Below are 57,671 nucleotides of genomic sequence, written 5' to 3' on the forward strand. Positions count from 1 at the left end.
TTTCGATATCTACTTTCCTACATAGCGCTACATCAGTAATCAATTGTCCGTTAAGATACATTTAAGTGGCCCCTTTCACCTATATACACGCCTATGTCCAATGAATTACTTTCTCGCTTTAAAAAATATTTACACATTGTTTTTGTAACTTCATGCTATTCAAAAATCAATGACAGGCCGAAGAATTTAAATAACTGGCAATTTATCATCTTTTATAAGCAAATTCGTCTTTAAGCATCACAAAAATAAAGACACCTTAAAACCAACACTATGCGTTTGGTTTTAAAATGCCTTATGCTTCGAATATGTTTATTCAACTTCTTCATCTGCTTCAGGTAAACGGATATCACGATTCGTTACACCAATCCCAAAACCACCTAAACCTAAATGAGATGAAATAACTGGACCAAATTCTGAAAAAATAATATTTTTTTCAGGAAAACGTTCTAGCAGATCTTCATAGACATGGTGAGATTCTTCTTTATTATCTCCGCCAATCACCATTACTGTTGCAGCTTCAAACCGATCAGCTAATTCAATTGCTTTTTGTTCGATTAATTTCAACGCTTTCTTTTTTGTACGGACTTTCTCATAAGGAACAATTAAACCGTCTTCAAATGTAAGCACGGGTTTCATTTTGAGTAAGTTTCCAATCCATGCTTGCGCCCCAGTAATTCGGCCACTTTTATGTAAATTTTTCAAATCATCTACAACTAAAAAAGCACCTGTATGATCTCTCATTTCAATCAAATCGGCTAATATTTCTTGTACATCTAAACCTTGAGCAATTAGGTCTAACGCACGAATAACAAGTGCGCCCTCTGGTAAACATGCAATTTTTGAATCAACTGGGTGAACGTTAATACCTTCAACCATATCAGCTGCTTGTAATGCTGTTTGATACGCACCACTAATACCGCTTGAAAGATGAACCGTAATTACATCTGTATAGCCCTCATTTTTGTATGCTTCATAAGCATTTATCATCTCGCCAATTGCGGGTTGACTTGTCGTCGGAATTGTTGCTGATTTTTCTAATATATCATAAAATTCATCTGCAAAAATTGAAATATTTTCTTTATAATTCTCACCGTTTTCCAATGTAATACTCAATGGTACAACACGAATATTATTTTTTTCTAAAACATGCTGAGGGATATAGCTTGTTGAATCAGTCATCACAGCTATCTTCATTTTTATTTCCTCCTCTAAAAGCTAAAACACAATCGTGTATTTTATTTGCAATCACTTTGATATGATTTAAGTGATATAAACGCTAATCGAAAAAATAGCGATAATTGTCAATGTGTGCAGTTCGGACTCGAACGTTGTCAAGTATGGCTATGCATATTTAAACTAAACCTACCCGCGCCATTACACCTCCAGTTTAATTCAACCGAAAGACACAAATCCTTACAATATGTACTTGATACTTTCTTTTATATCAGATTTCTTATTATATTGCTATTGTTTTAACATACAACAATTTATAATTATACCAACAGTTTTCATAGGTTTCCAATAGGTATGTGGATGCAATCACCTAACGCACATCAATTATTGCGTTTTAACAATACGTGAAAGACGCTCGATTTATTCATGATAACTGTACTATAGCCTATAAGAAAATTCATCTCGTGGTGTGGCATCAAGAACAAAAAATATTGCAACATTTGCCTAATCTTATATGAGACTTGTTAATATAGTATAATAGACAAAGTAATTTGAACAATAAAGGGTGACATTTATGACAGATTCAGTCATTACAATAAAAGATGAACATATCATAGAAAATGTAATTAATAAATCACGATTTATCGCACATATCAAACCTGTGCAAGATGAATCAGAAGCAAAAGCATTTATTGAGACCAAAAAGAAAGAACACCGTGAAGCCACACACAATTGTTCAGCATATACAATTGGGGATACCATGTTAATTCAAAAAGCAAATGACGATGGTGAACCTAGTGGTACAGCAGGTGTCCCTATGTTAGAAATGTTAAAAAAACTGGAGGTTCATAATGCAGCGGTTGTTGTTACACGTTATTTTGGAGGCATTAAATTAGGTACGGGCGGTCTGATTCGTGCATATGGTGGCGCAGTGAGAGATGTCATCCAAGATATTGGACGTGTTACTTTAAAGCCTGCGATTCCAACACGACTATCAATTGCATATGAACTGACAGGTAAATTTGAGCACGAACTTCAAAGTACCAACTTCATATTAAGAGACACAAATTATACGGATCAAGTTACATATCATATCGATGTGTTAGAAGAAGATTACGATGCGTATATTCAATTTGTAAACCAACATACGCAAGGCAAGTTCACCATGAAAGAAGACCCTGTTAAACGTTTGCCTTTCGATATCGATTAACGAATGACTTCAAAAATCAATTTACCCTTCCATGACTGGTGTAAAATCATTGATGCATTCATCCTCAACATCCTTTCATGAAAACAAACAAAAACGGGAGTGGGCATTACTCCCAATCCCGTTCTAACTTGTTTATGAACAAACGAACTTCGTTGAATTAAGTTTTAAAAATTTAATACTTGACTAATTAAAAGCGCTTCATCTTCTTAATACTAAATCCATTCTTAAGATTCTGTCGTAAAAATGGATTTGAAAAGACTACACTATTATCTACTCTCTTTTCGCTTTGAAATTAAGTTAAGTAATGGTCGATAATCATCGTCAATTAACCCAGTAAACTCGACAATCAACTCAATTGTAACCACAATCAAAATAATCATTAAGAATACGCCCCATGGTTGTGATAAGTATAAAATAATACTTACAACACTAAACATGAAAGCGATGGAATAAATGAGTATGACGGTTTGACGGTGTGTATAACCTAAGTCCAACAGTTTATGATGGAGGTGCGATTTATCTGCTTGCATAATATGTTGTCCTTTTTTCACACGACGAATCATTGCAAATAAAGTATCAATGAACGGTACAGCTAAAATGACTATCGGGAAAAACAAGGATATAAATGTAATATTTTTAAAACCAAGTAATGACACAAAGCCAATAATAAAGCCAATCAATAACGCCCCACTATCCCCTAAAAATATTTTTGCCGGGTGGAAATTGAATACGAGGAAACCGAGTAGTGAACCAATTAATACACTACAAATCATGATGATAAAGATATTACCTTGTAAGATGGCAATAAATGCAATCGTAGCTAATGCAATGACAGATACCCCTGCAGCTAGACCGTCTAAACCGTCAATAAGGTTGATGGCATTTGTAATGGCGACAATCCAAAAAATAGTAATTGGGATACCTAGCCATCCAAAATGAATCGTTGGTCCAATAGGCAAGGAAATAAAATCAATGGTCACCCCATAAGAGACAACTACAGTTGCTGCTAATATTTGACCTATCAACTTAATAATAGGTTTAAGGTCATATAAATCATCAATCAAACCCACTAAATAAATCACAACTGAACCTAGAAGTAACGGCTTAATTTCCCTTTCAATAGGTTCTCCAAGCCATATACCAATTAAAAATGAGAGTAAAATCGCCGATCCTCCCAGCATTGAAATAGGCTTAGTGTGGATCTTACGGAAATTAGGCTTATCAACAATATCCAATTTTTTAGAAACAGCGATAACGACAGGTATAATCATCAAACTGACTATCATTGAAACGCCAATGAGTATTAAAGTATACATCAGTTCACCTTCAATAAATGAAAATTTTCTTTATTAATATTCGACAAACAACAGCATATTTATAATGAGCTACCTTTAGAAAGTTTAACGTAAAGAATGAACTGTACTAAAACATAAATAAAAGTTAGAATGCTTTGTATAAGACAATCTAGAAGTTAGAACCAACATTCATCTTTTATAAACTTCAAACGGTAAATTGCGCACGCTTGTAAAGCGCATACGTCATCTTATGCGCGATTGCGCTTTTAGCATGAATCAAATAATCATACTTTTTATTTTAAAATAAAACTATTTGCATTAAAATCTATTTAAAAATGGTTTTACACGCTCAATCCTGTTATATATCCTACCATTCAAACGCTTCAAACACTTTATTATATTATCATATATTAACATGTAAATGCCTTTAATAACATTTATAGAAGCGAAAATTATTATTTTCTTTTTCATTATCATTGTATATTCTTTTACGTTATTCTCATGATCACTCTATGCGTTATGATCGCTATCCATTTTGACACAATTGTGATATTTTAACTTATTATAAAAATACTAACACGACGTTTTATCATTTAAAATTCTGATTTTCTCTTATAAAAACGAATGACAAAATGTAACATTTCACTTACAATAACTAATGGTCAAGAAAAGGAGTCATAAATTATGATTGAAGCTATTATTTATAATATTTCAGTAACCATTGCTGGTATATATTTATTTCATCGTCTTCAATACGCAGAATCACACGATTTTAGATTTTCAAAAAGCTATATCACCGTATTGATGACAATTGTTGGACTATTACTAGCATTATATCCCGTACCCATAGAACATTATATGGTTCAACTTTCTTTTGTTCCTTTACTATTTTTAGGACGCTATACAAATTCCTTTTACACATTTATTTCAGCCATTATTATTGCACTTGTCGGCTATTTTGTATTATCTACATCTTTAACTTATGCTATCGCACTGATTATCATTGCAGGCGTTGTGAGTACTATTGGCCCATTTTTAAAACAGAACCATGTCGTTGCAATTCAAATTTTGAATGTATTAAGTATCATTATTTTGACCGTTATTGCATTATTTATGCCATCGTATGATATCAAAGAAGTCATCTACTTAATACCACTTTCTGTTATCGCTACTTTAGTAACAGCGATTTTCTATGTTGATTTATTAAGATTTTTCTCTTTAATCGAACGTTACGAAAATGAAGAAACGGTGGATTATTTGACGGGATTAGGAAATGTTAAAGAATTTGACCGTCATCTCAACGAAGTCTCACGTATTGCAGATGATAATAACCAAAGTTTAGCTTTATTACTGATAGACATTGATGGTTTCAAAGATGTCAATGATGCACATACACATCGTGCTGGAGATGCTGTTTTAAAACAAATGTCTCACTTATTTCAAAATTACGTACCTAAAAAGACTAAAATTTTTCGTAATGGCGGTGAAGAATTTTCGATTGTCCTTCGTCATTATTCTTTAGATGAATGTGTGAAACTCGCCGAAAATATTCGAAAAGCAGTTGAAAAGTCTAATTTTCACCTTCCTGATAAAACGGTGATTAAACTTTCTGTATCGATTGGTGTCGGCTATTTAGATAGTGAAGCACATAAATCTCATCGAAAAGTTTTTAAAGATGCAGATGACATGCTCCACGTTGCAAAAAATGAAGGCCGTAATAAAGTCATGTTTAATCCAATTATTAAATTACAATAAGCAAGATGCTTTAAACACTTCGCGTATGACACGTTCATCCACGCGAAGTGTCTTTTTTGAGTGCTATATTTTTAGTCGTTTTTTCAAAGTAGAAAAGAAAATAATTCTGTAACAACAACACCTAGTTCAGAAACTAAAGTAACGCTATAGCGCATTGAATGAATCTCCTTTTTTTAATGTGAAATTGTGAAATTATTTTGAGATAATTTTGAGAGTGGGCCTATTATGAAAAATATTATTTATTCCCCATATGTAAAGCTTTTGCTTATGATTTTTTGAAAACATAGGTATTATATATTGCAAGACCCTTTATTCCAATGTAGACTGACAATTGATTGTTATTAAAAAGGAGGCATAGTCATGGCAGAGGCATTAACGATTATAGATGAAGATAAAGTCATTGACGTTGTCTTACTTGCAGGTAAAGTCCTACTAGAAAGTGGTGCTGAAACGTACCGAGTTGAGGATACAATGGGCCGAATTGCTGCAAGTTATGGACTTGAAGATACATATGCTTTCGTCACATCTACAGCCATCATCTTTTCTTTAAATGATCGTACGAATACACGTCTTGTTCGGGTGCGTGAACGTACGACGGACTTAGAAAAAATTGCAATGGCTAATAATATCTCACGAAAAATCTCACGAAATGCTTTAACATTAGACGAAGCAAAATCGGAGTTAATTCATTTAGACCATGCTTCGTTACAGTATTCGTTTATTATTAAATTTATATCCGCTTCCATTGCATGTGGCTTTTTCTTATTCATGTTTGGCGGTGTCGCACATGATTTTATTTATGCAGTTATTGCAGGTGGCGCGGCATTTTTAACATTTGATTTAGTACAACGCTTTATACAGATTAAATTTTTCTCTGAATTTATAAGTGCAATGGTCGTGATTACGATTGCTGCCTTTTTTACTAAAATGGGTTGGGCAATCAATCAGGATATTATCACAATCGCTGGTGTTATGCCCCTTGTCCCAGGTATTTTAATTACGAATGCCATTCGTGACTTAATGGCGGGAGAACTACTTGCCGGAATGTCTCGAGGTGTCGAAGCCGCATTAACCTCTTTTGCTATCGGAGCAGGCGTCGCGATTGTATTACTCATATTTTAAGAAAGGTGTGGGAAGCATTGACCGTCATTTTGTATTACATTGCGCAGTTTATGATTAGTTTTATTTCTACAATGCTATTTTCAGTTATATTCAATGCACCTAAGCGATTGCTAGTTGCGTCAGGCTTTGTAGGTGCAATGGGTTGGTCCATTTATAAATTCACTGTAGATATGAACTACGGCATCGTTATGGCCGCTTTTCTTGGAAGCTTTATATTAGCGATTATGAGTCATACGATGAGCCGCCGTTATAAACGCCCTGTCATTATTTTTATATTACCTGGTATTATTCCTCTTGTACCAGGAGGCGCGGCTTATGAAGCAACACGACTATTAGTATCAAATTCCTATACACCCGCTGTAAACCAGTTTTTAGAAGTAACACTAACGTCTGGCGCGATAGCTTTTGGAATACTCTGCGCTGAGATCTTCTATTATATCTATACACGCATCAAGCATTACTATGGTAAACTTAAAGGTAAGACTTATCGTAAAGGTTATCATATGAATAACCGTATTTAACGTAAAGAGAAGGAGTGGTCAACTTGAAAGAACAAATTATCGAAAGACTCACACGCTACACTAAAATTAATACACAATCTGATCCCAATAGTGAGTCAACACCTTCCACTACAAGACAATGGGATTTATTACATCTTCTAGAGAAAGAATTGTCAGCGATGGGATTGCAAACAGATTTAGATGATCAAGGCTATTTATTTGCGACATTAGAAACCAATATTGAAGTACCGGTGCCAACTATTGGCTTTTTAGCTCATGTAGACACTTCTCCTGACTTCAATGCTGCAAATGTCAATCCTCAAATCGTCGACAATTATGATGGCGGTATTATTAAATTAGGTACATCTGGACGTGAAATCAATCCTGAAGTCTTTCCAGACATCGTTAAAGTTAAAGGGCATACTTTAATGACGACTGATGGCACTTCATTATTAGGTGCAGATGACAAAGCAGGCGTCGTAGAAATCATGGAAGCATTACGTTACCTATTAGATCATCCAGAGATTAAACATGGTCGTATTCGAGTAGGCTTCACTCCTGATGAAGAAATTGGTCGTGGGCCACATCAATTTGATGTTGAACGTTTTGATGCAGATTTTGCTTATACAATGGATGGTAGTCAATTAGGCGAACTTCAATATGAAAGTTTTAATGCTGCAGAAGCAACGATTACTTTTGAAGGCGTCAATGTTCATCCGGGTTCTGCAAAAGATAAAATGGTCAACGCTTTAAATCTGGCGAATATTTTTCATCAATCGCTACCTGCTCAAGAAGTTCCAGAGCATACAGATGGTTACGAAGGATTCTTCCACCTGATGCAAATGAACGGTAATGTTGAAAAAGTTACATCACAATATATTATTCGAGATCATAATCGTACTTCATTCGAAAATCGAAAACAAACTTTAATTGAAATTCAAGAGAAGATAAACGAACAGTATTATTACAATCCTGTAAACCTTGTCATTCATGATCAATACCATAATATGGCAGAAAAAATCATACCACTTCAACATATTATAGATATTCCTAAAGCCGTTTATAAAGATTTAGGCATTACGCCAAATACTGCACCTATACGTGGTGGTACAGATGGTTCACAATTATCATTTATGGGGTTACCGACACCAAATCTTTTCACAGGCTGTGACAATTTTCATGGGCCCTATGAATATGCATCGATTGATGTTATGGAAAAAGCAGTTCAAGTCATCATTGGTGTCGTACAAAAAGTGGCTGAAAATCAAAAAGCATAACTTTATTGCTGTCAAAAGAAGTCAAAAAGAGTCAGAGAAACTGTATTCTCTGACTCTTTTTTATCAATTGTATTTCGCTTTGAAAGCATTCTTCATTGAGGGAGGCAATTTAACCCCCTCAATCTAGATGTCATCTTAAAACAACTCAAATTATTGTTATCCTAAACTTCTTTTATTGTGGTAAATGCGTGCGCAATAACTTGATGGCTTGTATTGTATTATGGCGTAATTGAATCCCCATTTTGAAGTCTGTCAATTGTTTTGGCATTTCGATAAAGCTATTAAACATAGCCGTTACACCTAAAGCTTCGAAACGTTCAAATTTATCTGCAGTGCCACACAATGCCACAGAAACTTTATCATGTTTTTGACATAATTCAGCGATGCGCAATGATGATGTATCTATAATTTCATCTTGTTCATCTATACCTTCACCAAAGATGATTAAATCCGCTTGTCCAACTAATTGATCAAGACCTGTAATTTGATCAACAAGTTCATGACTTGTATTGATTTCAGCATTAAACAGTGCCGCCATAGTTGCAGCAGTCCCACCGCCTGCACCGCCTCTTTCAATAGGACCTAACAACAATTGATGTTCATTTTTAAATAACTCACTCAAATACCATAATAGGTTATCAATTTCTACAGCTTGAGTTCTATCTATTTGCTGTTCTATATAAGTTTTCATAATCGCACTTTGTTTACCATATAACTTACTTTCAAAATCGACCAAAACTTGGATACGACATTGTTGCAACCGTTGATCCAAATCACTTGTATCAATATGACGAACATGCTTAATTTGGCGTGCACCTTTTGTCATGTCAACACGTTGACCTTCGTCATCATAAAAACGTGCACCTAACGCTTCTAACATACCCACACCGCCATCATATGAAGCAATGCCACCAACTGAAATAACGATATGTTGTGCCGCTTTATCTAACGCATGTCGAATGACTTCACCAAGACCATAGCTTGTCAAGTTGACGTGTGGCGCTTGACCTGTTAAAAATTGACTTGCTTCAATCACTGTTAAACCATCATCTGTATGGCCGTATGTGACATCAACAGCTTGCATTTCAGCATTATGCGCAGAGATTCGATACTGTGTTCCAGACTTCCATAGAAATACAGCGTTCAGCAATTCTCTTCTACCATTAAATAATGGAACTTGAACGATATCTGCAGATTCTAATTGGCTCGCTACAGCTTCTTCCACATAGCGATTAGCATCATAACTCGAAATAATGCCGTTATATTCATCCATCGCAACTAAAACTTTCATTTTGTCACCCTCTTATCTCTCATATCTCTTAAATATCAAATTGAAACGATTCGTTATTGATTATACTGTTTTTTCACTGCTCAAACTGCTAGCGTACTATGAGCGCTACAATTATAATACAATAGGTATCTTGCTTGCATAAACGCTATAACAAGGTATGCTTTTGGAAAGATTAAGCTTCCATTTTCTCTCTATTTGTCCATTTTAATAATCATGGATTGTTCAACCACTCCATATTATAGCGTTGACTTATAATTGAATACAAACGAATAGAACGCTTATAGACATTTTGTAGTGATTCTACAATACCCTATAAGCGTTCCATTTTACAAATTGATTACTCTTCAGCTTGCGCAAGTGAAGATACATTAATATTATTGTGGCTATCATGCCATTTGACCTCACCATTTACAAAATAAAATGCCTGTGGTGATTCGTGCTGAATACCTGTTTTTTCAGCAATATAATCCGATAATTCTCTTTCTTCTTGAACAACGAGATAATAACCGTCCATATCACGTTCATATAAAAATTTATTAAACTGGTCAAATGCATTTTCGGAAATTGGACATGTATTACTATGCTTTAATATAAAAATATAGTTGTTTTGTTCAAGCACTTGCTCAAATTGGTCAATCGAAGTTAGCTTTATCGCCATTCTCTTCACCTCTAAGTATATTTTCTGTTTGTCTTTTATCTGTCATTTAATTCAACTTTTCTCAATGTGTACCATTATACACACATAATCTATCCTTGTTAACCTTTAATTTTGATTGAAACTGGAAATCTACACGTATGAAATCCATTCTTTTCTTCCTTATGACGCATATGATTCCCCTTTAATCCTTAGTATTACGAGCGATCTTATTTAGACTCTAACTTTCTTTTTTCTTTTTCAAAAGGTTGATCGAAACGTTCTAAATCGTCCCCTTTTGTTACTAATTGATTCACATCAAATTTTGATAATTTTTCACTATATTGAATCGTTTTCGCTCTTTCTTGATAATAACGTTCTAATTTATAATACATTTCAATCGCATTTTGACGCGCGTTATTTGTTGCACTGTCTTTTAATTGCGTTTTATTTAGTTCTTTTATTTGTCCTTGAATGAGCGGTAGCATTTCTTTATGAATGGCATCTAATTGTGCCTTCTCACTTTTAGCATTCATTGATTTTTCTGCTATCTCTTTAATCTCTTGGTTGTTACTGATGAGTTTATTTTCAAGCATTTCATTTTCTCTTGAACCTTGTTCTGTTTGTTTCGCCAAGTTCATTTGCGACTCGACACGACTACGGTGTTTTTCAAATGCTTGTGTAGAATCTAGAATTTTTTCATTGGATTGAATAGATTTTTGACAAAGTGCTATAAATGAATCCAATTGTTTGATTTCATGTTCTTTTTGATCAATTCCTTTTAAATAAGTTGATTTTAATGCTTTCAATGTATCATCTCGTGCTGGTAGTTGATTGGCTTCCTCTTTATAATCTTTAAATTTCGGCTTTAACTTTTGATCGATTGCTTTTTTTATGTCATTAAATGCTTGTTTATTTTTATCTGTCGTATCGGTTTGACTTAAATAATGAATTTGATTTAAGTCCATTTGATTGAGTGTTTTACTTAATATGCGTTCTTTTTCATTGACTATTTTCATATGTTGATCAAACGCTTTTAATTGGTCTTCAGACGAATGCATACATGCCGGAAGTAACATGAGCGCTAAAAAGCTTAAAATTATAATTTTAATCCATTTTTTCATCATTGCACCCCTTATTAATTCGTATTATACAGAAACATATTTAACTTGAAAATAATATATGTTATAGTTATGCAGAATTAAGCAAAATGCCTTATTTTAGCCATAAGGAGGCTTTCACATGTATCGTCATGTTCAACCTTTTATTACCGAGCAACACCAAGATTTTTATGCGCAACAATATCAAAAATATCAAGATATTCTCTTTAACTTATTGAAGTCTCCAGTGAAAAGTACACAGCATATCGGAGGGACCTTTCATTTTAACTATCCTACAGAACCCATCCTAGACATTTTAGTCGGTGTGGACAACCTTCATGATATTACTTCATTAGATGAAAAAAGATTAAATTACGCTGGATTTTATCGTTTGCATCATCCTTACGAAAAAAAGGTTATGATGGCGAAGTTTAATAACTTAATTGATTTAAAACAGGAAGTCCGACTGCATATTCTCCAACGTCACACTCCTATTTTCGAACAGTATGCGCAATATCATGATTTGTTAACATCCCATCCAAAAGCCATTGACTATTTTTCAACACAAAAACAGCAATTGACAGATACAACGTTAGCTATTCGAGATTATGAAGCACAAAAAGCACAATGGTTTAAAAATCTGCGTCAATATTCGTCTTAGAATTTCGATTAAAACATGACGCTTTATCATAAAACAGTTAAAATAGAATTAAATAAATTTCTGCCGACATTTCTAAAACAAAATATTAAGCAGAACTTTGTTGCAGAAATAATTAAATTATCAACGAATACAGACAAAGAAAGGATGTTAATTTTGAATCATTCTAGCATCTTACAAGAGTTAAAAGCGCTCGTCCCAGAACGCATCATTAAAGTAGACGAGCCCCTTAAACGTTATACTTATACAAAAACTGGAGGTAATGCAGATTTTTACATCTCGCCTGATTCATATGAAGATGTACAAAAAGTCGTAAAATATGCTTACGATAACCAAATTCCAGTAACTTATTTAGGTAATGGCTCTAACATTATTATTCGTGATGGTGGGATTAGAGGCATTGTTTTAAGTTTATTAGATTTAAATCATATCGAGGCTTCTGATGCAACGATAATTGCTGGCAGTGGTGCAGCAATTATTGACGTTTCAAGAAAAGCACGTGATTTGTCACTGACAGGGCTTGAATTTGCTTGCGGTATTCCAGGTTCAGTTGGGGGCGCTGTATACATGAACGCTGGCGCATATGGTGGCGAGATTAAAGATGTCATTGATTATGCACGTGTGATTAACGAACGAGGCGAATTGCTCCAACTCACACATAATGGATTAGAACTCGATTATCGAAATAGTATTATCCAACAGCAACATTACGTTGTCCTTGAAGCTGCCTTTACCCTAACACCTGGTCAGCTCGAAAGTATTCAAGAAAAGATGGATGATTTAACAGAGCGTCGAGAGTCAAAACAACCGCTTGAATATCCATCATGTGGGAGTGTCTTCCGTCGCCCACCTGGCTATTTTGCTGGGAAACTCATACAAGACTCAAACTTGCAAGGTCATCGTATTGGTGGCGTAGAAGTATCGAAAAAGCACGCAGGATTTATGGTAAATGTTGATAACGGGACAGCAACAGATTATGAAAGTCTCATCCACCATGTTCAATCTGTTGTAAAAGAGAAATTTGATGTTGGATTAGAACGTGAAGTTCGCATTATTGGAGAAAAGTTAGAAGATCAATAGTAACTGATGTGAGGAGCGAATAGTATGCCTAAAGTGTATGGTGCCACTGTAGATAAAGAAACACGATGTATTCATTATCATACGCCTTATGATATTATTGCAATAAAGTTTAAATGCTGTGAAAAATATTACCCTTGCTTTAAGTGCCATAATGAATCTGAGAAGCATCGCCCAAAACGATGGCATTCAGATGAATTCCAAGTAAAGGCCATTATGTGTGGCGTTTGCGGCCATGAAATGTCAATTGAAACTTATATGATGTCGGAAGCTTGTCCAGAATGTGATGCCCATTTTAATAATCGATGTAAATTTCATTATCATCACTATTTCGAGATTTAATATGGTTTTCATTTGAGCTAAAATCAGGAATTCTTTTTATTTTGTTTATAATAACATCACATTAGTGAAATGACTGAAAAGGAATGACTGGGGCGAATCATGCTTCCCCTAGTATGGAATAGCTAAAACGGGGCAAAAATCGTGTAGATTTTTGCCCCGCTCTTTTTGTTGTCTTATCAAAACTAGATTGGACATCACATTCCAACCACGTCTTAAATATTAAGTATAGCGCCTATCTTCGTGTGCACGAATCTTTTTGTAGTTCATCAAAAAGAATTGATATATCATTAAGGCTATCAAACCAAGAATGAAGTGATGTTGGGCATTGTGGAATATATCCTTATTTTTTACAATTCTAAAAAAGTGCTTTCAACGTTAGATAATATGCCCCCTAAAGAATACTCTTTTTTTCTATTTCAGTATTCTTGACTTAAGTTCACCTCTACATTTTGCGCATCAGTTCGTTTTGACAGAGCGCCACAAAAACAACCTCACCAGTTGGAGGTGAGGTTGCTCAATCAAATTGTATAGACTTCCTCAAGACATCCCGACATCTAACATGCCGTCACGCCTAGAAAAAGAGGAGTTTATATCTTTTTATGCTTTATCGTTGTCATCAAAAATAAAGTCTTCGTCTTGTAAGCCTTCAACGTTAAGTGCTAAAACGTAACCGTCTCCTTTTACTGAGAAGAAGTCATGGTTTTTAGTTGTACGGTCTAAAGCATTTTCAATAATTGGGCTGAACTCTTTTTCTTCGAAGTACGGTTCAAAACCTAAGTTAGAAAGTGCTTTGTTACCGTTATATTGTACATAATTGAGCACGTCATCAGCTAAACCAAGAGGCTCATACAATTTACGTGTGTAAGATTCTTCGTTTGCATATAAATCTTCTAATAATTTATACATTTCACGATCCGCTTTTTGTTTTTCACTTTCGGATAACTCGCTACGTAAACTTTGTGCATCCAGTCCAGTAAATAGACCGTGAATGGATTCATCTAATAAAATTTTACGAATAATTTCTCCAGATGTCGTCATACGGCCTTGCCCTGCTAAATAAAGTGGATAATAGAAACCAGAGAAGAATAAAAATGTTTCTAAAAATACACTTGCAACACGCGCCATATATTGATCATATATTGTTGTTTCTTTCGCCCATAATTTATGATACGTCCCAACAATTTTCTCAGATTTGTATTTCAAATGTGGCTCTTCAATTACCCATTTGTCCAATAACTCATCCGTTTCACTTGAAGGAAGCAATGTTGTGAAAATATGTGAATAACTTTTCGCATGAATCTGTTCCATCATCCCCATAAAAGCATAGACAGCTTTTTTACGTAAGTCACTTGTATGCATCATGATTAAAGGCATGCCATCATCAGCTTGATGTGTGTCTAATCCTGTTAACCCAGCTAATGCTTTTTTAAAGGCATCTTGTTCTTGTTCAGTTAAAGTTTTCCAACTCGCAATATCTTTTGAAACTTTAAATTCTGTTTCAACCCACATTTGAGCAATGTTTTGACGCCAAAACATATTCGTCATATCTTCCTGAGTATTCCAATTTACAGCTATCATTAATTTCCATTTCTCCTTATCTTTTTATTAGTATCACGATCTATGCATCACGCATGTATGGGGCTGAAATCAATGACTTCGTTGCCCCAAGCATGATAGTTAATATTAGTTCGGCATCAATTTATGGCTAAATTGAGCAACTTGTACATTCTTCGACGCTAAGTAATTTATTTCTTGTGTAATATAAAGATTTAAGCCCTTTGTAATGTGCATAAACATAAAGTCGAGATAATTCACGTGTTGAAATTTCTGAGTTTACATAGAGAATTGTAGAAATACCTTGATCAATGTGTGTTTGAATCGTTGCAATTAAGTCGATTAATTTCATTTGATCTGTGTTAAATGCTGATTTGTAATACCACATCGTTTGCGGTGATAAAAATGGCATTGGATAAAATGTTTCAGAATTTCCGTATGTGCGTCGTTCAATTTGATCCACGATTGGCATAACAGAACTTGTCGCATTTTGTACGTATGAGATACTTTGAGTTGGTGCAATCGCTAAACGGTATGCATGATAAAGACCGTATTTTTCAACTTCAGCTTGTAATGCTTTCCAGTCTTCACGTGTTGGTATATCGTGATTTTCGAATAATGATTTTACTTTGTCATATTGTGGCAAAAAGTCTTCAGACGTATAACGCTCAAAATAGCGACCATTTGCATAATCTGTTTGTTCAAAGCCAACAAAAGTTTCGCCACGTTCTTTTGCTAGTTCCATAGAACGTTCAATTGAATAATAGTTCATCATCATGAAGAAAACATTGGCAAAATCTCTAGCTTCTTCTGATTCATAACTTATTTTATTTTTCGCAAGATAACCGTGTAAGTTCATCACACCTAAACCAACAGAATGAAGTTCGCTGTTTGCTTTTCTTACACCAGGTGCGTTTTGAATATTAGCTTCATCACTTACAACAGTCAGTGCATCCATACCTGTATGCACTGAATCTCTGAATTTATCAGATTCCATTACATTTACAATGTTTAATGAACCTAAGTTACATGAAATATCTCGCTTAATTTCATCTTCAATACCATAATCATTAATGACAGATGTTTCTTGTAATTGGAAAATCTCCGTACATAAGTTACTCATTTTGATTTGGCCGATATTAGAGTTCGCATGCACACGGTTGGCATTGTCTTTAAACATTAAATAAGGATAGCCTGATTGCAATTGTGTTTGCGCAATCATATTTAACATTTCACGTGCATCTTTGCTTTTCTTCATAATATTTGGGTTTTCAACAAGTTGGTCGTAATATTCATCAATATTAATGTCATCGAGTGTGACACCGTATTCTTTTTCAACCGTATGTGGCGCAAACATAAAGAAGTCTTTACCTTCTTTTGCTAGTTCAAAAAACTTAGATGGCACAATTAGACCTGTAGAAATCGTAGACAAACGTAAATCTTCATCAGCATTTACTTTTTTAGTGTCTAAAAATTCTTCCACATCATAATGAAAAATATTAAGGTATACTGCACCTGCTCCTGGACGTTGACCTAACTGATCAGCATAACTAAAGCCACCTTCTAAAGCTTTAGCAACAGGGAGCACGCCTTTTGCTACACCTTTGATGCCTTTGATTGCTTCGCCTCTGGCACGTAGTTTAGATAGATTAATAGCGACACCGCCACCAATCTTACTGAGTTGTTTTGCAGTTGAATCTATGTAGTTAATGGAATTTAAGCTGTCGTCCACTTCTAATAAGAAACATGATACAAGTTCCCCACGACGCGCACGTCCTGCATTTAAAAATGTAGGTGTCGCTGGTTGGTAACGTTGATCAATCATCGCTTGAATAAATTGTTTTGCTAAAGCGACATTACCTTTTGCAAGGTATAGTGACACAATCACGACATGCTGATGATAATCTTCAAGGTACTTTGATTTATCATTGGTTTTAAGTGCATAGTCTTTAAAAAACTTACTTGCTGACATATAGCTCGCAAATTCAAATGGAATTGAAGATGCAAATGCAATGACTTCAGCAAGTTGCGCTTCACTGTATTCGTTAAATACGTTGTAGTAAAAATTATTATCAACTAAAAAGTGAAGGCGCTCCAATTCACTATCAAAATGAACGGTTTTATCTTTAATTTCTTCAAGATACACCGCTAACGCTTCTTGGTCTTTTTCTATTTGAAAAAAGCCGTTTTCATTTCTCTTTGTGACTTGATTGTTTAATTCAATGTGATTGTACTGCTTTTGTTCCATAGTTTTCATAAAAATTGACCACCTTCTCTTTAAATTCTGTTGTGTCTTGGGCATTCCCATGTAATTCAAACTTCAATAATAAAGGGACATTGTACTCGTCAGAAATTGTTACGCCAGCCTTTGCGAAGTTTTGTCCCCAGTTGCGATTTCCACTTGCTGCAACGCCCTTTAAATATTCATGGTTTTTCCCTAAAAATTGTTGTACTGGTTGAGGCACCTCTCCAAAACCAATTGTACTTGTCACAATAATAAAGGGTTCTGTCATCTCTTCAGATGCATTCGTTTCATTAATCTCAAGTGTGTTATCAAGTTCTGCACGCTTAACAAAGCGTCTTACATTGCCGGTAAAAGAATAAAAAACGACTTTCATATTGAATAACCGCCTTTCATATTAAATGAACGATTTTTATATAATTGCTTTTGTTTTCTCTCAATCACAATATAATTCTCATTTAATTAAATGCGAACATATATTTGTTGTCATATGCACTTTAAGATGATGCGCTCATTTCGCAAATTGCTATATTCATCATGCAATCGTTCATTAAAAAATTAATAACACTACATGTAGAGAAGAAAAGAAATAGAATGTGCAAAAACGTGTAATCCTCTATCAATTCCAACCGTTTTCATCCTATTTCTCATCTTTCAAACACAATATATAGTGTTCCTTTTCGTTCATCGGTACTATATTATGTGTTTCATTATACATAAGTCCTTTCTGTTTTTAAAGAGATAAATATGAACTTTTGTCACCAATTGTCATCAAAAGCGATAGTATCAATAGGTTTAGGAAACAGAAAAATTTTTTCTGTAAGAAAACATTTTTAACGCTTGACTTTTGACGATAAAAGAATTATTAGACCACCTAAAATAGAACGTATGTTCTATTTTATTGTACACTTCCTTCACAAAATTTCAAGATATAATGCACGGTAACGCTTTTTATGCTACGATGTATAAGTCAAATTTTTATAATTAAGAGGCGATTTAATGAATTCAAAAATGAAAGGCATCGTTGCTATCTTAATTTCTGCGATTGGTTTTAGCTTTATGGCTGTTTTCTTTCGTCTCGCCGGAGATTTGCCCGTATTTCAAAAATCATTAGCTCGAAATTTTGTAGCGATGTTTATTCCCCTTTTCTTTATTATTAAATTCAAGCAACCTTTTTTCGGTAAACTCAGCAGTCAACCCTTACTCATTACACGCTCGATTTTAGGCTTAACGGGTGTGTTGTTAAATATATATGCCATTGATCATATGGTTTTAAGCGATGCAGACATACTTATGAAACTCAACCCATTTTGGACGATTCTATTAAGCTTAATATTTTTAAAAGAATATATTCAAAAGTATCAAATTACAGCGATGCTTGTCGCAATCGTTGGGATGCTTTTTGTAGTCAAGCCTGAATTTTCTTCAGAAATATTACCTGCGTTGACAGGATTGTTGTCTGGTATTTTTGCAGCTTCGGCTTATACAGCTGTACGTGCATTAAGTACACGCGAAGCACCTTACACGATTGTTTTTTATTTTTCATTCTTCTCAGTTATTGCGCTGTTACCATTTGTTATATTTACGTATGAACCGATGAGCCGTATACAAATCATCTACCTTGTTTTAGCAGGACTTTCAGCAGCTGTTGGTCAAATCGGAATTACTGTCGCATACAGTTATGCACCTGCAAAAGATATTTCTATTTTCACATACGCTTCTATCATCTTTACAGCACTCATAGGTTTTGTTTTATTCAAAGAAGCACCTGATTTCTACGCTGTAATTGGTTATATTATTATTCTAGGTGCAAGTTATTATATGTTTGAAAAAGCAAGACGCGCCACATACTCTGAACATCGTCATAAAAAGCAACAATCAAATTAAAGAAGGAGGCATACCAATGCCTAAAGGTCGTTCAAAAGAAGAATTAAAGGATATTACATTACTCGGCAATCAAAACAACACATATGATTTTGATTACCGTCCAGACGTATTAGAAACGTTTGATAATAAACATCAGGAACGAGATTACTTTGTTAAATTCAACTGCCCTGAATTCACATCTTTATGTCCAATTACAGGTCAACCTGATTTTGCTACCATCTATATTTCATATATTCCAAATGTAAAAATGGTTGAATCAAAATCACTCAAACTTTATTTGTTTAGTTTTCGTAATCATGGTGATTTTCATGAAGACTGTATGAATATTATCATGAATGACCTTATAGAATTAATGGACCCTCACTACATTGAAGTATGGGGTAAATTCACGCCTCGTGGTGGTATTTCAATTGATCCTTATACGAACTATGGTCGTCCAGAAACAAAATATGAAAAAATGGCCGACTATCGCATGATGAATCATGATTTATACCCTGAAACAGTTGATAACAGATAATTTTATTTAAATACATTTAAAGCACAAGAGGCTAGCACATCCATCCCAAAGTAAATAGCGCTCAGATGATTTTAATAGAAAATCGTCTGAGCGCTTCCTTTTTATGATAAAACTGCGTTTCATATCTCAGAGCGTCCTCCTCTTTTATAACAAATCACTTTAAATCTATATTATCCTACCGAAAAATATGCACATAAATGAATTAGCTTCTTTGAAATATTTAAAGCTAAGTTGTATATCATATTAATCATTGTCTTGTTTAATCTACAATTTAGTTATAAAATGGTTTTAACTTCATGCGAAGAGGGGGACTTTTTAATGGGCGCACATTACACAAAGAAAGAAATATTGAACAGTACGCCACGTACAGGTTTTTTCGGGCATCCTAAAGGTTTAAGTACATTATTTTTTACTGAATTTTGGGAGCGCTTTAGCTATTATGGTATGAAAGCCATTTTAGCTTACTATATTTATTATTCTATCGCTAAAGGCGGATTTGGCCTCGATCAAGGTGTCGCACTACAAATTGTTTCTATTTATGGTGCGTTAGTTTATATGAGTGGTGTGATCGGTGGATGGATTGCTGACCGTATTACTGGTACACGTCACGCACTGTTTTACGGTGGAACACTCATTATGCTCGGGCATATTCTTTTATCTCTACCCAATAACTTTGTCATCCTTTTAATTGCATTACTCGTGTTAATTATTGGGACAGGGATGTTGAAGCCTAACATTTCCTCAACAGTAGGCTTATTGTATGAAAAAAATGATCCACGCTTAGATGCAGCTTTTACAATTTTCTATATGAGTATTAATTTAGGTGCATTGCTTTCCCCACTTATTGTAGGTTGGGCACAAGTGAACCTCGGTTTCCACTTCGGCTTTGCTATTGCTGCAGTGGGGATGTTTATTGGATTAGTTACATACTACATCACGAATAAAAAATATTTGGGTCTTGCTGGATTAGAAGTACCCGATCCGTTAACAAAAGCAGAGCGTTCAAAATTAATCAAAATCGTTATTATTGTGGCTGTTGTCATTGCAGTAGTTTGCTTTATTTTAAATCAATTACAACTGTTAACGATAGCCACATTTGCAAACTTTATTACGCTTTTGGGTGTATTTTTACCGCTCTTTTATTTTGTTAAAATTATTTTAAGTAAAAAAACAGCCGATCATGAACGCAAAAGAGTTTATGCTTATATTCCTTTATTCATTGCATCGGTTGCATTTTGGATGATTCAAGAGCAAGGTTCAACTGTACTTGCGCAATTCGCTGATACTAAAACGCAACTTGATTTAGCAAAAGTCACTGGTGGACTCATCGATTTTCATATCCCACCTGCTTGGTTTCAATCGCTAAACCCACTCTTTATCATTACGCTTGCGCCATTATTTTCTATATTGTGGGTAAAATTAGGTCGTTTTAATCCACCTACTGTTATCAAATTTGCAATTGGTGTTATTTTAGCAGGAGTTTCTTACTTAATCATGGTTATCCCTGGCGATGCTGATTTGATTAATCCATTTTGGTTGGTTGCGAGTTTCTTAATTGTAACGATGGGTGAACTTTGCTTATCGCCTATTGGCTTATCGACAACTACCAAATTAGCACCAGAAGCATTTACCGCACAAATGATGAGTGTATGGTTCTTATCTAACGCGATGGCACAAGGGATTAACGCCCAAATGGTAACGATGTATACACATATTAGTACAAATCAATATTTCTTAATTTCTGGTGCAGTCGCACTTCTCATCGGTATCATTTTAATTTGTATCGCACCATTTATTAAAAACTTAATGCAAGGTGTTAAATAACATTTAACTTCAACGATGACACAAATAAGAAGCGGAAGTGGAACGACGAAATCGATTCGATTTCAGTTCTACTTCCGTTTTTACTTATCTGATAAAGTGTTATCTCCCTATTACTAAAACGCCATCGTAGACCTAAATCTGCTATGGCTCTCTTATCATATCAAGTGTTAATTAAGTTTAACTCTGCGAAATTATTTCACGCTTGATAACTTGGCTTGTCATTTTTGTTTGTTTTTATTAATACAAAACTCAAAATCAATTACTTTCTTCTTATTTTATTATTTGGTACCATATGAGGGTCTGGAAAGTTTAACCTTTTATTCTATAAATCCATTTAAAACGAATGAAAGAGGCGTTGTTAGTTTAATAATCCCTAACACTATAACCTATGCTGTCTTAGTAAGTGTCTTTTTTTAGTGTTTTAGATCAAATAGAACACTAGCATGAACCGACTTAGGCATCTTAAAGTATTCACACAATTAGATAGCGCCCTACTTCGTTTCATATTCATTCAATCACGCTTGATAGGTAAATTGTTAAAATTAAAATTATTCAAAATATTTTGTCGTCATACAAAATTCACATTTTCAGTATTATATTTTCAGAAACTTATTGAAATTTAAATATATCAGGCGTAAAATGGCTTCTATATGCTTTGTTCAGACAGGAAGGATTGATTAAAATGTCAGAATTATCACACGAAAAAGCTGTCCAGACCATTCCTCAAAAAGGTTTTTTCGGACATCCTCGTGGTTTAGGAGTACTCTATACTGTTGAATTTTGGGAGAGATTCAGTTATTACGGTATGAGAGCCCTTCTGATATACTATATTTACTACAATGTAGGTCAAGGTGGTTTAGGCCTTGAAAAAACTTTTGCCCAGTCGTTGATGGCTGTCTACGGTTCATTAATTTTTATGACTTCCATTCTAGGGGGATGGATTGCTGACCGCATACTGGGTACACGTCGCTCGATGGTTTACGGTGCATTATTGATTATTATTGGTCACATCTGTTTAAGTTTGCCGTTTGGATTATCAGGATTACTTGCTTCAATGGTATTTATCATTGTAGGTTCTGGTTTAATGAAACCAAACATTTCTAATATTGTTGGTCGCTTATATCCTAAAGGTGACGATCGTGTCGATTCAGGTTTTGTTATTTTTTACATGTCGGTAAATATGGGGGCATTTCTTTCTCCACTAGTATTGGATCATTTTAGAAATACGGGCAACTTCCACGGTGGATTCCTTATTGCTGCAATTGGTATGGCATTATCACTTTTATTCTATTTGCTATTCCATAAGAAAAATTTAGGCGAAATTGGAACAACTGCACCTCACCCATTAAGTCCATCAGAAAAGAAAAAATATGGCATCACATTTGGAAGCCTAGGCTTACTCTTACTCATATTACTTGGCGTTACATACGCAACAGGAACGCTTACATTTGATTTAATTAGTTTTATCGTTTTAATATTAGGCGTTGCCTTACCGATTGGATACTTCTTCATCATGATTGTTAGTAAAGACACATCAGATGTTGAACGTTCACGTGTTATTGCATTTATTCCTTTATTTATTGTCGGCGTTATTTTTTGGTCTATCCAAGAACAAGGTGCCAATGTCCTTAATGTTTATGCGGATGAAAAGGCAGACCTTACATTTAATTTGCTCGGTTGGCATAGTGCTTTTCCAGTGACATGGTTCCAATCGATTAACCCATTCTTTATCGTCGTTTTAGCGCCTGCAATCTCATTATTATGGCGTAAATTAGGTCGTTTCGAGCCGAGTCTACCTATCAAATTTGCGATTGGTCTCGTATTAGCAGGCGTTTCATTTATATTAATGATGGTTGTCATATACGCATATAATGGCTCAGAAATTTGGTTTATGTGGATTGTTCTATCTTATTTCATTTGTGTTATAGGTGAATTGTGTATTTCTCCAACAGGTAACAGTTCTGCGGTAAAACTGGCGCCTGAAAAATTCAATTCACAAATGATGAGTTTATGGTTACTGACAAACGCAACTGCACAAGCCATTAACGCACAGCTCGTAAAGCTACAACCGATTATTGGAGACCAAAACTACTTTGGTTTAATTGGCGGTATAGCTGTTGTCGTTGCATTACTTGTTGCACTTGGTACACCACTTATTCTTAAAGCGATGAAAGGTATTCGTTAACACATTACTTTAAACGGCTCGCATGATTGACTTTCAAATACAATAAAGTAAAGCAGGAGTAGGAGAAATCTAAGTTCAACTTTAGACTTCTCCTACTCTTTTTAGATTCACTATTCTGTTTAAAATGATTAACATACACTACGTTTAGATATACAATGAGAACTAAGATTAACGAAAGGAGTCAACACAATGACCCCGAAATATGAACACGGTTTACTTTTTTATCATGAACATTCAGGCCTTCAAAATATCCATGAAGGCTTAGGGGAAGTGACCGTTGCACTTTCACAACTTTGTAAAAGGCTTTCCATCCAACTAAGTGAAAATGAAGGCGACATTGAACGCTACTGTAAAATGATAAAAGACAATAACAATATTGAACAAATAGAGGTCCTCTTTATTCTAGGTGGCGATGGTACCGTTAATGAACTGATCAATGGTGTACTCAAACACCAACTCCATATTCCAATTGGCGTCATTCCGGGCGGAACATTTAATGATTTCGCAAAGACACTCAATTTAACGAATAAAGCCGTGGAAGCGAGTCATGACCTTTTAGTTGCGACGCCGCAAACTTATGATGTCATGAAAGTGAACGATCGCTACGCCCTCAACTTTGCTGGTATTGGTTTGATGGTGCAAAATGCGGAGAATGTGAAAGGAAAATCAAAAGACCTCTTCGGAAAATTAAGCTACATCTCCTCTACATTTAAAACGATAACCAACCCTAAACATTTTAAATATACTTTAGAAATTGATGGGCAAACGTATTCAGGAGAAACTTCAATGCTGTTATTTGCAAATGGCCGATTTATTGGAGGCGGAAAAATCCCATTAACAGATATGTCTCCTTCAGATGGTGTACTCAACACTTTTATCTTTAATAACTACAGTATGAGCATCCTTAAAGATATTTTTAGTTTAAGAGATAGTATGACTTGGAATGAAATTAGCGACAATATCCAGCATATTTCCAGTCATACAATCAAAATTACGACTGACCCTGAAATGCGCGTCGATATCGACGGTGAAATCGACATGACAACACCAACCACGATTGAAATTATTCCAAAAGCGATTCAATTATTAACAGCCCCACCCGCTGAAAATAATCAATAAAAAACACATGTGTCAGCAAAAAGTCACTGACACATGTGTTTTATTGTGTTGTTAAATTTAATCTGACTTTCTATGATAAAGATTCTTCTTTAGTAATATCACTTAAAAAGTAGGCTTCAACTTCTTTCCAATTGTTCAAGCGTTCGAAGTCCGTATTGCCTTCATTATGTGGCGCTGTAAACATTAAAGGTTTGCCCGTATGAATTGCTAATTGTTTAGGGCTATCGTCAATTAAATAATCTGTCGCGACGATACCTTTACGCCCACAGAAAACAAATTGCTGTGGATCTAAAAATGGAAAATGTGTTAATAACCAATCATATTTATCATGGAAAGATGTTGGCACATCCATCGCTGCAGTTACAATGTAAATATCGTAATGGGCAGCAAGCTTTTTAACGACTTCTTGTGCATCTTTCATAACATTTAAACGTCGAAAGAACCCATCAGACGCTAAAATATCACGAATTTCTGCGGTATGCTCTGGCATAATATCGTAAATTTTACGTCCAACAATTTGTTCTACTGTTATACCTAGTTCGGTACGACGATTAAATTCATCGATTAGTGCTCCTGTCGTATCAGCTAAAACCTCATCCATGTCTATCCCAATTGACACTCTCATCTAATCGCTCCCTATTATTCATTTCATTTAGAAGGCTATCAAAACAGTCATGTTTTGATGCCTCTATAACACGCCCTTATTTCTAGGGTATCAATGTACTAAAAGGATTGTAAAACTTTGCGAATCACTTCATTTTGCTCTGGAAAACCTAAAGTGATGCGCACGCCATTTGGAAACCCTCGTGCAATGATACCATTTTGAAGCAACTGTTCATCTAGTTCTTTTGCGCGGTCTGTTTGTGCAAAAATAAAATTCGTTTCCGATGGATAAAGCTTTACAGAAGTTTCTAAACCATCAAATTTCTCTCTCTCAATTCGATTACGTTCCACAACTTCTAGTAAGTAATCTTGATCTTCAAACGCTTTTAAAGCAGCCTGCTCTGATAAACGTGTTGTATTGAATGGTGGTCGTAATACATTTAATTGTGCAGCCAATTCAGCTGTCGCAACCAAGTAACCGATACGTAAACCAGCAAGTGCATATGCTTTAGAAAACGTGCGCATCATCGCAATATTATCATATTTTTTCATTAACTCAATCGTATTTGGAAAGTCTTTTGCAGTGACATATTCACCGTATGCTTCATCAAAAAGTACGGTTACCTCCTTTGGGATTTTTTCTAAAAATGCTTCTATTTCAGCGTGTGTATGATAAGTACCTGTCGGATTGTTAGGGTTACAAATCCAAACTAACGCTGTTTCCTCATTTACCGCTTCTGCAATACCATCTAAATCAAATGCGCCTTCAATCAGTGGCACTTGGATTGTTTCGGCATCTTCTACAGTAGCGTTATGGAAATATTGTCCAAAAGTACCTTCGCTTGTAACAATGTTATCCCCTGCTCGAACCATAGTTCTAGAAATAATTACAATCATCTCATCAAGGCCGGCTCCAAAAATAACTTGTGATGAATCTACACCATAATGAGAAGCAATGGCTTGTTGTAAAAGAGGTGCATTGGGTTCAGGATATAAGAAGAGATCATCTACATGATCCTTAATCGCTTGTTTTGCCAATGGAGAAGGGCCATATACATTTTCATTTGAAGCATGTTTATATAGCTCACCTGCAATGCCATATTTTTTCTTAAGTCCTTCTGGTGATAAGCCTGGTTGATAAGCGCGTAATTTAGAAATTTGAGATTTCATCTCTAGCCCTCCTATATGTCAGAATTTTTTAAATATGTTAACTATTATAACGAGTTTTACTTTAAAATGCTAGAGTGTGTGGCCATCATTATCGATAGTCCTACTTGTTATAAAACATTTCATATACGCTACATGTTAATTATAGTTACATTTTAGGGTATATTGCACGCCTTTTGATTAAATGTAAAAAGACGGGATAGCAGGATCATCTCTATCTACAGAAGATTTACCGGCCTATCCCGTCTCAAACCATTCAAAAGCGTAAGTTATAGTTTGAGTTTCTCATGATGTTTTACACACGTATCGTTCGTTATGCTTTTTAATGAATGAGTCCTTCTTTTTTCAAGTAGTCTTTTGCAACTTGATATGGATCTTCATCTTTTTCAGCAACACGATAATTCATTTCTTGCATTTCTTCATCAGAAATTTTGCCTTGTAACTTGTTTAATGCTTTCTCAACATCTGGATGGTCATCAATAAATGATTTTTTAAATAATGGTGCCCCTTGATAAGGAGGGAAAGCTTTTCGATCATCTTTCAATACGACCATATCAAATTGCTTTAATTCTGCATCCGTTGAATATGCATCAATGAGATTAATGTCACCTTTCTCGACAGCTTGATAACGTAATTTAGGTTCCATCGTTTTCACATTTTTAAAATTCAAGTGATACAATTTCTTAATAGCTGGATAACCATCTTCACGATCATTAAATTCTAAGGTAAAGCCAGGTTTAATTTCACTTTGCACTTTTCGTAAATCACTGACCGCCTTAATACCGTGTTGTTCTGCAAAATCACGTTTAACCGCAAGTGCATACGTATTGTTATATTTCATCGGTTTTAATAAAGTCATATCAAATTTTTTCTCAAGACTTTGATTCGCCTGTTGATACACTTCTTTTTCATCTTTTGAGTGTGGTGATTCTTTCGTTAACTCGCCTAACACCGTACCCGTGAATTCAAGATAGCCATCGATTTTATCAGATTTAAGGGCATTGAATAAAAAGCTCGTTTTACCCATACCATCTTTAACATCGACCGTGTAATCTGTTTGATCTTCAATCAATATTTTATACATATTTGTGATAATAGAAGGTTCTGTTCCGAGTTTACCGGCGATGGTAATCTTTTCACCTTTGTGAGACAACAACGGTGCCACAGTAACAAGGAACATCGCAAGTAAAATCACACCCAATGTGATTAACATTTTGCGATAAGAAATGTGGCTCAGTATTCTTAAACCGACATCAAATAAAATAGCTAAAATCGCAGCTGGTATCGCACCAATTAAAATTAATGACGTATTGTTACGATCAATTCCTAATAAGATTAAGTCCCCAAGACCGCCAGCACCAATCAAAGCTGCAAGGGTCGCAGTACCAATAATCAATACCATTGCTGTGCGAATCCCGGCCATGATGACAGGCATCGCTAAAGGCAACTCTACTTTAGTGAGTCGTCTCATAGGCTTCATACCAATCCCTTTAGCTGCTTCAACTAATGAATCGTCAACACCTGTTATCCCCGTATATGTATTACGTAAAATAGGCAATAAGGCATACACAACTAAAGCAATAACAGCCGGCACTGTTCCAATACCAAACAATGGAATCATCAAGCCCAGTAGCGCTAGCGATGGAATCGTTTGTAATACAGCAGCAATATTAATCACAATTTCTGACAGTTTCTTTGTTTTTGTCAAAAGGATTCCAAGTGGCACACCGATAAGCACTGCAATCAGTAATGCAACAAAAGACAGTTGAATATGTTCAAGTAATCGGGCTAATAATTCCCCTTTGCGATCACTTAAAGTATTGAGGATGGTATTCATACAGATTCACCTGCCTGGTTTTTTGATAAGAAGCTAAAAATATCTTGTCGCGACAATAACCAAGATTGTGCATCAACCGAAACAATAACTGCATCATGTGATACGAGTTCGCGGTAGACGTCACTGACCGCTTGATTATGATCGACGACTGGATAATCTAATGCTTCGTTCGTATCAAGCTTTCTTCCTGCAAGTTCGGCTACTTTTCCAAGTGTAAAATGATTTAATACCACACCGGTCAAGTTTCCTAAAAACTGGCGTACAAAATCATTTTTAGGCGTTTTAATAAAGTCATTAGGTGTCCCAATTTGTTCAACGCGTCCATGATTAAGTAAACATATGCGGTCGCCTAACTTGAAAGCTTCTTCAATATCATGTGTCACAAAAACAATTGTTTTCTTGATTTTACTTTGTAAGCTTAACAGATCATCTTGTAACTTTTCACGTGTAATCGGGTCTAAAGCACTAAAAGGTTCATCCATTAAAATGACAGGTGGATCCGCTGCTAGTGCACGAACGACACCGACACGTTGACGTTGACCACCAGACAATTCGTCAGGTTTGCGATTTCTAAATTGCTTAGGTTCTAAACCTACCATTTCTAACAATTCATCAACACGCGTATCAATTTTTGATTTAGACCAATCTTTCATTAAAGGAACTTGCGCAATATTGTCACGGATTGTCATATGTGGAAATAAAGCAATTTGTTGTAACACATAACCCATATCCCAGCGCATCTCATACACAGAATAGTCACTAATAGGTCTTTCTTTAAAGTAAATATAGCCGTCTGATAAGGGGATAAGACGGTTAATCATTTTCATCGTTGTCGTTTTGCCCGATCCTGATGGTCCAATTAAAACGAAAAATTCGCCTTCTTGAATCTCCATATCGACTTGATCAACAACGACTTTATCACCGTAACGTTTCGTTACATTATTAAACTTAATCATTGAATCCCTCGTTCTCTATTTTATTGATTTTCATTTATATAGCTCATTACCCCAAACTTTGAAACTTATACTTATTAAATCATAATTCATTGAAAAAATAACTCAATTTGCCTCTAATTTTTAATCGAGCTTAATCAATAAAATAATACGTTACAAGTAGCATTCAATTTTATATAAACTGTTTCTTTTAACACCATTATGGATATCAATCACCTAACCTATTTTATCGCATGCATTTATCAAATTTTTTTAATTGCCTTTACAAAAACATCGCCTCAAAAAAGCAATAAAAAAACAACACAGACTGGATTTTCTGTGCTGTTTTAATATTTATCTACTGCTATAACGACCTATCTTAAATTAGCTCTTTTAATCGTCTTTAATAAAAGCATTCCGACTATTATTTATGAACTATGCATTTTATAATCTTGAATCGCTGTTAAAAATTCAGGACAGTAGTGTTTTAATTTATAACTACCTACACCTTCAATTTGAATCATATCTTGCTTTGAAAGTGGCTTACGTTTCGCAAATGCTTCTAATGTATAATCCGTAAAAATATTCGTCGGTGGAATATTCATTTTTTCGCTCATATGTTGACGTACTTCAACTAATTTTTCAAATAAAATGCGGTCTACACCTTCGACAGTATTAATATTAACGGTTTCTTTTGATTTTCGTTTGAAAGGTGTCGTATAAATTTTCGTTTCGTCATACAATAACGTCTCGACAGATTGATCACACAACAAAATTTCATCGTGTTCATTTAAAAAACCTTTAAAGCGCAATTCGTCAATTAAATGATGTAATTCACCTGTCGTATAATGTTTCATGATGCCATATGTGGAAAGTGCCTCATACGCGTGATGACGTATGTAGTCTGTCTTTTCACCACGCAAGACTTGAATAACTGTTTGATAACTTTCATTTTGTCTTAAACGTGCAACACAACTGACAATCATTTTAGCTTCATTTGTCATGTCATACGTTTTATTTTTATCAACACAGTTACTACATTGTTGACACTCTTCTAATTTTTCATTGGGCTCAAAATAATGAACGAGTGTAGCTTCTAAGCACTTACTTGTTTTAGTATATTGAATCATCTTCGTAAGCTTTTCACCCATGCGTTCCTTATAATCATCATCCGCTTTTGAACTACTAATAAAATACTGATGTAAACTGATATCACGATCACTATACAATAATATACAATCACTTTCTAAACCATCTCGGCCTGCACGCCCCGCTTCTTGATAATATGATTCCAAATCACCCGGCATATTGTAATGAATAACGTAACGTACATTCGATTTATCAATACCCATACCAAAGGCGTTTGTGGCGATAACGACGCGAATACGATCGTACAAAAAATCATTTTGTGCTTCATTTCTTTGCTTAGATGTTAACCCTGCATGATAATAAGTTGAAGCGACACCTACATCCTCAAGTGCTTCATAAAGCGCCTCTACTTGTTTACGGGTAGAGCAATAAATAATGCCCGAAACCTTCGCATGACTTTTAACATAATCAACAATAAACTTTTGTCTTTGATAAGTTGCATTGACTTGAAATTTTAAATTACGACGTCTAATACTCGTTTTTACGACATGATTAGGATGAATCATCAAGCGCGACATAATATCTTGTTGTACTTCCGTTGTAGCAGTCGCAGTAAGTGCTATAATCGCAAAATGTTGAGGCATAGCTAGGACACGTTGAATGACCGCTTGATAACTCGGACGAAAATCATGGCCCCATTTCGATATACAGTGTGCTTCATCAAATGCGACAAGTGCAATATTGACACGGCGCAACAGCATTTCAAAATACGTACTCTCGAATCGTTCTGGTGCGACATACAAAAATTTTAATTCACCATCGACTAATTGTTGTTCGATTTCTTTTTGGGCTTGTGCAGTTAAACTACTATTTAAATAAGCCGCTGCAATGCCCATCGCTTTCAATTGATCGACCTGATCTTTCATTAATGAAATTAACGGGCTGATTACAATCGTTGTACCTTCTAACATCAGTCCTGGCACTTGATAACAAATCGATTTACCACCCCCAGTAGGTAAAACACCTAATGTGTGATGATGATTTAAAATCAATTCAATGATTTCTTTTTGACCAGGACGAAAACTTTGGTATCCAAAATAATGCGACAGTGTTTGCTCCATATTATCCCTCTTACTGTTCTAAAATTTCTTCTAGTTCACTCCATCTCGTGATGTCTAAATCATATTGCGTCTCAAGCGCTTCTTTTTCTTCACTCAATGCTTTGATTTTGGAATAATCTGCGTTGGCTTCAATCATCTCTTCGTCAATAGCTTTGAGACGTGTTTCTGTTTCATCAATTCTAACGATTAACATGTCGTATTCTCTTTTTTCTTTATATGATAATCCTTTTTTCTTTTTCTTCGGTTGTTCTTTTGGGGTATCTTTCGAATCTTTCACTTGGGTTGATGCTTCAACGTATTGTTTCTGATAAGCAAGATAGTCCTCAAATTGTCCTAATATCACATCAAATTGCCCATCATGAATATACCAATAACAATCGACGACTTTATTTAAAAAGTAACGATCATGACTTACGGTAATGACTGTTCCACCAAAAGTTTGAATATAGTCTTCAAGAATCGTCAATGTTTCAGTATCTAAGTCATTCGTCGGTTCATCTAATAATAGAACATTCGGTTGATGAACTAATAATTTAAGTAAATATAAGCGCTTCTGTTCTCCACCAGACAGTTTATATACTTTTTTACCATGAGTTGCACTCGGAAAGAGAAAACGCTCCAACAACTGTGTAATCGAAATGGTTGTGCCATCCTTTTGACGGGCTAACTCACTCTCTTCTCGCAGAAAATCAATCATACGAATATCTCGATTTAAACGCTCATCTGTTTGTTTAAAGTAAGCAATTTTAACCGTTTGGCCCACTTTAACGACACCCTCATATGCTGTGTCTTCTCCTGCTAAAATATTCAACAATGTTGTTTTACCGGCGCCATTCGGTCCAACAATACCAATTTGTGCCCCTTTTTGAATCAATGTTGTAATATTTTCAAATAACGTGCGTTGATTGATCACTTTCGTTACATTTTCAAGTTCAAAAACTTGTTTACCTAAACGGGAATAAGCAAGACCTAGTGACCCTTTTTCTTGTGATTTTTGTGCATTGACTTGCTTTTCTAAATCATGGAATCGATCTTGTCTCGCTTGTTGTTTCGTCGTTCTCGCCTTAACACCCGCACGCATCCACGCAAGTTCTTGTTTGTATAGGGCACGTTGCTTGGTTTGTTGTCGTACTTCAATTTCTTCACGTTCTGCACGCATCGCGATATAGGCCTCATAATTACCCGGATAAGTTTCTAGCTGACCATTCTTCAGTTCTACAATGCGCGTCGCCACTTCGTTTAAAAAGTAGCGGTCATGCGTTACAAATACAACTGTTTTCGGATAAGATTTTACAAACTGGATAAGCCAATGGATAGATTCAAAATCTAAATGGTTTGTCGGCTCATCTAAAAGCAGTAAATCTGGTTTTTCAATTAATGTGCGTGCTAAAATAACGCGCTTTTGTTGGCCCCCTGACAAAGATCCGAGTTGCCGCGTTGTATCATGAATACCTAATCTAGAAAGTATCGTTTTAATTTCGGCACTGTAATCCCATGCGCCTAAATTGTCCATTTCTGTTTGTGCTGCCATCATTGCATCAAAAGCCTGTTCACTCTGTACTTCAGCATAAGTTGCAGTGGCTTCTTCATAACGCTTAATGACTTGTAACTCTTTAGAGTTTGCACCATATACTGTTTCGTACACTGTCATCTCGGGATTTAAATCATGATTTTGTGCAGCATAACGAATGCGATAATTTTTAGGATGCGACTGTTCGGCATCAAAGTCATCGTCTTTACCTGCAATCACTTTTAATAACGAACTCTTACCTGTTCCATTAATCCCTACTAATCCAATTCGCTCTTGATGAGAAATGGATAGATGAAGATCATCAAATATCACTTTATCCGCATACGATTTATTGAGGTGTTCAATTTTATACGCTTCCACAACACATGCACCCTTTTTCCTATAGATTTACTCGTATTTATTTGTTAACCTTAAATCAGTTCTATATATTATACACTTTTTTTGGAACAAATGATATAAAGAGAGGTGTGCTTGGTGGAATATATTTCAAATGCACCGCCCTTTCTTCAAGCGCTCATTGCAGGTATCGTGACTTGGCTTTTAACTGCATTAGGGGCTGCAGTAGTATTTATTTTTAAAAAGGTCAATGCACGTGTACTGAGTTCAATGCAAGGTTTTGCAGCCGGCATTATGATTGCTGCGAGTTTTTGGTCACTTTTGCAGCCTGCTATTGAAAGCAGTGCTGACAGTGCGACGCCGTGGTTACCTGCTACGATTGGCTTTCTTCTTGGGGGCGTATTTATCCGCTCTTTAGATGGGGTCATCCCGCATATCCATCGCAATGCGAGAGAAGCGTCACAAAGACAAGAGGGTGTCAAGACGCACTTAGATAAAAACACATTGCTATTGCTCGCGATAACTTTGCACAACATACCAGAGGGACTTGCAATTGGGGTTGCATTCGGCGGTATCGCAACTGGAAATGCGCATGCAACATGGCTTGGCGCTTTAGGGTTGGCAATAGGGATAGGCATACAAAACATTCCTGAGGGTGCTGCATTGTCACTTCCTATACATGCATCAGGGCAAACAAAGTGGCGTGCTTTTAATTACGGACAAGCTTCAGCACTCGTCGAACCAATTTTTGCAGCAATAGGTGCCGCAGCGGTTTTGGTCGTGACACCAATATTACCATATGCATTAGCTTTTGCAGCAGGCGCAATGATTTTTGTCGTTGTTGAAGAATTGATCCCTGATTCACAATCAGGGGATAATACAGACCTCGCAACTTTGAGTTTGATGCTCGGTTTTACCATAATGATGATACTCGATGTTGCGCTAGGCTAATAGGGCACATTAAAATCCGATTGTTCACTTTGTTGGAACAATCGGATTTTTGTTTTTTATACGGCATTGGATGACTAACCATAAATAAAGGGGTCAAGACATTTATATGTCTCAACCCCTTAATATCTCAAATGAGAAAATTATATTCCACAATGACATTGACGCTTAAACACAATGTCATTATTTGATAACAATAGCCTTATACAAACTGAAATTATTACTTAATGTCTGCTTTTGGACCTTGTGGATATTTATATTTAGATGGATCCACTCTGTTGAAGTCTGGATTTTTATAGAAACGGAATAAATCGCCATTTAAAATTTTATCGCTGACTTCTAAGTCATTTTCAACTTGCTTTTTATTTTTCTCTAAATCAGCAGGTTGTTTTTCTACTGGATGATTGTCTTTATTGCTGTATACCTTACCATTTACATACTTATAGTCTTTTGTTACAAAATCACCGTTACGGAATGGTACCACTTGTTTATGGTCTTTAGACAACATATCCGTACCAAGCATTAAATAGTTTTTCGTATCAATGCCCATTAAGTGAAGTAATGTAGGCATCACATCAATTTGGCCTGCATATGTTTCATCCACTTTTGGTTCAACACCAGGTGCTTTTAACCAAAAACCAGTCGCATTTAAATCATTAAACTTCGCTGGTGTAATCGGTTCACCTAACAATTGAGACATCGCTTTATTATGATTTTCAGAAATACCATAATGGTCACCATAAATCATAATCACAGAGTTATCATATAAACCACGTTTTTTCAAATCGTTAATAAATGCTTCTAAAGATTCATCTAGGTAACGTGCAGTTTGAATATAACCGTCGACGGTTGGGTTACCTGTATCCCCTTTCGGAATCGATGCATCTTTATCGCTTAACGTAAATGGATAATGGTTCGTTAACGTAATTAAATGAGAATAGAAAGGTTGTTTTTCTTTATCTAAGTATGATGCTGCCTCTTTGAAGAAGACTTTATCTTTTAAACCTAAGTTTTCAAGATTTTCTGGTGACATATCAAAATATGTCGCATCATAAAACTTATCAATACCAAAATGACGATATACTTGATCTCTATTCCAAAACGTTTTGTAGTCACCATGCATAACATTCGTTGTATAGCCCTCTTTTTGATGTAAGATAGCTGGTAATGATTGGAATGTGTTATCTCCTTTTAAAGAGAAAGCTGAACCTTGTGGTAAACCATAAAGACTGTTGTCCATAGTAAACTCAGCATCCGATGTTTTACCTTGACCTGTTTGGTGATAAAAATGCGGATAGTATCTAAAGTCATTATTACCAGAAGAAAGTTTGTTCAAAAATGGTGTAACTTCTTGTCCATGAATCTTTTTATTAATTAAAAAGGTTTGGAAACTTTCTAAGTGGATTTTAATGACGTTTTTACCTTTAGCTTTACCATAATACTGCATGTTGGGTTCAACATTTTTTTGCTTAGAGTAATTCAACACTTTTGTTAAATCATCTTCAGAAGCTAATGCTTTTTGTTGATTGTTTTGAACTGTTTTCACGCCATCGTAAACTGTAAAGTTATAAGGTCCTAAATATTTGACTAAATATTTATGGTCGAATGTACGTGTTAACAACTCTGGTCGATCTGTTTCTGCAAATGCTAAATTCAAGAAAAATAAAGCAATCGCTGTTGCCATCACAACTGGCACGAATTTTTTATGGAATACATTTTTACTTAACCATTTTTGTTTAAAAATAAGAATGAATAAGTACACAAATGTATCAATAAAATAAACAAAGTCATACCATTGGAATGATGCCCCAACAGCACCGCCCATTGAGTCCACATTGCTAACTTGGTTCAATGTACTAAAAGTAATGAAGTCTGAGAAAAATCGGAAATAGACGACATTGGCATAAAGTAAGAAAGTTAATAAGAAACCTCCTGTAAATATAAACCAATAGGCTTTTCTACCTTTAAAAAATAAGAACACACTCAATAGCAATGCAACTAAGCTATATGGGTTCATGAGCAAAATTAAGTTTTGTGTTAACCCTTTAACACCAAGTGACAAGTCAACATAATAAGCAAAATACGTTTTTAATGCGATGGTTAAAACCGTCAGTAGGAAAAACGTAAATATACCTATTCTTTTTTTTTCTTTTACCATATTTGTTCCCCCGTCGTTTTATCTGTTGATTAAAATTCAATCGTTTAACAATTTCTCTAAATTTGTAATATTCTCCACTAAAAGCTTTATTAATATGTAATATTCTTGTAATATACATGATTAAGTTCAATATAACAATATATACCCATTAAGACAAAAATTCAAGCGAAAGCCGTTTGTTTGAGTAAGATTAAAATGGCTTTCATTTCGGGTTTATATTGACTTTATATTAGCTCAATATTAAAAAAACACTGCTTTAAATTGATGCAAGGATATGCAATGTAAAATTGTAATATACTAGGTTCACAATCAGAACGTATATGATTATACAGAAATCACGCTTTAAATGACTCGGCCCATAGTTGTATTTCTGCATCTTCCATATTTAACTCATTTAAACGCTTATTTTAACAACTCGCTTTGCATTCTAAACTCTATTCCTTGGAATAATTGCTTCCGCCACTGATGATACTTCACTAAATTTTGTTCAGCTTGTAACACATCAATAAACTGAAATTTAATTTTTGAACTTTGACTTTTTTGTGCAATTTTAGATAGATGATAAGAAGCGATTGTCCCGATTTGTGGGTAACTGCCTAACGTATAATGATCATTAAGCAATACAATTGGTGCGCCTTCTTTCTTAACTTGAATGGTACCTCGTTTGACTGACCGATGTGGGGGCATATCTTTGTAAAAGGCTTTAATGGATGGTCCTTCTAATATCATTCCCATACGATTGGCCTTGCTCGAAATTTGGTATTCACTTTGGATAAAGCGTTTGAGAATAGCTTCTTCAAAGTCTTCTGTACCTTTGTTCGGGATGACATGCACAACATCAGATAAATAATTAAAAGAGAGCGCATAACCATCAACACCCCATGACACAGTCTTTCGATCCTCCAATTTTTTAAACAATTGATGATGCCTTTCGTTATAATCACGCTTCATGTTGACGGTATCGCCATCTCTTAAACGACGACCTTGAAACCCACCTATTCCTGAAATCATGTCAGTTGAAGTCGAATTCAGCCATTCATCCAGTTCAAAGCCACCTGCAATCGCAAGATATACACGTGCACCTCGATGTAAATGATCAAAAGAAAGCACATCGCCTTTATTCAATAAATACAGTTTATTAACTTGAACTTGCATTTCGTCTGTATGTGCTAAAACTTGTGCACCTGAGAAAGCAATTAATGTCGGCTCCGTGAATCGAATTTTAGCCATTTTATGTGTCATTTCTAACGTTGCTTCATTCCGATCGTTACCAACGAGTCGATTCGCAATTTCATGAGCAAGCACATCGAGTGCCCCACTTCGAATGACACCCATATGTTCATAGCCTTGTCTTCCAAAATCTTGAAAACTCGAAAACAACCCACTATCTTCTATGATAATGGCCATTATACATCCCCTCCTTGCGATACAACTGTAAACTTCACTTGGTCTCCTAACGAAATTCTTGCAAAATCTTTTTTATTGGGTTGAAACAATTGTAATGGCGTACGCCCAATCACTAACCAATCGCCATACGTTTCGGTAGTTGTAATACCACATTTATTATTTTCCATAATAATAGAACCCGCAGGAATCACGCGTGGCTCATTCGCCATATGGTTGACTATAATGCGAGGATCAACGCCCGTTAAATAAGGAAAGGCTGGCGAATAACCCATCATTGATACGAAATAGTCTGATTCCGTGTGTAGTTGAATAAAAGTTTGTGCATCCATATTCAACTCCGCTAAGATTTTGTCAAAATGCAAACCGTGTATACCCCCATATTCCACTGGTACTTTAATACAGCGCTGTTGTTTTTCAAAAACAGCATCACTGATATCAATATGTTCAATAAGCGATTTCATATGTAAAAAAGGAGACGCTATTTTTAAATGTCTCATCATCATATATCCATCATAAGAAATGAGCATATCCGTCTCCGTTGGGACAATTTCAGTAATATATGGATAATTTTGAGCGACTAAATAATTACGAATCATCAGTAACCTTTGTGTCGCTGTTGGCGTGACAGCCCCTTTTAAAGAGACCACTATCGCTTGATCCCCTTGACTATATACTTTCATTTTTCCACCTCTATTAATTATCATAAAATAAGCTTAAAACCTCAATGGCACGGGGGGCCAATTCACTTATCAACCCGTATATGATTCCCCCTTGAATTATGAGTACACATATCATCCATACATAGGCCCAAATACGCTTTTGACGAAAAACAAGCTGATTCCCTATCCATTGGCCAAGCCAGAGTACGATCATAAATCCTAATAAATATACCACCATCATAAAATCACCTAATTCTTTAGTTCAAGTGAAATAGGGACCCATTCACGTAAACTATTAATCATCCACAACTGGCCACCTTGTTGTAACATTTCTAACAAGTCATCCACGGTAAAGTACTGCTCTATGATTTTATGTTGCTCTAGTAGCATTTGACGCATGCACCCTTGTAAAAAATCGTGGGCGTAATTGGGCGTGATAGATTGCCCGTTAATCACGACGACAACATTCCCTATATCGAATTCTAAAATTTTTCCATCCGCATCATAAAAAAGCGCTAACTGTGTCGTATGATCATGTGCCAAATAATCACGTTCAGACGTTTTGTAGATTCTTTGCCACGTAGGCACTTGATTTTTTGATGGCATCAACTGCGAGGTCATCTTTTTAATTTCACCAAGCGCACCGACTTCAACTTGCATCTCCCCAGATTGATGCACAATCAACTTGACTCGATACAGTCCACTGGGATATTGATTTTGAACATGCTTCAAATTGTGTTGCCATCGTTCAAAATCAAAGGGGATGTTTAATGACTGGCTCGCACTTTTTATTCTTTTATAATGATATTGAAGGCGAGAAATCTGCCCCGCTTCAAGCCGCATCGTTTCAAATAATTTCATAACTACCCCTCTAATATTTTAGTTTTCGTACAAAATTCTTCATATTCTTTGTCGGGATCAGAATCAATTGTAATGCCTGCACCTACACCGTAATAAAAAACTTCATTGATCCGTTCGATCGTCCGAATGGGTACGTTGAAAATCGCGCGTCCATTCGGATGAAGTAATCCTACCGAACCACAATAAATATGACGGGCTGTCGCTTCAAGTTCGTGAATGATACGCATCGTATTGATTTTAGGTGCCCCGGTAATCGAACCACAAGGAAATAGAGCGCGTAGTAAATCTTGATAAGTTGTGTCATCTGAAATTTCCCCTGTGACCATTGTTGTCATTTGAAAAACAGTCTGATAACATTCAATCGCAAATGGATGTTTCACTTGAACAGTCCCTTTTTTCGCTACACGAGCAATATCATTTCTTAATAAATCAACGATCATTACATTTTCGGCTCTATCTTTTGACGAAGATCTTAACGCTTGTTCATTAGCTTGATCATCTTCAACCGTAAGCCCTCGAGGCATCGTCCCTTTCATCGGTTTACTCACCACTGTACGAGAATTTGTTTCGAAATCTCCTAACTGAAAAAATAATTCTGGTGAAATAGATGCTACTTTAATTTCTTCAGTATCTATTAATACGGTATAGTCCCCATTCGCGCTCTGAGTAAAGCGTTGGTACAAAGCTGAGATTGACAACGCATCAAAGCTTTTAAGGCGCGTCGTATAGTTGACTTGGTATGTCCACCCAGCAGTGATTTCATCTTGAATTTTACGAATGTGCTGCTTGATGGTTTCGGGCTGTGTCACGAAATGAAAATGTCCGCCCGCCTTCTCAGGCCCTTCTCCCTCTTCAACAGCGTTCACTGGTGCATCAAACACATAATAGGCTGCATAAATATGGTGCTCTGGTGTATGTGTGATGAAGTCACGTTGGAAATAAGGCGCTGCCTCATAAGGCAAATAAAGTGCGACATAATAGCCTTCTCGTTGGTAGGCTTCAGCTTCATCAACTAAGGAGCCAACTTCTTCAATTTCATAAGCAATCCTTTTCTCAATGGGATGCTCAAAACGATATCGATAAGATGTCGTTGTATCTGCGTCGCTATAATATTTATAATTAAACTTCACAACCATCGATGATCCCTGCTTTTCTTAAAAAATTTCTCATTTGTTCATGTCCGTACTCTGACAAAATGGACTCCGGATGATACTGTAAACCGTAAATTGGCCACTGTATATGGCGCACAGCCATCACAATGGCATCTTCATTCAACGCTGAAACGACTAAAGGCGTATGGATTGTGTTAGGATTAGCCATTAATGAATGGTAACGCATCACGTTGAAAGATTTAGGCAACGCATGAAACAACGTTGACCCGTCATGATGCAAACGTGTCGTATGACCGTGGACTGGACGTGGGGCGTGAATAATCTTTCCGCCATAATACGTCACGATAAGTTGAAATCCTAAACAGATGCCTAAAATTGGAACTTCTTTCTCAAATGTGCGTATCACGTCAAACAATATTGGATAATCTACTGGTGCACCAGGCCCTGGAGAAATCACAATGGCACTCGGTTTTAACTGCTCCAACATAGGAAGAGATACCTCATCGACATCAATGACTTTTACTGTTTGCTGACTCTCCACCTCTAAATAATCAACAATATTATACGTAAATGAATCTTTATTATCTATCATGACTATCATTTTTTTGCCTCATTTTTATTTAATAATTCTATTATCACAAATGTGCGCATAATTGACAAAGTTCTAGCTAATATCATTTCAAAATATTAGGATGACTTGATTTCTGTGCCTAAATGTATTACAGTATGGAACGTAATTGAATTAAAGAGGTTCCTAGCTTCTAACCCTCTATAAAAAACTAGACACCTTCCGTCTATCTTTTTATAGAGACGGCTTTTTTTATGTCTTATTTTAGGATCTCTACATAAAATAAGGAGCGAAACAATTATGTCTAAGGTGCTCAATGATGAAAAAGCAGTCGTTGTATTTAGCGGTGGCCAAGATAGTACAACCTGTCTCTTTTATGCGAAAAAACATTTCAAAGAGGTGGAGTTGGTTACTTTTGAATACGGTCAACGTCATGCGAAAGAAATAGAAGTTGCAAAAGCAATCGCAGAGGATCAAGGGCTTAAACATCATATTCTTGATATGAGTTTATTATCTCAACTTACACCAAATGCGCTGACATCGCATGACATGCAAATAAAGACCAATGAACAAATACCTAATACTTTTGTCCCTGCGCGAAACTTACTTTTCCTCTCTTTTGCCGGTGCACTCGCCTATCAAATTGGTGCGAAACACATTATTACAGGTGTCTGTGAAACAGATTTCTCAGGTTACCCAGATTGCCGTGATGTCTTTATTAAATCAATGAATGTCACACTCAACTTATCGATGGAACGCGACTTTGTTATTCATACACCATTAATGTGGTTAGATAAAAAAGAAACATGGGCATTGAGTGATGAATTAGGTGTACTTGATTATGTGCGTTATCGTACACTTACTTGCTACAACGGCATCATCGCAGAAGGTTGTGGCGAATGCCCAGCTTGTCGCTTACGTCAACGCGGTCTCGAACAATATCTTGCTGAGAGCGGTCTCGAACAATATCTTGCTGAGAAAGGAAGTGAAAAATCATGATGCAACAAATTTATCCATCTGTAAATCATGATTATACGTACGAACTCAATAAAGACTTTAACTTTTCAGCTGCACATTTTATCCCTGATGAACGTGCAGGTAAATGCATGCGCGTTCATGGGCATACGTATTTTGTAAATATTACGATAGCAGGCGATGCCTTAGATGAACTTGGTTTCCTCATTAACTTTAGTGAGCTTAAAAGTCTTATCCATGATAAATTTGATCATTATTTATTGAATGATTTAACACATTTCCAAGGCAAAAGCCCCTCTACTGAAATCGTAGCGCAAACGATTTACGAAATTGTGGCTGAACATTTAAAAGATTTACCACATGCGCCAAAATGTCTTCAAATCTTTTTACGCGAAACACCTACAAGCTATGTCGTCTATCGACCGAAAAAACAGGAGCCAAATCATGGCTAAAATACCTGTACTCGAAATTTTTGGTCCTACAATCCAAGGTGAAGGTCGTGTTATCGGTAGAAAGACAATGTTTGTGCGCACAGCTGGATGTGATTTTCGTTGTAGTTGGTGTGATTCCAAATTTACTTGGGATGGCAGCATGAAAGATGAAATCCAAATGATGTCCGCTGAAGCCATTTTCGACCAACTTAAAGCGATTGGTGGCGATCGCTTTAATCATGTCACGATTTCAGGTGGAAATCCTGCGCTCATCAAAGGAATACAAGCATTAGTCGATGTTTGTCAATCTCACGGCGTCCATACCGCACTTGAAACACAAGGAAGCCATTTCCAACCTTGGATGCGTCAAATTGATGATTTAACGATTTCACCGAAACCACCAAGTTCGGGTATGAAACAAGATTTGGAACGACTAGATCATGTGATCGCGCAATGTGACGTGTCACAGATTAATTTAAAGGTCGTTGTATTTGATGATGCGGATTATGAATTTGCTAAAATGATTCATCATCGCTATCCTCATCTTCCTTTCTATTTACAAGTTGGAAATCCTTATCTTGAAGATCATGTCAAACACCATACCCAAAAATTACTTGAACGTTATGAACAACTGATTGATCGTGTCACTGAAGATGCAGAAATGAATGAAGTATACGTGTTGCCACAATTGCATACATTAGTTTGGAGTAATAAAAAAGGCGTTTAACTCAAGCCATCCAATCGCCCATTTTACGCTTCTACAATGATGGGGATAAATAGATGAAGGAGAACTGTCTGCATGACGATTTTCCTTCATCTATTAAATTTTATAAAGATTTAAAGTGTTATTAAATGCCAATAAGAGATGAGATTGATATAATGGAAAAATGAATTGCGAATAGTTAGGAGAACATAATGGCCTTATTTGTCATCTTAAACATTATTATCGTGATTGGGACATTATTAGTTGATTTACATCGACATCACTATCGATATATTCGACTCAGTTCGGTAATTCTATCACTCACGTTAAGTAGTTTCGTGAACCCAATCTTATTGAATAAGCTTAATTTTATCACACTCGCCACGATGTTAATGTATTTAACATGGTTGATCTTACAATATCATTTAGATTACACGCATCATACATTTAAAATTAGACATCAAAAATTCTTTATTGGTGTTTTAACCATTATGATTAGTATTTTATTTGTCATTTTGGCACGGTCATCTGAAGCATCAATTTATATGTCTGTACCGTATTTAGCCCCTGCCATCTTCCTATTTGGTGGGATATTACAATTTTCAACCACGTTAAACTCACCGTGTTTTTCAAAATTTTATCAAGTTTTGAAAATAAAACATCCGATTTGGATGGGTGGCACTTTGATTCTCTTATCAATGATTACAATGGTCAGCCTTACGCCTTTTTGGTACCTTTTTGTAATTGTATACGTCGGCTTTTGGGCAACATTAACGATTGAAAAAATATTTATTTTACCCAAAAATGATTAAACCATCAACAAACGTGGTATTTACTTATAGAACCTTATGGTATAGAAAAAAAGGAGGCATACACTATGGGTTTTATAATTATGTTAATCGTCGGTGGTCTTATCGGTTGGGCTGCTGGAGCAATTTTAGGTAAAGATATCCCAGGTGGTATTATTGGTAACATTATCGCTGGTTTAGTCGGTTCTGCGATTGGTAGCTGGCTATTCGGTCATTGGGGCCCATCATTAGGCGGCGTTTATATTTTACCAGCATTAATCGGTGCAATTCTTGTTATCGCAATTGTATCACTTGTTTTAGGTAAAATGCGTGGTAAAAAATAAATTTAAAATGATATTGAAATACATGGGCTTTGGCTCATGTATTTTTTTATGTATAAAAACGACCAACAAAGTATCGCGCTTTCATAACGCATCGTTAATGCCCTTTGCTAACCGCTACACAACATTTTTCATCCCCCACGATTATATCCACAAAAAACTTCTTTTTCATTGTATAAATTTTAAACTTTAAATACAAAACAAATGTATTTTACTCGCTAATATTTATTTATCTATAATATTGCTTTTTAAAATTAGTTTACATATAATACTTTTAAAGGCATGCCTCTCTTCATAGTGAGGTTTTGGCCTTTTTATAACTATCATTTTGAATCTTTTAACTCAACTTATACAATCTAAACTTTACATTTTATACAGTGTTTGATGATTTGTCTCTATCAAATAGATAATGATTATATGGGAGATGATTAATGAAAATGAATTACAAAGCCGCACTATTTGCACTCTTTTTAAATATATTATTTTCAATTTTAATGTTCATATTAAAGTTTAATATCGGTTTAATGATTATAGCATTTACGATTATTTTAGTTCCTGTTTTGATTAATATTCTCTCTTTATTTATAAGTAAACAATCTTATAATTTATTGACATTATTAACAATGAGTGTTTTTAATGTTGCATTTTATGTTATTTCTGCAAATACCATATTAAATAATTCTCACTTTCAAATCTTTGCCTGTCATTATTCCTATGAGACAAATGGCTCTATTATGAATTTAAAAGAACATTCACTTTCTATACCTCACCTAATCGTTTTCTTCTTACTTTATTTTGTGTTGAGTTTGTTGTGCGCTAAAATTTATTCAAAAAGCTTAAAATTAAAATGATGTGGTTGAGACACACAATGGTCTTACGACAAAACCGGTCATTTTCAATATCATTTGCGCGTTTTTTCGTATTAGTTGCGTACGACGTGGCTCATACATCGTTTTAAATCTATTCTAAGCTATACAACATGCACTTTGCTCCTCTTTAAAGCAAGTTCATTATTATTTTGAAATAAAAAAGCGTAGGAGAGAAATCGTTTTGATTTCGTCATCCTACGCTCCACAAAAAAACAGTCGCCCCTATGAAGATTAAAAATAAAATTTATACTTGTTACTTTTTATCAAACTTTGGTGTTTCTACATTAGAGGCTTGCACAATGTATTGCGGTCGTCGCTTTACCTCATAATATATCCGCCCGATATACTCACCCATCACACCTATAGAGACGAGTTGAATGCCACCAATAAATAATATCGCCGCAATTAACGTAAAATAGCCGGGAACATCAACACCATGGATAAGTGTATCAACAAATAAGTAAATAATATAAACCATACTCATTAAAAAAATGAACAATCCTAAGTAAATCATTGTACGTAGTGGCTTATAATTAAATGAAATCAATCCATCTATAGCATAATTGAATAAACTTTTTATAGACCATTTTGATTGTCCTGCTTCCCGCTCAACATTTTCATATTGAATCACTTTACTACGGTAACCAATCCATGAAAATAAGCCTTTAGAAAAACGATTATACTCTTCTAAACTTACTAACGAACGCACCGCGCGTTGGCTTAAAAGTCTAAAGTCACCAATGCCATCTTCTAATTCAATATCTTCAATGAAATAATTGATCATTTTGTAGTAACAGCGCGTCATCCATTTCCGAGAAGCGTGTTCACCTTCGCGATTACGCTTTGCGATAATTTGGTCATAGCCTTCCCGGTATGCTTTTACCATATCAGGTATAAGTTCTGGAGGATGTTGTAAGTCTGCATCAATCATCACAACCGCATCACAATCTACACTATGTTCAAATCCTGCAAACATTGCTGCTTCTTTACCAAAATTTCGACTAAATGAGATATATTTGAGATGTTGCGTTTCATTGGCTGCCTCTTGAAGTATTGTAATCGTATTATCGTGACTCCCGTCATCAATAAACAACAAATCATACTCATACACTTGTGCAATACTGTCTTTTTCTAATATTTCTACCAATTGTTGTATGGTTTGATGTAGTACATCTTTCTCGTTATAACATGGGACAATCACACGTAATTTCATTATTTGTGCACCTACTCTATCTACTTTTTCTATGTCTCGTCCTTTTGGTTCTACCCATTTCCTACATAAAAGTAACGTTCATTAGAAAAGCGCGCGCTCACGCAAGGCACTATTCCTACCTCTAAAGGATAGCATATGATTATTCGATTTTAATCTCAAAACCTCTTCCCGATCTGTGATCGCTATTATATGGCTCAGTCCTGTTAATCCATTTTTACATGACACCCCAATATTAACTGCAAATGATAGCATCGAATATAAAATCCAAAAAAAGAAAGGAGTTGTCCACACATCTCTCTGTTATGGACACTCCTCATTAAAATCATTCACTTTTCCGTATTAGGATACTTTTTTATGCTTCTTCTTGAAGTTCATAATCATCTTCATCACGCTGTCGAGAACGTTCTGAGTTGTATTCATAGCGCAACAATACATGAATTATCTGATGATTTTCGATTTCTGAAATCACCCAACGATCATAAGTTGTATCGACGTAATCATCTTGTTCTAAGTCTGTATTTTGAGCTTGAAGCCAGCCCCCAATCGTATCAATATCTTCTGAGTCTTCAAAGTAAATACCAAACTTTTCTTCTAGATCACTTAGTAGTACACGACCGTTGATTTGATACGTTTGTTGATCGAGCTCGACAATATCATTGATTTCATCATCGTCAAATTCATCACGAATTTCACCAACGATCTCTTCAAGAATATCTTCCATCGTCAATATCCCAGCTGTACCGCCATATTCATCAATAATTAAGCTGATATGCACATGTTCACGCTGCATTCGAACAAGCGCATCGCTAATCCGTGTTGATTCTGAAATCATTGGTAATTCATGAATATAGTTGGCAATTTTAATTGGTACACCCGATGCATATTCTGTCAGAAATTCTTTTACGTTGATAAATCCTTTAATATGGTCTTTATCACCATCTTCAGTAATCGGATAACGTGTGAACTGATGTTCTTTAATTGTTTCTAATAACTCATCTACATTGAAAGGTTCGTTCAATGTGATCATTTGCGTACGTGGTACCATAATATCTTTGGCATGACGCTCATCGAATGAAAAAATATTTTGCATATACGCAAGTTCAGTTTGGTTGATTTCACCACCATGATAACTGTTGTTCATAATGATTTTCAATTCTTCTTCAGACATCGCCTCATTACCAGCATTTGGATCAGCGCCAAACATTCTAATAATTAAACGCGCAGAACCATTCATTAACCATATTAACGGTTTCATCACAAAACCGAAGTAATATAAAGGTCTCGCATATAATAATGCAATACGATCTGTATGTTGGATTGCTAAACTTTTAGGTGCAAGCTCACCGATGACAACGTGAATGTAAGTCACGATAATAAATGCAGTCACAATTGATACGGTTGTGACAATCGCATCAGGAATATGAATGAGTCCAATCAGTGGCTCTAATAAGTGCTTAAATAAAGGCTCACCTAACCACCCTAAGCCTAGAGATGTCACTGTAATCCCTAGCTGACAGGCTGATAAATAGTAATCAAGATTTGAAATCATTTTTTTTACAACACGCGCATTGCCATTCCCTTCAGCAATTAGCTGTTCAATGCGTGATGCTCTTACTTTAACTAATGCAAATTCTGAACCGACAAATACAGTAGTTAAAGCAATTAATGCAAAAAATATAAATAAATATAATATGGTCGTACTATCCAATTAGTTCCCTAATAGATAGGGATTCACCTCCGTTAATTGCATCGCTCAAAAGAAAGCGATGGCGATAAGTGTATATGACCTAAGTGACACAACATCGTATTCATGCCTAAATCCTTCCCATTGAGCTACCTCCAGACATAAAAATATTAATTTTATCATACCATAAGTTTTAGTGAAATAATACTATGAAACTATCGTACTTTAGTAGGAATTCCTATAAAACACGCACATCTTTTTCACTCAGCCATTCTTAGTTCATCACAATATTTAAAAACAATCTATTTCTGCATACAACAAAGCGTTCGGGACATAGATTTCAAAATAAATAGCGCTCAGATGATTTTTAATAGAAAACCGTCTGAACGCTTCATTTTTATGATAAAACTTCGTATTATATGACTTCGCTTTCCGAGGGGACAGCCTCAGCCTGTAGTCTTCGGCTCGTCCTGTTCCCTCAGGAGTCTCGTCATAAATACTTCGTTTATGCATATAATCATTCACTATTATAGTTAAGAACAAGTCGCTTTTGCTTAATCTAGTCAGCTTTGCGGAGGCAATACAACGCAATCTTTGTTACACATGAAATTTCTGTGTTGCGCCAAAAATCCAATTTGGCTTCATCACGTTTTTACTACAATTACACCAAATTAAGTTGAGATTTCATCCCCCTAAGCAAGCACGTTCTTGGAGGCATGATTATCAAAAAATTTATATCTAAAACGCTTTAAATCTATTACTTTACTTTCCATTCTTATCGGCTTTTGTAAATCATCTTATCACCTTACTATTAAGGATCATCTTATTTTTTAAATAGTAGGTTGTGTGGGTGCCTTTTTCAACAATCCGTAAATGACTGCACTTACAATGGCACCAATCAAAATGGCAACAATTGTTAAAAATGCATGACTTGGATCAGTTCCAATAATAACGACCAATCCACCATGTGGCGCGTTAATAGATGCACCAAACAATAGAGCAAGTCCACCCGCTACGCCTGAACCAATCATCATTGAAGGAATGACACGCAATGGGTCAGCTGCAGCAAACGGAATTGCACCTTCAGTGATAAAGCTTGCCCCCATTACAAAATTCGGGATAATAGAACCACGTTGCTCTTTTGTAAATTTTGAGCGGAAAATTAGCATTGCAAGCGCGATTGCGATAGGCGGCACCATACCGCCAATCATTGCTGCAGAAATTGGTGCTGTATTACCCGCTGTTAATGCAGCAGTACTAAATACGTATGCAGCTTTATTAAAAGGTCCACCCATATCGATAGCCATCATCGCACCGATAACAACACCAAGTAATACGATATTACTGCCTGATAAATGATCTAATCCATTGACTAAGCCATTATTCAACCATGCGGCCGGCGTATTGAAAACATAAATCATCAATATTCCTGTCAAGAATACAGAAAATATTGGATAAATCAATGTCGGTTTTAAACCTTCTAACATTTGAGGAAAATTTCTTGTTAATTTTTTAATACCTTCAGTGATGTAACCCGCTAAGAAACCAGCTATAATACCACCTAAAAATCCTGAACCACCTGAAATAGCGAGCATCCCACCAACAAGACCTGCGGCAAAACCAGGTTTATCAGCAATACTTCGTGCAATATAACCTGCTAAAATAGGAATAATTAACGCAAATGCACTTTTGTTCCCAATCTGCCATAACGTTGCTGCAAAAGCGTTGTAATGACTACTATTCGGGTCAAATGCGTCTGGATGAATCATAAACACAATCGCCATTAAAATACCACCTGCTATAACGAGTGGTAACATGTTAGAAACCCCGTTCATCAAGTGTTTGTAGATTGTTTTGCCGACACCTAATTTTTCATTACTTTCTTCAGTATGCTGTCCAGATGCAGCTACAAAAGGTTTTCTTGATGTATCTAAAGCACTATTGATTAAAGCTTCTGGGCGCTTGATACCATCAGCAACAGGTACTTGAACAACATTTTTTCCATCAAAGCGGTTTGTTTCAACATGCACATCCGCTGCCACAATAATTCCGTTAGCGCGTTCAATATCCTCTGAAGTCAGTTTGTTTTTGATTCCACCCGCGCCATTTGTTTCTACTTTAATATTAACGCCCATTTCTTCAGCTTGTTTTTTCAATGCATCCCTTGCCATAAAAGTGTGTGCAATACCTGTGGGGCAAGCAGTAACTGCCAATACATAAGGTTGATCTTGATCGACAATAGGTTGTGCGTCTTCAACGCTGTCTTCATCTGTTGCTTCATCGTCTGCACGATTAATAATTGCTAATACATCTTCCTGTGTCTCTGCATGTAAAAGTGCTTCTCTCACTTTTTCGTCCATCAAAATACCTGAGAGTTTCGCTAATGCATCTAAGTGTGTTTGTGCCCCTGAAGCAGGTGCCGCAATCATAAAGAAGAGATGTGCGGGTTGCATATCTAAACTGTCATAATCAATTCCTGCTTTTGACTTACCAAATGCAATCGCAGGTTGTTTTACAGCTGCTACTTTTGCATGTGGAATCGCAATCCCTTCACCAATTCCTGTTGAGCTTTGTTGTTCACGTGCGTGGATGGCTTTTTTGAAATCTTCTAGATGGCTTAATTTTCCTGCTTGATTTAATTGCTGTGCAAGTTCATCAATTGCTGTATCTTTCGTTGTCGCAGAAAGATCCATAGCAATCGTTTCTTTAGTGAGTAACTCTGTAATTCTCATGTTACCCCTCCTCGTATAATGGTTGGATTGTCACTTGTGCTCTCAGTTCTTGAATTTTGTCATATTCTGCTAGATCATGATTAAACGCCGTTGCAGAGCCCGAAGCAATCGCAAGTTTCAATGCCTCTGGAATCGTTAATTTTTGAGTTAAGCCTGCAACCATGCCTGCCACTGTACTATCACCTGAACCGACTGTATTAATCACTTGACCTTGTGGTGCTTGAATCCGATAGGCTTCCTTCTCATCAACATAAATCGCACCTGCACCACCTAGAGACACGATAACGGCCTGTGCACCCTTTGTAACTAATTGACGTGCATACTTAAGTACTTCTTGATCAGTCTTAATTGTGACATCAAACATCTGCTCTAATTCATGTTGATTTGGCTTAATAAAGCATGGGCGATAAGCTAATATCCCTTCAATTAATGATTTTTCAGCATCTACAACCAACTGTGCGCCTGTTTGTTGGGTGATTTTTGCGATATCGGAATAAATACTTCCTGGCAAGCAGGTCGGTACACTTCCAGCAACAATAATTACATCGTCTGCAGTTGTTTTACGAAGTTGTTCAAATAACGCTTCGACTTGTGTATCAGTAATATGAGGACCTGCAGCATTAATTTCCGTCTCGTCACCACTTTTTAACTTGATATTTATACGTGTATCTTCATTGACGTGGGTAAATGCGGTTTGAATGCCCGCTGTTTTTAATGTATTTTCGATAAATTGCCCAGGAAATCCACCCACAAACCCGAGAGCCGTGGACGGCGTATCTAATGTTTGTAAGACACGGGAAACGTTAATCCCTTTACCTCCTGCAAATTTAGCAGTATCTGTCGTACGGTTCAGTCCGCCCGTTTCAAAATTATCTACAAACATGACATAATCGATGGATGGATTAAACGTCACTGTGTAAATCATAATTACCCTCCTAAAATTTCAAAATGTGAATCATATTGTGTATAACCATTGATACTTTTCACTTTTTCAGAAGTGATGATAATGGGTCGCTCTTGTGTATGAATCGTCGCTAAAAATTGTTCATTGAATTTGGAAGTATCTGCGAGTACATAAGCTTGTTGCGCCTGTGAAACGGCAGTTTCTTTAACAATCGCTTCTCGTTCATCAGGTGTTGTAAAGCCTGCCTCAATATCAATCCCATTCACACCAAGAAACACCTTGTTAAAGCGATAATGTTTTAGAAAATCAACAGCTCGACCGCCTACAACAGCCAACGTATTTCCTTTCACATCTCCGCCAATCAGTTTAGTTGGGATGCCTTGTTTGAGTAAGCCTTCAACATGAGATAAACCATTTGTCACAACGGTAATCTCTTTCGCACTCAAATAAGGAATCATCTCTAACGTCGTCGAACCTGCGTCGAGATAAATACAATCTCCCTCATTAACGAGTTGGGACGCCTTTTTAGCAATGGCCACTTTTTCTTCAATATGCTGTGTTCTTTTTTCGTAAAGTTCTGGTTCTTTAGGATTATTAATTAATTTGGCACCACCATGTACACGTGTTAACTTGCCCTCTTCTTGTAGCCGAGATAAATCTCTTCGAATCGTCGAAGCACTTGACTCTGTATATTCGACGAGATGTTGTAATGACAAAAAGTTATGTTGTGCTAGTGCATCGAGTATTATTTCATGTCTCTTCTCAGTTAACATCTTCCCACCTCAATTCGCTTTCATTATAGTGTATCCGTTTTCAAAAATCAATCGTTTTCAATCAAAACTAATCAATAACAATCATATAGTACATTAAAAAGACACATTTTAGTCATTTTTCAATCAAAAACAACCAAAATGTGTCGGTTTACTTACTGGATGACATTAACTGTCTGTGCTTGACTCATTCGAATTAAGTCTTCTGGTGCAATTCCCATTTGTACACCTCTTTGGCCTGCACTTACAAAAACAGTTTTACAAGCTAAAACAGCCGTATGAATCGTCGTTGGAAAATGTGTCTTCATCCCTATAGGTGAACAGCCACCGCGGATATATCCTGTCACTTTCTTCAAATCATCTAAAGGCATAAGATGTAACTTTTTCTCATTGACGGCAGCCGCTGCTGCTTTCATATCTAAGTGCGCATTAACTGGAATGACGAACACAAAATGGGCATGGTCATCATTTTCAAGTACGAGTGTTTTATATACCGTATCTGTCTCTGCTTGAATTAAAGCAGCCACTTCATGCCCTTCAATATGTGCATCACCCACAGGAAAAGTACGTATCTCATATTCTACTTTCGCTTGATCTAACATGCGCATCGCATTTGTTTTCTTTTGCTTTGCCATGATATCCCTTCTTTCAAGTCTTACTATTGTTCTAAGATAAACTGTGCTACTTTGTTATCACTCTCAATTTGATCATAGGTCATAAGTTCCTTTGTCATTTTTTGATGGTCCACATGTTTATTTTGCAAAATCATGTGCTGAATTTGTTCGATGCTTTGACCTACTTTTTGAATGTTTGTAAATTGTTCAATATCAAAGTAGAAACCGATATCTTGTTGATAACGCGTCGTATCTTCATCAAGGATAAGTATAGGTCGATTTAAGTGCGCATAATCAAAAATTGCGGACGAATAATCTGTTATTAAGACATCTGAAATTAAATACAATTCTTGAATATCAACCAATTCATTGAAGAAACAATGAATTCTTGGGTGCAATCGATCATAGACTTCACGTAAATGCCCCTCGTTCGGATGCAGTTTAACAATCATTTCATACTGATCAGGCAGCCCTTCTATCAATGACACAATATCAAGCGTCGAGACGGATTGACGTGTATCTTTTCGCCATGTAGGACAAAATAAAATATATCGCGTCTCTTTATTCTTAGTAAACATATACTTTTCTTGGATTGCTGATCTTCTCTCCACATCTTCTTGATAGCGCATCAAATCACTATTTCTCGGTGCGCCTTCACGCAATATTTTTAAATTTGTATGCGTCTTCAATTGGAAGGCAGATTGAATATATTGTTCATATCGTGATGAAGATGAAAGTAAAACATCCCATTTTTTCATACGCGGTGCAAATTGCAACGCTTGCTTTTGACGTTCTTGCTCATCCATTAAGTCATTTACCATCCGTTTTAACGGAAAACCATGCCATGTTTGAACAACACATTGCTGGGGATGTTTCACCAATCGATCCCATAAATTCCCGTTAATTACAACGTAGGCACTTTTTTCAAAAGTACGCATATATGAACGTGTACCAAATCGTATCGGCGTCATACCAAAAGCTCTAATCTCCAAATCAACTAACGGGTCTGCTGAACTTACGTAAATTTCTAATTCTGGATTTAATCTTTTAAGTGCACAAGCAATGTACTTAGGATCCCCTGAAAAGTTTTTGCCATGAAAAGATTCAATAAAGACGTGTTTTTTAGAGACTTGACGTTGACGAATTTGGCGTTGCTTCACATGTCCTTCAACTTTAAAAATAACTTGACGAACTTTATTATAAAATCGAGAACCTTTACGCAAGGGCCCTTTAGATGAAGACTCTAAATTTTGTTTTGTCTTGATTGCAAATCTTTTCGCCATTTCCTGAGCAAATTGATATCTTGCCTTTATTTTTGGAGGCTGAATATCAGCTTGTTTCACTTGATGCTGTTGTGCGATTTCCAGCGTTTTAGCAATGAGCGCATTTGTATCATTAATACGGACAAATTGTTGTTTTAAAACCTCAATATCTTCTTGTCTCTCTTGATTCGTGTACTGCGCACTAAAAGCTTGCAACAACGTATCGGCGTCTGATTTTAAATCTTTTTGAAGCCAGTGTACAGCATGAAAAGGTGTGTAGATGGCTTTTAATACCTGATCGTCTCCAGGATAAAGGCATACACGATGCCCTTGTGCAATGGCTTCTAGTATGGAATAGCCCAATGTTTCATAAGGCGAAGATGAAAAATAAATATAAGATTCTGGTTCTGCTTCATTGATATGAACATTGCTTTCTAAACGATAATAACGCACTAAATTCTCATAAAGTTCAAGTGAAGGCCCATAGCCTTGAAGATATAAATGAATTTGTGATTGGTGACGTTCGTGTATGAAATAACGCATCATTTTTAATGCATAAGAAATATCTTTAATTTCGTCTTCAAAACGTGCTTTAATTAATAAATTATGAGTCGTAGCTGTAGGTGCTTGCGCTATTTTTAGATGATTTGTATTGACATACATCGGAAACACGTAGGAATAATCATAGCGTTGTTCGAATGCTCGTGCAATGGCTTCTGTACTTACACGTACTGTATCGACCGCTTCTAACGCCAAGTCCATATGCGGTGAAATATAAGCTAACGGGCTGTGAATTTCACCGAGTATCACTGTTTCAGGTGAAAGCTGTTTCACTTCGCGTGCAAATATAAAAAAGTCTTCTCGTGTGATGATCAATAAATCTGCGTGCGCAATAGAATTTGCACCAAGAAACGATTGGAATTTCACATTTTTTAGTTGTCCACCTTCTTCTGCTATCAATGACTTTAATCGTTGTTTTCTCACACCCATATAGTTGACGTAAGTCACTTGATGACCTGCTTGGCACAACGATTGAATCAAATTTAAATTACTTCTAGTTGTGCCTCCTTTTTGAAAAATATGATAACCCAATATTTTAATATGCATATCGAATTCGCTCCTAATTTTACTTTTCAATTTCTCCTATTATATCACGAAAGCTTTGCCTTTTCGGCTGATAACATTAGCCCGCACTTTCTCACTTTTTCCTATCATTTTATGTATCCAAAAATAAAACCTCGTTCATAGAATCAAGATAGGTGGCTTATTTTAAAACCATTCAATCCATATTTCTATCAACGAGGTGTCATTTCATCATTTACCCACATGGATGTATGTTTTGATTTTAGTGAAAAATCATTACTTGCTTTTTTGATATTCCCCTCTAAACTGGCTTTCAATGACAATGACCACGCAACCTAATATCATAAAAGCGATAGACATTAGTAACGGATATTCAATATCGATATCGTAAAGCGTTCCTGCAATTAATGGGCCAATAAAGTTCCCCATACTTGTAAATGTCGAATTCAATCCCCCAGCAAAACCTTGACGATGCCCTGCTATATTTGAAAAATAATTGGTAAGGGCTGGACGAATTAAATCAAAGCCAATAAAGACAACAAAACATAACAACATAACATGCCAATACGTATGCGCATAGATTAATAATACTAAAATAATCATTGAATAAATTAAGGCATAGGCGATAAATTTCAATTCACTAAAATAACGCATCATTTTATCAAACAAGAACACTTGGAAGATGGCTCCCAAGACGCCTCCACCTGTAATGGCAATCGAAATATCTACCGGTTTGAAGTTAATTTTATCTGCTGTATATAGCGGGAATAACGTTTCAAATGCAGATAAACCAAATGCAAGGATTAACGTCAGTATGGCAGGCGTAATAAATACTTTATAGTTAATTTTTCCTAGTTCGGCGTTATCAAACTGATGAAAACCTTGTGTCGTTTGTTTCTTTGGAGAATGGACGTAGATGACCGTTCCGACAAAAGCTAATGCACCAAGTGCCCCAGCCACAACGAACGGCATACGATGTGAGATTTCAGCAAAGAAACCACCCGCGCCTGGACCTAGAATGTATCCTGCTGATATAATCGCTGACATATACCCGAAGTTACGCGCTTTATCTTTTGAAGGTGATAAATCTGCAATCAAACCGGTCACACCTGGCATTACCATTCCTGCACTCAAACCACCTAATACGCGAGAAAGGATTAAATATGAAAATGTGTGGCTTGCTGCAAATAAAAATTCAGAAACACTAAACAGCACAAGCCCAATACAAATAATTAATTTTTTACCTAAACGGTCGGCTAATGCGCCTCCGAAAGGTGAAATAATCATTTGTGCAAGCGCAAAAACAGCGACGAGTATTCCAAGATCAGATCCAGTTATCCCTAAATCCTTTAAATAGATAGGAAGTACTGGAATTACGAGACCAATTCCTAGAAATACTAGAAAAATATTTAAGTATAAAATAATAAACTGTTTATTCATACACTTCCCTCCCTCAATGCATTCAAAATATTAAAACATTATATAACAACGACTCAACAAAATAAAGAACAAAAACTCAAATCAAATCATTTAAAATATCTATTTAAAATAAAATTTTAAAGTTTATTTTTGTCTTTTAAAAATAGATAGCCCGCTATGCAAAACTCCCCATCTCATCGGCTTAGAACTGACGGTGCTCATATTTAATCAATATACACACTAAGCCCTTATAATATCAGGATTTAGACTATCCATAGTCTCTTTCATATCCTTCATTTACCCTGTTTCAATGAGAAACAAATTTAATCATATGTATATTTTTTGTTCTGCTCTTATAAAATATTTGAATCCTTTTTCATAACAAGTTATCCTTATTTGCGCATAACATAGAAGGAGGCTTGATAATGAAAGCACGTTATATTGCACGTTTATTTTATATTGTCTTTATCATCATCTCACTTTTTTCACCTACGCAATATAAATTTATAGCACTTAATATTACACTTGCCTACATTCCTTTAGAGCTTGCACTTTTGCTTAAACTCTTTCTTCCAAAACGCTGGTTTGAATGGCCATTATTTTTAGTGTTTTTGACAGTGTTTATTTTAATGTTACCTAATACCTTTTATATGATGACAGATTTGATACATCTTAATCATTTCGGCTTTGATTTCCTATTAGGTCTTAATCTCATAGAGTGGACCAATTTTGCTCTATTGACAGCTTCTGTCATGTTTGCGGCATATTGTTATGTATTAATCATATTAGAAC

50 protein-coding genes (2 of these 50 running past the window's edge) are annotated in these 57,671 nt (G+C 35.8%); 21 read left to right on the forward strand and 29 right to left on the reverse strand.

Annotated elements, in window-relative coordinates; all coding sequences use genetic code 11:
- Both C1H58_RS01155 and fakB1 read right to left on the reverse strand, forming a co-directional pair.
- Positions 1–61, reverse strand: the 5' portion of a protein-coding gene (locus C1H58_RS01155; RefSeq protein ID WP_165545051.1) for a DEAD/DEAH box helicase family protein. 1,229 nt of this gene lie to the left of the window's left edge; 61 of the gene's 1,290 nt are visible here — the first part of the coding sequence; the start codon lies at positions 59–61; its stop codon lies beyond the left edge, outside the window.
- A gap of 248 nt (positions 62–309) precedes the next feature.
- Positions 310–1,194: a fatty acid kinase binding subunit FakB1 gene (fakB1, locus tag C1H58_RS01160; RefSeq protein WP_165545052.1), complete on the reverse strand. Its 885-nt coding sequence runs from the start codon at positions 1,192–1,194 to the stop codon at positions 310–312.
- Between the two features lie 553 nt (positions 1,195–1,747).
- Between fakB1 and C1H58_RS01165 the strand changes: the two genes are divergently transcribed.
- Positions 1,748–2,383: a YigZ family protein gene (locus tag C1H58_RS01165; RefSeq protein WP_165545053.1), complete on the forward strand. Its 636-nt coding sequence runs from the start codon at positions 1,748–1,750 to the stop codon at positions 2,381–2,383.
- A gap of 266 nt (positions 2,384–2,649) precedes the next feature.
- Here the strand turns inward: C1H58_RS01165 and C1H58_RS01170 are convergent, their stop codons facing one another.
- A complete protein-coding gene (locus C1H58_RS01170; RefSeq protein WP_050331602.1) occupies positions 2,650–3,699 on the reverse strand; it encodes a glycosyltransferase family 4 protein in 1,050 nt (349 codons plus the stop codon).
- A 663-nt stretch (positions 3,700–4,362) separates the two neighbouring features.
- Between C1H58_RS01170 and gdpS the strand changes: the two genes are divergently transcribed.
- From gdpS to pepT, 4 genes are all read left to right on the forward strand, one after another.
- Positions 4,363–5,433, forward strand: a complete 1,071-nt coding sequence (gene gdpS, locus C1H58_RS01175) for a GGDEF domain-containing protein GdpS (protein ID WP_050331603.1) — start codon at positions 4,363–4,365, stop codon at positions 5,431–5,433.
- A 360-nt stretch (positions 5,434–5,793) separates the two neighbouring features.
- Positions 5,794–6,555 (forward strand): threonine/serine exporter family protein, encoded by a 762-nt coding sequence (locus C1H58_RS01180; protein WP_050331604.1) that lies wholly within the window; start codon positions 5,794–5,796, stop codon positions 6,553–6,555.
- A gap of 26 nt (positions 6,556–6,581) precedes the next feature.
- Positions 6,582–7,076, forward strand: coding sequence for a threonine/serine exporter family protein (locus C1H58_RS01185; RefSeq protein ID WP_050331995.1), 495 nt, complete (start codon positions 6,582–6,584; stop codon positions 7,074–7,076).
- 23 nt (positions 7,077–7,099) lie between these two features.
- Positions 7,100–8,332: a peptidase T gene (pepT, locus tag C1H58_RS01190; protein ID WP_165545054.1), complete on the forward strand. Its 1,233-nt coding sequence runs from the start codon at positions 7,100–7,102 to the stop codon at positions 8,330–8,332.
- A 172-nt stretch (positions 8,333–8,504) separates the two neighbouring features.
- On the opposite strand, the gene C1H58_RS01195 is transcribed toward pepT, so the two are convergent.
- The 3 genes from C1H58_RS01195 to C1H58_RS01205 all read right to left on the reverse strand — a co-directional run bounded on the left by C1H58_RS01195 (position 8,505) and on the right by C1H58_RS01205 (position 11,381).
- Positions 8,505–9,623, reverse strand: coding sequence for a glycerate kinase (locus C1H58_RS01195; protein WP_165545055.1), 1,119 nt, complete (start codon positions 9,621–9,623; stop codon positions 8,505–8,507).
- A 337-nt stretch (positions 9,624–9,960) separates the two neighbouring features.
- Positions 9,961–10,281, reverse strand: a complete 321-nt coding sequence (ytxJ, locus tag C1H58_RS01200) for a bacillithiol system redox-active protein YtxJ (protein ID WP_016424506.1) — start codon at positions 10,279–10,281, stop codon at positions 9,961–9,963.
- Between the two features lie 206 nt (positions 10,282–10,487).
- Positions 10,488–11,381: an EMYY motif lipoprotein gene (locus tag C1H58_RS01205; RefSeq protein ID WP_165545056.1), complete on the reverse strand. Its 894-nt coding sequence runs from the start codon at positions 11,379–11,381 to the stop codon at positions 10,488–10,490.
- Positions 11,382–11,499: 118 nt separating this feature from the next.
- Here C1H58_RS01205 and C1H58_RS01210 point away from each other — a divergent pair, with 118 nt between their 5' ends.
- From C1H58_RS01210 to C1H58_RS01220, 3 genes are all read left to right on the forward strand, one after another.
- Positions 11,500–12,018, forward strand: coding sequence for a GrpB family protein (locus C1H58_RS01210; RefSeq protein WP_060830275.1), 519 nt, complete (start codon positions 11,500–11,502; stop codon positions 12,016–12,018).
- A gap of 144 nt (positions 12,019–12,162) precedes the next feature.
- A complete protein-coding gene (gene murB / locus C1H58_RS01215; RefSeq protein ID WP_481864905.1) occupies positions 12,163–13,095 on the forward strand; it encodes a UDP-N-acetylmuramate dehydrogenase in 933 nt (310 codons plus the stop codon).
- Positions 13,096–13,119: 24 nt separating this feature from the next.
- Positions 13,120–13,434, forward strand: coding sequence for a CHY zinc finger protein (locus tag C1H58_RS01220; RefSeq protein WP_050331609.1), 315 nt, complete (start codon positions 13,120–13,122; stop codon positions 13,432–13,434).
- Positions 13,435–14,031: 597 nt separating this feature from the next.
- On the opposite strand, the gene nrdF is transcribed toward C1H58_RS01220, so the two are convergent.
- From nrdF to nrdI, 3 genes are all read right to left on the reverse strand, one after another.
- A complete protein-coding gene (gene nrdF, locus C1H58_RS01225) occupies positions 14,032–15,012 on the reverse strand; it encodes a class 1b ribonucleoside-diphosphate reductase subunit beta (protein ID WP_016424501.1) in 981 nt (326 codons plus the stop codon).
- Between the two features lie 127 nt (positions 15,013–15,139).
- Positions 15,140–17,245 carry a class 1b ribonucleoside-diphosphate reductase subunit alpha gene (nrdE, locus tag C1H58_RS01230; RefSeq protein ID WP_165545058.1) on the reverse strand — a complete coding sequence of 702 codons (2,106 nt, stop codon included), beginning with the start codon at positions 17,243–17,245 and terminating at the stop codon, positions 15,140–15,142.
- The gene (gene nrdI, locus C1H58_RS01235; RefSeq protein WP_050345966.1) at positions 17,208–17,606 is read right to left on the reverse strand and encodes a class Ib ribonucleoside-diphosphate reductase assembly flavoprotein NrdI; all 399 of its coding nucleotides are present in this window, start codon (positions 17,604–17,606) and stop codon (positions 17,208–17,210) included. Before nrdI ends, nrdE begins: the two co-directional genes overlap by 38 nt.
- A gap of 623 nt (positions 17,607–18,229) precedes the next feature.
- Between nrdI and C1H58_RS01240 the strand changes: the two genes are divergently transcribed.
- The 5 genes from C1H58_RS01240 (at position 18,230) to C1H58_RS01260 (ending at position 24,762) form a co-directional block, all read left to right on the forward strand.
- Positions 18,230–19,117, forward strand: coding sequence for a DMT family transporter (locus tag C1H58_RS01240; RefSeq protein WP_165545059.1), 888 nt, complete (start codon positions 18,230–18,232; stop codon positions 19,115–19,117).
- A gap of 16 nt (positions 19,118–19,133) precedes the next feature.
- Complete coding sequence (gene queF / locus C1H58_RS01245) at positions 19,134–19,634, forward strand: preQ(1) synthase (protein WP_165545060.1); 501 nt, start codon at positions 19,134–19,136, stop codon at positions 19,632–19,634.
- Between the two features lie 318 nt (positions 19,635–19,952).
- On the forward strand, positions 19,953–21,458 hold the full coding sequence (locus C1H58_RS01250) for a peptide MFS transporter (RefSeq protein ID WP_165545061.1): 1,506 nt from the start codon (positions 19,953–19,955) through the stop codon (positions 21,456–21,458).
- 682 nt (positions 21,459–22,140) lie between these two features.
- Positions 22,141–23,643 carry a peptide MFS transporter gene (locus C1H58_RS01255; RefSeq protein WP_050331615.1) on the forward strand — a complete coding sequence of 501 codons (1,503 nt, stop codon included), beginning with the start codon at positions 22,141–22,143 and terminating at the stop codon, positions 23,641–23,643.
- A gap of 189 nt (positions 23,644–23,832) precedes the next feature.
- Positions 23,833–24,762, forward strand: coding sequence for a diacylglycerol/lipid kinase family protein (locus tag C1H58_RS01260; protein ID WP_165545062.1), 930 nt, complete (start codon positions 23,833–23,835; stop codon positions 24,760–24,762).
- A gap of 70 nt (positions 24,763–24,832) precedes the next feature.
- On the opposite strand, the gene C1H58_RS01265 is transcribed toward C1H58_RS01260, so the two are convergent.
- The 6 genes from C1H58_RS01265 to C1H58_RS01290 all read right to left on the reverse strand — a co-directional run bounded on the left by C1H58_RS01265 (position 24,833) and on the right by C1H58_RS01290 (position 33,402).
- Positions 24,833–25,387 carry a 5' nucleotidase, NT5C type gene (locus C1H58_RS01265; RefSeq protein WP_165545063.1) on the reverse strand — a complete coding sequence of 185 codons (555 nt, stop codon included), beginning with the start codon at positions 25,385–25,387 and terminating at the stop codon, positions 24,833–24,835.
- A 98-nt stretch (positions 25,388–25,485) separates the two neighbouring features.
- Positions 25,486–26,535 (reverse strand): histidinol-phosphate transaminase, encoded by a 1,050-nt coding sequence (gene hisC / locus C1H58_RS01270; protein WP_165545064.1) that lies wholly within the window; start codon positions 26,533–26,535, stop codon positions 25,486–25,488.
- 319 nt (positions 26,536–26,854) lie between these two features.
- The gene (locus C1H58_RS01275) at positions 26,855–28,369 is read right to left on the reverse strand and encodes an ABC transporter permease/substrate-binding protein (protein WP_165545065.1); all 1,515 of its coding nucleotides are present in this window, start codon (positions 28,367–28,369) and stop codon (positions 26,855–26,857) included.
- On the reverse strand, positions 28,366–29,325 hold the full coding sequence (locus C1H58_RS01280; protein WP_165545066.1) for an ABC transporter ATP-binding protein: 960 nt from the start codon (positions 29,323–29,325) through the stop codon (positions 28,366–28,368). Before C1H58_RS01280 ends, C1H58_RS01275 begins: the two co-directional genes overlap by 4 nt.
- A 404-nt stretch (positions 29,326–29,729) precedes the next feature.
- Positions 29,730–31,511, reverse strand: coding sequence for a DNA helicase RecQ (recQ, locus tag C1H58_RS01285; protein WP_050331621.1), 1,782 nt, complete (start codon positions 31,509–31,511; stop codon positions 29,730–29,732).
- A gap of 10 nt (positions 31,512–31,521) precedes the next feature.
- The gene (locus C1H58_RS01290; protein WP_165545067.1) at positions 31,522–33,402 is read right to left on the reverse strand and encodes an ABC-F family ATP-binding cassette domain-containing protein; all 1,881 of its coding nucleotides are present in this window, start codon (positions 33,400–33,402) and stop codon (positions 31,522–31,524) included.
- A 111-nt stretch (positions 33,403–33,513) separates the two neighbouring features.
- On the opposite strand from C1H58_RS01290, the gene C1H58_RS01295 reads away from it, so the two are divergent.
- Positions 33,514–34,329 carry a ZIP family metal transporter gene (locus C1H58_RS01295; RefSeq protein ID WP_050345974.1) on the forward strand — a complete coding sequence of 272 codons (816 nt, stop codon included), beginning with the start codon at positions 33,514–33,516 and terminating at the stop codon, positions 34,327–34,329.
- A 217-nt stretch (positions 34,330–34,546) separates the two neighbouring features.
- Here C1H58_RS01295 and ltaS read toward each other — a convergent pair whose 3' ends face one another.
- The 6 genes from ltaS to C1H58_RS01325 form a co-directional block, all read right to left on the reverse strand.
- On the reverse strand, positions 34,547–36,484 hold the full coding sequence (gene ltaS, locus C1H58_RS01300; RefSeq protein ID WP_165545068.1) for a polyglycerol-phosphate lipoteichoic acid synthase LtaS: 1,938 nt from the start codon (positions 36,482–36,484) through the stop codon (positions 34,547–34,549).
- Between the two features lie 402 nt (positions 36,485–36,886).
- A complete protein-coding gene (locus tag C1H58_RS01305) occupies positions 36,887–37,891 on the reverse strand; it encodes a 5-oxoprolinase subunit C family protein (protein WP_165545069.1) in 1,005 nt (334 codons plus the stop codon).
- Positions 37,891–38,571 (reverse strand): carboxyltransferase domain-containing protein, encoded by a 681-nt coding sequence (locus tag C1H58_RS01310; protein ID WP_165545070.1) that lies wholly within the window; start codon positions 38,569–38,571, stop codon positions 37,891–37,893. Before C1H58_RS01310 ends, C1H58_RS01305 begins: the two co-directional genes overlap by 1 nt.
- Before the next feature lie 228 nt (positions 38,572–38,799).
- Positions 38,800–39,411: an aminotransferase class IV gene (locus C1H58_RS01315; protein ID WP_050331628.1), complete on the reverse strand. Its 612-nt coding sequence runs from the start codon at positions 39,409–39,411 to the stop codon at positions 38,800–38,802.
- 2 nt (positions 39,412–39,413) lie between these two features.
- A complete protein-coding gene (locus C1H58_RS01320) occupies positions 39,414–40,547 on the reverse strand; it encodes a chorismate-binding protein (protein WP_165545071.1) in 1,134 nt (377 codons plus the stop codon).
- Positions 40,531–41,124, reverse strand: a complete 594-nt coding sequence (locus C1H58_RS01325) for an anthranilate synthase component II (protein WP_103356096.1) — start codon at positions 41,122–41,124, stop codon at positions 40,531–40,533. The genes C1H58_RS01320 and C1H58_RS01325 overlap by 17 nt, the downstream gene beginning before the upstream one ends.
- Positions 41,125–41,391: 267 nt before the next feature.
- Here C1H58_RS01325 and queC point away from each other — a divergent pair, with 267 nt between their 5' ends.
- The 6 genes from queC (at position 41,392) to C1H58_RS01355 (ending at position 45,180) form a co-directional block, all read left to right on the forward strand.
- A complete protein-coding gene (gene queC, locus C1H58_RS01330; RefSeq protein ID WP_165545072.1) occupies positions 41,392–42,090 on the forward strand; it encodes a 7-cyano-7-deazaguanine synthase QueC in 699 nt (232 codons plus the stop codon).
- Positions 42,087–42,518, forward strand: a complete 432-nt coding sequence (gene queD / locus C1H58_RS01335; RefSeq protein ID WP_050331632.1) for a 6-carboxytetrahydropterin synthase QueD — start codon at positions 42,087–42,089, stop codon at positions 42,516–42,518. Before queC ends, queD begins: the two co-directional genes overlap by 4 nt.
- Positions 42,511–43,224: a 7-carboxy-7-deazaguanine synthase QueE gene (gene queE / locus C1H58_RS01340; protein ID WP_165545073.1), complete on the forward strand. Its 714-nt coding sequence runs from the start codon at positions 42,511–42,513 to the stop codon at positions 43,222–43,224. Before queD ends, queE begins: the two co-directional genes overlap by 8 nt.
- A 188-nt stretch (positions 43,225–43,412) precedes the next feature.
- Positions 43,413–44,012: a hypothetical protein gene (locus tag C1H58_RS01345; protein WP_165545074.1), complete on the forward strand. Its 600-nt coding sequence runs from the start codon at positions 43,413–43,415 to the stop codon at positions 44,010–44,012.
- A 65-nt stretch (positions 44,013–44,077) separates the two neighbouring features.
- Positions 44,078–44,332 carry a GlsB/YeaQ/YmgE family stress response membrane protein gene (locus C1H58_RS01350; RefSeq protein ID WP_016424461.1) on the forward strand — a complete coding sequence of 85 codons (255 nt, stop codon included), beginning with the start codon at positions 44,078–44,080 and terminating at the stop codon, positions 44,330–44,332.
- Positions 44,333–44,760: 428 nt separating this feature from the next.
- Entirely contained in the window at positions 44,761–45,180 is a 420-nt protein-coding gene (locus tag C1H58_RS01355) for an Msa family membrane protein (protein ID WP_165545075.1), read from the forward strand.
- Between the two features lie 271 nt (positions 45,181–45,451).
- On the opposite strand, the gene C1H58_RS01360 is transcribed toward C1H58_RS01355, so the two are convergent.
- The 8 genes from C1H58_RS01360 to norA all read right to left on the reverse strand — a co-directional run bounded on the left by C1H58_RS01360 (position 45,452) and on the right by norA (position 56,900).
- Complete coding sequence (locus C1H58_RS01360) at positions 45,452–46,411, reverse strand: glycosyltransferase family 2 protein (RefSeq protein WP_165545076.1); 960 nt, start codon at positions 46,409–46,411, stop codon at positions 45,452–45,454.
- Positions 46,412–46,763: 352 nt separating this feature from the next.
- On the reverse strand, positions 46,764–48,119 hold the full coding sequence (locus tag C1H58_RS01365; RefSeq protein WP_050331637.1) for a hemolysin family protein: 1,356 nt from the start codon (positions 48,117–48,119) through the stop codon (positions 46,764–46,766).
- A gap of 806 nt (positions 48,120–48,925) precedes the next feature.
- Positions 48,926–50,827, reverse strand: coding sequence for a PTS fructose transporter subunit IIABC (locus C1H58_RS01370; RefSeq protein WP_165545077.1), 1,902 nt, complete (start codon positions 50,825–50,827; stop codon positions 48,926–48,928).
- A 1-nt stretch (position 50,828) separates the two neighbouring features.
- On the reverse strand, positions 50,829–51,752 hold the full coding sequence (gene pfkB, locus C1H58_RS01375) for a 1-phosphofructokinase (RefSeq protein WP_165545078.1): 924 nt from the start codon (positions 51,750–51,752) through the stop codon (positions 50,829–50,831).
- Between the two features lie 2 nt (positions 51,753–51,754).
- Complete coding sequence (locus C1H58_RS01380; protein ID WP_165545079.1) at positions 51,755–52,504, reverse strand: DeoR/GlpR family DNA-binding transcription regulator; 750 nt, start codon at positions 52,502–52,504, stop codon at positions 51,755–51,757.
- 152 nt (positions 52,505–52,656) lie between these two features.
- On the reverse strand, positions 52,657–53,136 hold the full coding sequence (ybaK, locus tag C1H58_RS01385) for a Cys-tRNA(Pro) deacylase (protein ID WP_165545080.1): 480 nt from the start codon (positions 53,134–53,136) through the stop codon (positions 52,657–52,659).
- A gap of 23 nt (positions 53,137–53,159) precedes the next feature.
- Positions 53,160–55,484, reverse strand: coding sequence for a CDP-glycerol glycerophosphotransferase family protein (locus C1H58_RS01390; protein ID WP_165545081.1), 2,325 nt, complete (start codon positions 55,482–55,484; stop codon positions 53,160–53,162).
- 252 nt (positions 55,485–55,736) lie between these two features.
- A complete protein-coding gene (gene norA / locus C1H58_RS01395) occupies positions 55,737–56,900 on the reverse strand; it encodes a multidrug efflux MFS transporter NorA (RefSeq protein ID WP_165545082.1) in 1,164 nt (387 codons plus the stop codon).
- 404 nt (positions 56,901–57,304) lie between these two features.
- Between norA and C1H58_RS01400 the strand changes: the two genes are divergently transcribed.
- Positions 57,305–57,671, forward strand: partial view of a DUF1361 domain-containing protein gene (locus tag C1H58_RS01400; RefSeq protein ID WP_165545083.1) — the 5' portion only. 251 nt of this gene lie beyond the right edge of the window; 367 of the gene's 618 nt are visible here — the first part of the coding sequence; its start codon is at positions 57,305–57,307; its stop codon lies off the right edge, out of view.

Source organism: Staphylococcus sp. 191, from assembly GCF_011174885.1.
GTDB classification, from domain to species: domain Bacteria; phylum Bacillota; class Bacilli; order Staphylococcales; family Staphylococcaceae; genus Staphylococcus; species Staphylococcus coagulans.

Bases quoted from the DNA above. Each gene is read 5' to 3' on its own strand.
- fakB1 (WP_165545052.1), bottom strand. From the start codon at position 1,194: ATGAAGATAGCTGTGATGACTGATTCAACAAGCTATATCCCTCAGCAT.
- C1H58_RS01165 (WP_165545053.1), top strand. From the start codon at position 1,748: ATGACAGATTCAGTCATTACAATAAAAGATGAACATATCATAGAAAAT.
- C1H58_RS01170 (WP_050331602.1), bottom strand. From the start codon at position 3,699: ATGTATACTTTAATACTCATTGGCGTTTCAATGATAGTCAGTTTGATG.
- gdpS (WP_050331603.1), top strand. From the start codon at position 4,363: ATGATTGAAGCTATTATTTATAATATTTCAGTAACCATTGCTGGTATA.
- C1H58_RS01180 (WP_050331604.1), top strand. From the start codon at position 5,794: ATGGCAGAGGCATTAACGATTATAGATGAAGATAAAGTCATTGACGTT.
- C1H58_RS01195 (WP_165545055.1), bottom strand. From the start codon at position 9,623: ATGAAAGTTTTAGTTGCGATGGATGAATATAACGGCATTATTTCGAGT.
- ytxJ (WP_016424506.1), bottom strand. From the start codon at position 10,281: ATGGCGATAAAGCTAACTTCGATTGACCAATTTGAGCAAGTGCTTGAA.
- C1H58_RS01205 (WP_165545056.1), bottom strand. From the start codon at position 11,381: ATGAAAAAATGGATTAAAATTATAATTTTAAGCTTTTTAGCGCTCATG.
- C1H58_RS01210 (WP_060830275.1), top strand. From the start codon at position 11,500: ATGTATCGTCATGTTCAACCTTTTATTACCGAGCAACACCAAGATTTT.
- murB (WP_481864905.1), top strand. From the start codon at position 12,163: ATGTTAATTTTGAATCATTCTAGCATCTTACAAGAGTTAAAAGCGCTC.
- C1H58_RS01220 (WP_050331609.1), top strand. From the start codon at position 13,120: ATGCCTAAAGTGTATGGTGCCACTGTAGATAAAGAAACACGATGTATT.
- nrdF (WP_016424501.1), bottom strand. From the start codon at position 15,012: ATGATAGCTGTAAATTGGAATACTCAGGAAGATATGACGAATATGTTT.
- nrdE (WP_165545058.1), bottom strand. From the start codon at position 17,245: ATGAAAACTATGGAACAAAAGCAGTACAATCACATTGAATTAAACAAT.
- nrdI (WP_050345966.1), bottom strand. From the start codon at position 17,606: ATGAAAGTCGTTTTTTATTCTTTTACCGGCAATGTAAGACGCTTTGTT.
- C1H58_RS01240 (WP_165545059.1), top strand. From the start codon at position 18,230: ATGAATTCAAAAATGAAAGGCATCGTTGCTATCTTAATTTCTGCGATT.
- queF (WP_165545060.1), top strand. From the start codon at position 19,134: ATGCCTAAAGGTCGTTCAAAAGAAGAATTAAAGGATATTACATTACTC.
- C1H58_RS01250 (WP_165545061.1), top strand. From the start codon at position 19,953: ATGGGCGCACATTACACAAAGAAAGAAATATTGAACAGTACGCCACGT.
- C1H58_RS01255 (WP_050331615.1), top strand. From the start codon at position 22,141: ATGTCAGAATTATCACACGAAAAAGCTGTCCAGACCATTCCTCAAAAA.
- C1H58_RS01260 (WP_165545062.1), top strand. From the start codon at position 23,833: ATGACCCCGAAATATGAACACGGTTTACTTTTTTATCATGAACATTCA.
- C1H58_RS01265 (WP_165545063.1), bottom strand. From the start codon at position 25,387: ATGAGAGTGTCAATTGGGATAGACATGGATGAGGTTTTAGCTGATACG.
- hisC (WP_165545064.1), bottom strand. From the start codon at position 26,535: ATGAAATCTCAAATTTCTAAATTACGCGCTTATCAACCAGGCTTATCA.
- C1H58_RS01275 (WP_165545065.1), bottom strand. From the start codon at position 28,369: ATGAATACCATCCTCAATACTTTAAGTGATCGCAAAGGGGAATTATTA.
- C1H58_RS01280 (WP_165545066.1), bottom strand. From the start codon at position 29,325: ATGATTAAGTTTAATAATGTAACGAAACGTTACGGTGATAAAGTCGTT.
- recQ (WP_050331621.1), bottom strand. From the start codon at position 31,511: ATGGAGCAAACACTGTCGCATTATTTTGGATACCAAAGTTTTCGTCCT.
- ltaS (WP_165545068.1), bottom strand. From the start codon at position 36,484: ATGGTAAAAGAAAAAAAAAGAATAGGTATATTTACGTTTTTCCTACTG.
- C1H58_RS01305 (WP_165545069.1), bottom strand. From the start codon at position 37,891: ATGGCCATTATCATAGAAGATAGTGGGTTGTTTTCGAGTTTTCAAGAT.
- C1H58_RS01310 (WP_165545070.1), bottom strand. From the start codon at position 38,571: ATGAAAGTATATAGTCAAGGGGATCAAGCGATAGTGGTCTCTTTAAAA.
- C1H58_RS01315 (WP_050331628.1), bottom strand. From the start codon at position 39,411: ATGAAATTATTTGAAACGATGCGGCTTGAAGCGGGGCAGATTTCTCGC.
- C1H58_RS01320 (WP_165545071.1), bottom strand. From the start codon at position 40,547: ATGGTTGTGAAGTTTAATTATAAATATTATAGCGACGCAGATACAACG.
- C1H58_RS01325 (WP_103356096.1), bottom strand. From the start codon at position 41,124: ATGATAGTCATGATAGATAATAAAGATTCATTTACGTATAATATTGTT.
- queC (WP_165545072.1), top strand. From the start codon at position 41,392: ATGTCTAAGGTGCTCAATGATGAAAAAGCAGTCGTTGTATTTAGCGGT.
- queD (WP_050331632.1), top strand. From the start codon at position 42,087: ATGATGCAACAAATTTATCCATCTGTAAATCATGATTATACGTACGAA.
- queE (WP_165545073.1), top strand. From the start codon at position 42,511: ATGGCTAAAATACCTGTACTCGAAATTTTTGGTCCTACAATCCAAGGT.
- C1H58_RS01345 (WP_165545074.1), top strand. From the start codon at position 43,413: ATGGCCTTATTTGTCATCTTAAACATTATTATCGTGATTGGGACATTA.
- C1H58_RS01350 (WP_016424461.1), top strand. From the start codon at position 44,078: ATGGGTTTTATAATTATGTTAATCGTCGGTGGTCTTATCGGTTGGGCT.
- C1H58_RS01355 (WP_165545075.1), top strand. From the start codon at position 44,761: ATGAAAATGAATTACAAAGCCGCACTATTTGCACTCTTTTTAAATATA.
- C1H58_RS01360 (WP_165545076.1), bottom strand. From the start codon at position 46,411: ATGAAATTACGTGTGATTGTCCCATGTTATAACGAGAAAGATGTACTA.
- C1H58_RS01370 (WP_165545077.1), bottom strand. From the start codon at position 50,827: ATGAGAATTACAGAGTTACTCACTAAAGAAACGATTGCTATGGATCTT.
- pfkB (WP_165545078.1), bottom strand. From the start codon at position 51,752: ATGATTTACACAGTGACGTTTAATCCATCCATCGATTATGTCATGTTT.
- C1H58_RS01380 (WP_165545079.1), bottom strand. From the start codon at position 52,504: ATGTTAACTGAGAAGAGACATGAAATAATACTCGATGCACTAGCACAA.
- ybaK (WP_165545080.1), bottom strand. From the start codon at position 53,136: ATGGCAAAGCAAAAGAAAACAAATGCGATGCGCATGTTAGATCAAGCG.
- C1H58_RS01390 (WP_165545081.1), bottom strand. From the start codon at position 55,484: ATGCATATTAAAATATTGGGTTATCATATTTTTCAAAAAGGAGGCACA.
- norA (WP_165545082.1), bottom strand. From the start codon at position 56,900: ATGAATAAACAGTTTATTATTTTATACTTAAATATTTTTCTAGTATTT.